The following is a 55,386-nucleotide window of genomic DNA, read 5'->3' on the forward strand; positions in this document are numbered from 1 at the left end:
GGTAGCCGGGGAGCCGGGGGGCCGGGGGCCGGGGGGCCGGGGGGCCGGGAGCGGGGACCGGGAACCGGATCGGGGGGCGAGGGGGAAGGTGAGGGCGGGGCCCGGGTGTGAGGCCGGGGGTCCACGGCCCCGGGTGGGTTGCTAACCGGCCATTGCCGTCGGGATGGTTCCTTGGTCTCGCTTTTACCCTTGACAGGGCGTCATGTCCGCGACAGCTTTGGTGGACCCCCCACACCGAGAGGTCTCTCATGAAGAAGCCGCTCATAGGCATGCTCGCCACGCTCCTGGTCGCAGGTGCCACTGCCCTCGCCGGAGCCTCCCCGGTCCAGGCCGCCCCCACGGCCACCGTCAACTTCGCCGGGACGGTCGGGCTCAGCAACTGTTCCGGCTCGCTGGTGCGGATGCCCGGCTCGGCCGCCGGCGACCCGGCCCTCGTGCTGTCCAACGGCCACTGCCTGGAGACCGGTATGCCCGGCCCCGGCGAGGTGGTCCTCAACCAGCCCTCCAGCCGGTCCTTCACCCTGCTCAGCGCCACCGGCGGCCGGCTCGCCACCCTGCGCGCGACCAAGGTGGTCTACGGCGCGATGACCGACACCGACGTGTCGATCTACCAGCTGAACACCAGTTACTCCTCGATTCAGTCGCGCTACGGGATCGCCCCGCTGACCGTCGCCGCCACCCACCCCGTCCAGGGCACCTCGATCCGGGTCGTCTCCAGCTACTGGAAGAAGATCTACTCCTGCTCGGTCGACGGCTTCGCCTACCGGCTGAAGGAGGCCGACTGGACCTTCAAGGACTCGGTCCGCTACACCTCGGCCTGCGACGTGATCGGCGGCACCTCCGGCTCGCCGGTGGTCGACGCCTCGTCCGGCCAGGTGGTCGCCGTCAACAACACCATCAACGAGAGCGGCGAGCGCTGCACCCTGGACAATCCCTGCGAGGTCGACCAGAGCGGCGCCGTGACGGTGCGCCAGGGCATCGGCTACGCCCAGGAGACGTACGGGATCCCCGCCTGCTTCGCGGCCGGCAACCGGTTCGACCTCACCCTCCCCGGTTGCACGCTGCCCCGCCCGTAGCCGAGCACCCGGCGGCCGGGGCGAGGCAACCCCACTGACCAGCACTTCCACCCCGATGGGCCATCCGCCGACGGCGGATGGCCCATTCAGTCACGTCCGTTGACCAGATGGAGAGTCGATGACCACCACGTTGAGAAGGCTGCTGGTTTCCACCCTGCTGATACCGCTGCTCGCGTTCGGCGCCCTGGCGGCGCCGGCGTCGGCCGCCGACGACCGAGGGGCCCGAGGCGCCCAGGGGGCCCAGGGCGCCCAAGGCGCCGAGGAGGCGCAGGGAGCCGGGACGGCCCACGGCCGGAGCCCCGCCGACGACCCGAACGCCGACATCAAGGACCGCCTGGCGGCGATCCCCGGCGTGACCATCACCGAGGAGAAGCCGACCACCACCGGTCACCGCTACTTCATCGCCACCTACACCCAGCCGATCGACCACGCCCGCCCCTGGCTGGGCACCTTCCAGCAGCGCTTCAGCCTGCTGCATCGCGGGTACGACCGCCCGACGGTCTTCTACACCAACGGCTACACCCTGGGCACCAACCCGTCCCGCACCGAGCCCACCCGCCTGGTGGACGGCAACCAGGTCTCCATCGAGTACCGCTTCTTCACCCCCTCCCGCCCCGACCCGGCGGACTGGTCCAAGGCCGGCATCCGTCAGGGCGCCGCCGACTCGCACCGCCTGGTGACCGCGCTGAAGCGGATCTACCAGCAGGAGTGGCTCTCCACCGGCGCCAGCAAGGGCGGCATGTCCTCCACGTTCTACCGCCGCTTCTACCCGGACGACGTGGCCGGCACGATCGCCTACGTCGCGCCCAACAACACCGACGTCGACGACTACGCGGCCTACAGCCAGTTCTTCCGCACCGTCGGCACCCCCGAGTGCCGGGCCCGGCTGAACGCCGCCCAGCGCGAGCTGCTGGTGCGCCGCGACCGGCTGGAGGCCCGCTACACGGCGGACAACAAGACGGCCGGCTCGACCTTCGACACCCTCGGCACCCCGGACCGCGCGTACGAGGCGGGCGTGCTGGACGTCGTCTGGGCGTTCTGGCAGTACAGCCTGGAGTCGGACTGCGCGAAGGTCCCGGTGGCCGCCACCGCGACCGACGACGAGCTGTACGCCTGGTTCGACGCGCAGTCGGGCATCACCGGCAACAGCGACCAGTCGCTGGCGAAGTACACCGCGTACTACTACCAGGCCGCCACCGAGCTGGGCGCGCCGTTCTTCGACGTCTCGTACCTGAAGGACCTGCTGCACTACGACTACAAGGAGCTCTACTCGGCCCGCACCTACGTGCCGAAGGGGATCCCGACCGTCTTCAACCCGAACGCGATGCCCGACATCGACCGCTGGGTGAAGCGCGACGGCGAGCGGATCATGTACGTCTACGGCGGCAACGACCCGTGGGGCGCCAAGCCGTTCCGTCTCGGCCGGGGCAGTGAGGACAGCTACGTGTACACCGTGCCCGGCGGCAACCACGGCTCCAACATCGGCCAGCTGCCGGCCGCGCAGTCCGCGGAGGCCACCGCCAAGGTGCTGGAGTGGGCCGGTCTGGGCGACCAGGACGCCGCCGGCTCGCTCGCCAAGGCGCCGCGGTCGATCCCGGCCTTCGGCCCGCTGGACGTGGAGGGCCGGCGGCTGGAGCAGGAGCGCCGCCCGCTGTAGCGCCTGAGGGCGCCGAGGCGCCTGAGCGAACAGGTCCCGCGTACCAGGAGGCCGCCCCGCTGCCCGGGGCGGCCTCCCGCCGTTCTGCTCCCTGCTCCCTGCCGTTCTGCTCCTGCTCCCTGTCCCCCGCTCCCTGTCCCCCGCTCCCTGTCCCCTGCTCCCTGCTCCTTGCCCCCTGCTCCCTGCTCCCCGCCCCCTGCTTCCTGCTTCCTGCGCCCTGTCCTGCCGTTCCGCCGCGCCTTCTCGCCTCCTTGCCCCCGCCCTCCCGGGACCGTCCCGGGAAGTCCCCCCGAACAGACCCCGAGTGGTTCCCGAACAGCCGAGGAACCGTCCCGAGCCCTCCTCGACCCCTCCCCGAAGCACTGAATCAGTGCTTCACTACTTCCATGGCCTATCGCCGCACGCCCGCCGTACAAGCCCGCCTGGACGCCCAGCGCGAGGCGGTACTGCAGTCGGCCGTCCTCCTGCTCGCCGAGCGCGGCTACGGCGGCTGCACGATGGCGGCCGTGGCGGACCGCGCCGGGATCGCCACCGGGAGCCTCTACCAGCACTTCGCCAACAAGGCCGAGCTGTCGGTGCAGCTGTTCCGGCGGGTGGTCACCCGCGAGATCGACGCGGTCAGCGCGGCCGTCGCCCGGCGTGGCACCCCGCAGCAGCGGATCGCCGCCGTCGTGGAGACCTTCGCCACCCGTGCCCTGCGCGCGCGGCGGCTGGCGTACGCGCTGCTGGTCGAGCCGGCCGACGCGGTGGTGGACGGCGAGCGCCTGGTGTTCCGGCGGGCGTTCCGGGACGTGATCGCCACCGAGATCGCCATCGCGGTGGCGAGCGGCGAACTGCCCGAGCAGGACCCGGTGCTGACCGCCGCGGCCCTGGTCGGTGCGGTCGGCGAGGCACTGGCCGGCCCGCTCGCCGCGGCTCCCCACCTCGGCGACAACCGGCACAGCGACCACACCACGGTGGTTCCCGCCCTGGTCTCCTTCACCCTGCGTGCCCTGGGAGGACGCGATGACAGCGACGCATGAGGTCACCAATCAGGTGCCTCTGCCGTACGGACACGACGCCGCCGCCGACCCGACCCTGCTCGCCGCCCTGGAGCGGGCCGGCGCCGACTGGGCCGAGCCCGAGCTGCGCGAGCTGGGCCGGCTGGCCGGCTCCGAGCAGGCCGCCGAGTGGGGCCGGCTGGCCAACGAGAACCCGCCCGTGCTGCGCACCCACGACCGCTTCGGCCACCGCGTCGACGAGGTCGAGTTCCACCCGTACTGGCACGAGTTGATGCGCACCGCCGTCACGTACGGGCTGCACGCGGCGCCCTGGCGGGACGAGCGGCCCGGCGCCCACTCCGCCCGGGCGGCGAAGTTCCTGGTGTGGAGCCAGGTGGAGGCCGGCCACACCTGCCCGATCTCGATGACCTACGCCGCCGTTCCGGCACTGCGCGCGAACCCGGCCCTCGCCGCGGAGTTGGAGCCGCTGCTGGCCGCCAAGGAGTACGACTACGGGCTGCGTGAGCCGCGCACCAAGCGCGGGCTGATCGCCGGCATGTCGATGACCGAGAAGCAGGGCGGGTCGGACGTCCGCGCCAACACCACCACCGCGGCGCCGCAGCCGGACGGCACCTACCGGATCACGGGCCACAAGTGGTTCACCTCGGCGCCGATGTCGGACCTGTTCCTGACGCTCGCCCAGGCCCCGGGTGGTCTCAGCTGCTTCGTGCTGCCGCGCGTCCTCCCCGATGGCAGCCGCAACCGGCTGCGCCTGATGCGGCTCAAGGACAAGCTCGGCAACAAGTCCAACGCCTCCGCCGAGCTGGAGTACGACGGCGCGGTCGGCCTGCTGGTCGGCGAGGAGGGCCGCGGGGTGCCGACCATCATCGAGATGGTCAACATGACCCGGCTGGACTGCACCATCGGTGCCGCCGCCGGCATGCGCTACGGCGCCACCCGGGCCGTCCACCACGCCCTGCACCGGCGGGCGTTCGGCAGGGCCCTGGTCGACCAGCCGCTTATGCGCAACGTGCTCGCCGACCTGGTGGTGGAGTCCGAGGCGGCCACGATCGTCGCGATGCGGCTCGCCCGGTCCACCGATCTCGTCCAACCCGGCGCGCACGCTCCGGGTGGGAGCGAAACCGAGGCGCTGGTGCGGCGGTTGGGCCTGGCGGTGGCCAAGTACTGGGTGTGCAAGCGCGGTCCGGGGCACTCCGCCGAGGCACTGGAGTGCCTGGGCGGCAACGGCTACGTGGAGGAGTCCGGGATGCCCCGGCTCTACCGCGAGGCGCCGCTGGTGTCGATCTGGGAGGGCTCCGGCAACGTCGCCGCCCTGGACGCGCTGCGGGCCATGGCGAAGCGCCCGGAGAGCGTCGACGCGTTCCTCGGCGAACTCGACGCCGCCGCCGGCGCGGACCGCCGGCTGGACGCGGCCGTCGCCGCGCTGCGCAAGCAGCTCACCGACCTGACCGACCTGGAGTTCCGCACCCGCCGGCTGGTCGAGTCGATGGCGCTGGCCTTCCAGGGCTCGCTGCTGGTCCGCTACGGCAGCCCGGCGGTGGCGGACGCGTTCTGCGCCAGCCGACTGGGCGGCGACCACGGCGCGGCCTTCGGCACCCTGCCGCCCGGGGTCGACACCGGGGCGATCATCGACCGCGCCCGCCCGGTGCCCGCGTGAGCGCCCGGGAGGCGGCGGACGTCCGCGCGTTCTGGCAGGCCCTCGGGCTGCCCGGCCTGGTCGACGTGCACACCCACTTCATGCCGAAGAGCGTCCTCGACAAGGTGTGGGCGTACTTCGACGCGGCCGGCCCGCTCATCAACCGGCCCTGGCCGATCACCTACCGCGAGGCCGAGGCCGAACGCGTCGAGCGGCTGCGGGAGTTCGGGGTCCGGGCGTTCACCTCCATGCTCTACCCGCACAAGCCGGGCATGGCCGCCTGGCTGAACGCCTGGGCCGCCGACTTCGCCGCCCGCACCCCGGACTGCCTGCACACCGCGACCTTCTTCGCCGAACCGGAGGCACCCGGCTACGTGGCCCGGGCGATCGAGGACGGCGCCCGGGTGTTCAAGGCCCACCTGCAGGTCGGCGGCTACGATCCGACGGACCGGCGGCTGGACGAGGTCTGGGGGCTGCTCGCCGAGACCGGCACCCCGGTGGTCAGCCACTGCGGATCAGGCCCGGTGGCGGGCAAGTTCACCGGGCCCGGCCCGATCGGCCAGGTGCTGGACCGGCACCCCGGGTTGGTCCTGGTGGTCGCGCACCTCGGCATGTCCGAGTACCGCGACTTCCTCGACCTCGCCGAGCGCCACCCGTCCGTCCGACTGGACACCACCATGGCGTTCACCGACTTCGTCGAGGCCGACGACCCGTTCCCGCGGGCCGAACTGCCGCGCCTGCGGGGGCTGCAGGACCGCGTCCTGCTCGGCACCGACTTCCCCAACCTCCCGTACCGGTACGTCCACCAGTTGGAGGTGCTGGCCGGGCTGGGCCTGGGGGAGGAGTGGCTGCGCGCCGTCTGCCACGACAACGCCGCGGCCCTGTTCGGCCTGGACTGATCACCGCACCGCCCGCAGCACCTCCAGCGCGTCCGCGTGCAGCCCGGGCGCGGCGGCGACGAAGCTGTCGGAGCCGGCCGTCCAGGCCGCCCCGGCGGCGTCCGTCACCGCCGCGCCCGCCTCGCTCGCGATGAGCGCGCCGGGCAGCAGGTTGCCCGCGTCCGGCCCGTACTCCCAGAACAGTGCCAGGTGCCCGGAGCCGACCTGCGCCACCTGCAGCGCGGTCGGGCCCAGGTTGCGCACCGCCAGGACGGAGCCCGCCATCGCGGACAGCGACTCGCCCGCCCTGCGCAGCGCCACCGGGTCCCCGGCGACCAGGGGCGGCTGGCTGGTGGCGGCGACGGTGGCCGCCAGGTCGCGCTCCACCGCCGTGATCGGCTGCCCGTCCAACTCGGCGCCCCCGCCCAGCACCGCCCGGTAGGTCCGCCCGCCGTCCAGCTCCGGGGCGTGCACCACGGCCAGCACCGCGGCGCCGTCCCGCACCAGTACGGCGGTGACCGCCCAGTGCGGATGGCCGAGCAGGTACTGCACCGCCCCGTCGGTCGCGTCGCACAGCCACCACTCGCCCTCGGCGGGCACCGAGCCGTCCGGTTCCTCCGGCACCCAGCCGGCCTGCGGGCGCAGCGCCGTCAGCCGAGCCCGCAGCCCGGCGGCCGCCGGGCCGTCCAGCTCCGCGAAGCGGGCCCCCGCCTCCGCGCGGGTCCGGGCCGTCGTCGGTTCGGTGGGCCGGTGCGCCGCCAGCTTCGCGCCGACCTCGCGCACCGCCTCCTCCACGCCCTCCACCAGCGTCCACAGCTCGTTCGTCACGGCGGCTTCCTCCTCGTTCCCCGGGCCGGTCCGCTCCGACCCCGACAGGACAAGGAGTACCGTCAGTGCTGCCGAACAGGACGCTGAATCAGCCGGAGACGACGGGGATCGGACACCATGGACCTCGGAACGACCGATCCGGACACCGTGCTGGACGCCCTCGACCGCCGCCTGGTCTGCGCCCTGCAGGTGGACGGCCGGGCCGAGCCCGGCCGGATCGCCGACGTGCTGGGCGTCTCCTCCCGCACGGTCACCCGCCGCCTCGCCCGGATGCGGCAGGCCGACGTGCTGCGGGTGGTCCGGATGCCGGACGTCGAGGACGCCGCCGTGGGCGCGCTGCTGCTCCGGGTCCGGGTGCTGAGCGGCCGGGTCGACGCGGTCGCGCGGGCACTGGCCGACCGGCCGGACGTCCCCTTCGTCGACGTGATGCTCGGCGGCCACGAGGTCGGCGCCGTCATGCTGACCGACGCCGGGGCCCGCGACCGCCTGCTGTACGGGCAACTGCCCGCGACCGGCGCCGTCACCGAGACCACCACCCACGCCGTGTTGCACGCCTTCGCCGATGCCGGGCAGTGGCGGGCCGGCCACCTGACCGAGGACGAGACCGCCGCGCTCGCCCGGCCCGCCGTGCCGCGCCCCACCGCGCCCCCGGCCCTGGACGCCCTCGACCGGGCGCTGCTGGAGCGCCTCGGCGAGGACGCCCGGCAGGCCCACGCCGTCCTGGCCGCGGCCGTCGGCGCGCCCGAGTCGACCGTGCGCCGCCGACTGCACCGGCTGGACGGTCTCGGCCTGCTGCGCACCCACGCCACCGTCGACCCGAGGCTGCTCGGCATGGCCGTGGACGCCAACCTCTGGCTGGAGGTGCCGCCGGGCCGGCTCGCCGAAGTCGGCGCGGCGCTGGCCCGCCACCCGCAGGTGCACGGCGTGTTCGCCACCAGCGGCCCGACCAACCTGCTGGCCACCCTGTTCTGCGCGGACCACGGCGGCCTGTACCGCTTCCTCACCGACACCCTCGGCCCGCTCGGGGTCGCCCGCGTCGAGACCACGATCACCGCCCGCGCGGTGAAACGGGCGGGCGTCCTGCTCCGGCAGCCGCCCCGGCGGCCGTGACCGGGGATCCGGCCGTGACCGTGGGCCCGGCCGTGAACGGCCGCGGATATCCACGGCCGTGAACGGCCGTGGATATCCGCTGCCTTGGGGGCGGGGTGACCGACAGCCGCCACCGCGCCGGGCAGCCCCCGCCCGCAGAGCGGGCCGCAGCCGGCCTCGACGCCGGCCGGCCGTTACGGCTGCCGCTCCGGCCCGACCGCGGAGTGCAGGAACCGTGCCGTCTGCGCGTCGGCCGGGAGGAAGGTCTCCATGGCCAGCTCGGAGACGGTCACGTCCAGCGGCGCGGTGAAGGTCGCGACGGTGGAGAGGAAGGAGAGCACCTGCCCCTCGTGCCGCATCCGCACCGGCAGCGCGAACGGCAGCCTTCCACCGGACGGGCCGCCTGCCGGACCGCCCGCCGGACCGCCGGACAGGCCGCCCGTCGGGTCCGCCGGGCCGTCGGCCGGCTGGGGGTAGCCGCGGACCTCCTCGTACAGCCGGCGCAGCGACTCGGCGCGGACCAGCTCCAGTTGTCGCTCCAGCCGTTCCAGCAGGTGCTGCCGCCACTGCCGCAGGTTCACGATGCGCGGCGCCAGCCCGTCCGGGTGGAGAGCGACCCGGATCGCGTTGAGCGGTGGCGCCAGCAGGTGCGGCGCGACGCCGTCCAGGAGCAGCCCGAGCGAGCGGTTGGCCGCCAGCACCCGGAAGCCCCCGTCCAGGACGGCCGCCGGGTACGGGTCGTGGGCGGCCAGCAGCCGCTCCATGCCGCCGCGCACCGCGTCCATCGAGGGGTCGTCCAGTGGCGTCTCGGGGTAGTGCGGGGCGTAGCCGGCCGCGAGCAGCAGGGTGTTGCGCTCGCGCACGGGGACGTTCAGCTGCTCGGCGAGCCGCAGCACCAGTTCCCGGCTCGGGCGGGAGCGGCCGTTCTCGACGAAGCTGAGGTGGCGGGCCGAGGAGTCCGCCCGCAGGGCCAGCTGCAGCTGGCTGAGTTGCCGTCGTTCCCGCCAGCCGCGGAGCAGCGGGCCCACTCCGGTTCCCGTCGGGCTGCCCATGCCCGCCATGATCGTCATGGCCCAGGACGGTACTCGAACGGGCCAGGTCCACGGGAGGGGGCGACGGGCCGAACGGGGTGAGGGCGCCGGCGACGGGCCAGGAGCCGAACCGGGCGACGGCGAGAGGCGGCGGCGAGGCGCGGCGGCGAGGCGCGACGGGCCGAACGGGGAGAGGAGTCAGACGCCGGTGCTGGAGCCCGGACGGATGACCATGATCACCACGACCACGGCCCACAGCAGGTTGAACACCCCGGCCGTCATCGGCAGCAGGCGCAGGCCGTCGACGGCCTTGGTGTGCTGCTGGTCCGCCGGGTCGGCGCCGAGCGCGTCCACGGCCGCCTGCTGGCCGGGCAGCACGAAGAGCAGCAGGGTGAGTGCGGCGACCGCGGTCAGGACCATCGAGACGATCACCCACGACTGTCCCATCACGTCCATCACCTGGGCCAGGCCGATGCCCAGCACCGGCACCGCGACCCCCAGCAGCGCGTAGACCTGGGTGATCCGGTGCAGGATGCGCAGCACGCCCGCGTCCGAGGCCTGGTCCGGGCCGCCGGCCAGTGCGGCCTTCGCCCGGCGCGGGAACATGCTGACGGCCACCGCGACCGGGCCTATGAACAGGACCGACACGAGGACGTGCAGGCTCAGCAGGAACTTGGCCATGGCGGGGCACCCTCTTGATCCGGTGGGCAGCTGGGACGGCGGGCGCGGTCGGCGCGCCCACGACCAGGCACGCTAACACCGCTTATCCACAGGCCAGGGTCCGGCCCCGGGGGCCGCCCCGCTGCCGGCTGCCGCCCCGCCCGTCGGCCCCGGCTCAGCCCGCGGCCGTCAGCCTCGGCTCAACCCGCGGCCGTCAGCTCCACGATCCGCGGCGGGGCGGTGCCGACCGCCGCGACGGCGGCGCCGTGTTCCGGATCCGTCCAGTCGACCAGGTGCAGATCCTCGTACCGGCCGCGCAGCGGCGCGCCGGGCGGGACGGCCAGTGGCAGGGCGGACAGGTCGATCCGGTTGAGGGTGTCCAGGGTGGCCCGCCCGATCTTGATCAGCGACTCCTTGCGCACCCACTGCCGCAGGAACGCCCGGTCCGGTTCCGGGTCCGCTTCGACCGCGGCCAGCTCGGCCGGCGTGAGCACCCGGCGGGCGACCGCGCGCAGCGAGCCGCTCCGGGCGGCCAGCTCGACGTCCACGCCGATCGGCCCGTAGCCCGCGCCCGCGGCGACCACTCCCCGCGTGTGCGACAGGCTCACGTGCACCTGAGGGTGGTCGGGCAGGTAGGGCTTGCCGTGGTCGGCGAGCCCGCAGTCCGGGCACTGCTGCGCGAGGACCAGGCCGTTCACCGGGACGTCGAGCAGCCGGGCGGCGCAGAGCCGGACCAGCAGGTGCCCGGCGGTGAAGTCGTTCCGCCCGGACTCGTGCCGGAAGCGTGCGGCGCGCTCCCGTTCGAGCGGGGTCAGCAGGTGTTCGCCCGCCCCGGGGTGCCGCAGTACGGCGTCGGCGGACGCCACGGCGACGAGTGGCGCGGCCTGGTCGTGGGCCTCGGTGGTCATGCCTCCAACCTAGCCCCACCCCGGGGCCCCGACGGCGGGGGAGTCCGCGGGGGCCGGGAGGGGCCCGCGCGGGACAGTGCGCGGGAGTGCCAGGGGAGACGCCGGAGCGCTCGATACGACGTTCGGGTGAGTCACGAAGCCGATCTGAGGCTCCGTAGGGTGTGAATAGTCCGATTTGGGGTTGGATGCCCCGGATCTCTGGGGATCGGCAGCGGACACCACGGAACGCGGCAGGTCGTCCGGCCTGCCCTTTTCTCTGCGCGGAGGAATTGTCGATGGGTCAGGCCACCGGTTCGCCGGATCGCAGAACGACCGCCGTGAGGACGCCCGCCGCCCGCGGCCGCCGGGCCGGCCGGGTGGCGGTGGCGACCGCCGTCGCCGCACTGCCGCTGGGAGCGGTGCTGACGGTCGGTTCGGCCGCGCCGCTCGCCCCGCCGCTGGGGGCCTGTGCCGGGCCCGGCTGCCCCGCGACCTGGCCACCGCCGAACAACGGTGACTTCACGGGGCGGGACGCCAACATCAACGTCTTCACCGGTGGCGACTACACCGTGAACGGTCGCGCCGCCGAGGCCGAGGGCAAGATCGTCACACTGGGCAACCTGACCGTCGACAAGAGCGGCGGTGGCGCCTACAACATGGGCGTCGTCGGCGTCGGCTCACGCGTCGTCCCTCCCAACGGCAGCGACTTCGTGACCACCGGCGGAAACGTCGACGTCAAGACCGGCAACCGGATCCTGATCGGCGGCAGCGACGCGCACGGCCAGGCGTTCGGCAACCTGCGCCACGCGGGCAGCGTGACCGGCCCCGTCAGCATCGACCCCACCGGGCAGTCGATCCGGGATCCGAACGCGGCCGCGCCGTACCAGACGGTGCTCACCCGGATCGAGGAGGTCTCCGACTGCGTCGGACGAGCCGCCGCGACCGGAACGGTCGACGTCTCCTCCAGCCAGGCGACCTTCACCGGTGACGGGGCCGCCCTGCGGCAGGTCTTCAACGTCACCCGGAACCTCGCCTCGCCGACCGGCGGCCAGATCGGCCTGGTCTTCGCGAACATCCCGGCCGGAGCCACCGTCGTGGTCAACATGCTCGGTGACAGCCCGGTCATCAACACCTACACGGGCACCGGTCTGGCGGGCGACCAGACCACCGGCATGCGCTCGAAGCTGCTGTACAACTTCCCGACCGCGACCTCGGCGCGGATCCTCGGCAGCGCCCAGTTCCAGGGCACGGTCCTGGCCGGGAACCCGGGCGGCACCACGACCATCGCCCAGCCGGGCGTGGACGGCCGGGTGTACCTGGCGGGCAACCTGATCCACACCGGCACGGGCGGCTACGAGATCCACAGCTACCCGTTCGACGGGGACCTCCCGGAGTGCACGGTGACGCCGAGCCCGTCGCCGACCTCGTCCTCGCCGTCGCCCTCCCCCACGTCGCCGTCGCCGACCTCGCCCAGCCCGACGTCCCCGCCCCCCACCTCGCCGACATCTCCCTCGCCGACCTCCCCGGCGCCCACCTCCCCGACCGCGAGCGCGTCGACGTCGAGTGCGCACCCGGCGCCGACCAGCCACCACCCGACCGGGCACCCGAGCAGCCACCACCCCGGCGGCGGCGGTGAGCTGCCCTCCACCGGCGCGGGCAACGCCGCGGTGGTCCTCGGCCTGGCGGGCGTCGGCCTGCTCGGTCTCGGCGGTCTGGCCGTGCTGGCCGCCCGCCGCCGCGGTCGCCACGGCTGACGGCCCCGAGGGGCGGCTGGACGGCGCCGAGCGCGCCCGACCGGCCGACCGCCGCGACGGGCCGCCCGGGTCGATCCGACCGGGCGGCCCGTGCGGTACCGGGCTGCGGCGCTACCGCTCGTTCGGGTAGTGCGCGAGCCCGGCGGCGAGCAGGCCGAAGGCCCGGTACACCGCCGTCTCGATCCGGGCCCGCACCGCTTCGGCCGGTTCGCCGGCCACCACGGCCCGCCGGATCTCGCCGAGGACCGCCCGGTGGGCGCCCGCGACGGCCCCGGCCACCACGTGGGGGAGCGGGTCGTCCGGGGCGGCTCCCGTCTCCTCGGCCAGGACGGCCGCCAGTGCCGCCTCGGCCCGTTCGCCGAGTTCCAGCAGCCGGGCGCGCAGCGCGGAGCTGTCCGCGACGACCCGCCAGAACGCCGCCATCCGCGGGTTCAGTCCGACCGTCGGTTCCCCCTCCGCGACCGCGGCCAGCAGGTCGAGCCGGACGGCGTCCACCGCGGAGCTGCCGGCCGGGCGGCGGCGGACCACCTCGGCGAGGTGGGCGACCACGGCGTCCTGCCGGTCGAAGAACAGGTCCTCCTTGGTCGGGAAGTAGTTGAAGACCGTGTTGGGGGAGACCCCGGCGGCCCGGGCCACCTCGACGACCGTGACCTGGTCGAACCCGCGCTCGGCGAACAGGCCCATGGCGGTGTCGGCCAGGAGGTCCCGGGTCTGCTGCTTCTTGAGTTCGCGAAGTCCCATGGTGGGAGTCTACGGCAGAACCGTGAGGTCACATCAAAGTTGCAGTGACCTCAAAAATATCCGCTAGGGTGGCGCCATGACCTTCACCTTCGGCATCTACCCCGGCGGACTGCTCGGCGACGACACCGGTGTGCTGGCGCCCGTCCGCCCGGACGACCCGGCGTCGATCGTCGCCGCCTTGCGCGAACTCCAAGGCGGGGCAACCGAGTTCCTGGTCCGCGCCTACCGCTCGTACGGCGAGCCCGGACGCACCCCGGAGCGGCCCGAGCAGTACGTCGCACAGGGGCGCAAGCTCGACCTGGTGCTCCAGTACCGCGACCGCAGCGGGGAGTTGGCGGGCTGGCTCGACTTCGTGCGGCACGCCGTCCGGACCGACGGCCACCGGGCCGCCTGCCTCCAGATCTGCGAGGAGCCCAACCTCGACCTGCCCCCCGTCGACGGCAGCATCCCCGGCGTCCGGCGGGCGCTGGTGGCGGGCGTGGTCGCGGCCAAGGAGGAGGCACTGGCCAACGGGTACGGCGATCTGGCCGTCGGCTTCAACGCGGTGCCGTCCTTCGATCCCACGGACACGTTCTGGCCCGGACTCGGCGAGCTCGCCGACGAGCGCTTCCACCGCGCGCTGGACTACGTCGGCCTGGACTTCTTCCCGGACGTCTTCCGCCCCCTGCCGCCCGGCCGGCTCGCCGACGCCGTAAGGACGGTGGTCACCGACTTCCGGCAGGACCGGCTGCCCCGCGCCGGCATCGGCCCGGACGTCCCGCTGCGGATCTGCGAGAACGGGTGGCCCACCGGCCCCGGGCGGAGCGAGGCGCGGCAAGCCGAGGTGGTCGAGGAGGTGGTCCGGACGGTCGTGGGGCTGGCAGCCGAACTCAACGTCACCGGATACCTGTTCTTCGCCCTCCGGGACGCCGACAGCGCGGGCGCGGGGCTGTTCCACCACTTCGGCCTGCTGCGCGACGACTACTCGCGCAAGCCGGCGTTCGACACCTACCGGAAGCTGGTGGCCGAGTTGGCCGAACCGGCGGGCTGAGAAGGCCGGTTCGGCACGGAGAGGCGCCCCCGCCGGGCGGTGCCGGAGCGCACCGGCGAGCCGGTCGGCCGCCCGGCGGGGGCCTCGGCACGAGGGGCCCCGGCTACCGCCGCCGCGCCCCCGGTCAGGTCACCTCGCCCCGGCGGGAGAAGCGCTCCGCGCGCCACTCACCGCTCTCCAGCACCTCGGCCAGCTGCCGGGCGGCGTCCCAGACCTCGGTGTACGAGAGGTAGAGCGGCGTGAAGCCGAAGCGCATCAGGTCCGGTGCGCGGAAGTCGCCGATCACCCCGCGCTCGATCAGCGCCTGCACCACCGGGTAGCCGTCGGCGTGCCGCAGCGCGACCTGGCTGCCGCGCCGGGCGTGCTCGCGCGGGGTCACCACCTCGATGCCGTCCAGGCCTTCGGTCAGCTCGATGAACAGGTCGGTCAGCGCCAGGCTCTTCGCCCGTACCGCCGCGAGGTCGACCCGTTCCCAGACGTCCAGCGAGGCGCCGAGGGCGGCCTGCCCGAGCAGCGACGGCGAGCTGGTCAGGAAGCGGCCGATGCCCGGCTTCGGCTCGTACCCGGGCTCGAAGGCGAACGGGCGGGCGTGGCCGAACCAGCCGCTGAGCGGCTGCAGCGGGCCGGCCGCCAGGTGCCGCTCGGCGACGTACAGGAAGGCCGGCGAGCCGGGGCCGCCGTTCAGGTACTTGTAGGTGCAGCCGATCGCGAAGTCCACGTTCGCGGCGCCGAGTTCGACCGGCAGCGCGCCCACGGCGTGGCACACGTCCCAGATCATCAGCGCGCCCGCGGCCTGCACTCGGGCGGTGATCCCGGGCAGGTCCAGCAGCTCGCCGGTGCGGTAGTCCACGAGCGAGAGGACGACCGCGGCGACGTCCCCGTCCAGGTGTCGGTCCAGCTCCTCAGGCCGGATCAGCGCGCTGCGCGCGCCCTCGACCAGGCCGGTCACGCCTTCGGCGATGTAGAGGTCGGTCGGGAAGGCCTCGGCGTCGCCGAGCACCGTGCGCCGCCCCGGGCGCAGCCGCAGCGCGGCCGACAGCACCTTGAACAGGTTCACCGAGGTGGTGTCGCAGACGACCACCTCCGCCGCGTCGGCGCCGACCAGCGGCGCGATCCGCCGCCCCAGCCGGTAGGGCTGCTCGAACCAGCCGGCCTCGTTCCAGCTGCGGATCAGCTCCCGGCCCCACTCCTCCTCGACCACCTGGCGCACCCGCTCCGGGGTGCGCACCGGCAGCGCGCCCAGCGAGTTGCCGTCCAGGTAGATCACCCCGTCCGGCAGGGCGAACTCCTTGCGGAAAGAGGCCAGTCGGTCGACGGCGTCCAGCGCCGCGCACTCCTCGCGCGTGGTGATGCCCATTCCTCGGTCCCCTCGTTCCCTGCTCTGCCCGACCCTGCTCTGCCCGATCCGGCCCGGTCCGGCCGGATCCGTCTCGGTTCTTCCCGTCACAGCCCGTCCCGGATCGCCCACAGCTCCGGGAACACGTCCTGCTCCGCCGACTTCCGCAGCCAGGTCAGCCCGCTGGAGCCGCCCGAACCGGGCTTGCCGCCCATCGTCCGCTTGACCGCGGACAGGTGCCGCTGGCGCCAGCGGGTGACCCGCTCGGCCACGTCCAGCAGGGCCTCGCCGAGCGGTTGCAGCTCGGCGAACTCCGGCTCGGTGTACACCCGCCGCCAGGCCGCCGCGACCTCCTCGGACGGGTGGTAGCGCCGCTCGGAGACCTCCGGGCGCACCGCGAGGCCGCGCCGCGCCAGCAGCGCCAGCGCCTCGTCGTACAGGCTGGGGGAGCGCAGTGCCCCGGTCAGCTCGTCCAGGGTGCGCGGCATGCCGTCGTACATCTTCAGCAGTGCGGCGTTCTTGTTGCCGAGCAGGAACTCCAGGTGCAGGAAGGCCGCGGACTGGAAGCCGGAGGCCTCGCCGAACAGTGCGCGGAAGGAGTTGAACTCCTGCGGCGTCATGGTGGCCAGCAGGCCCCAGGAGTCCGCCAGCACGTCCTGGGCGTGGGTGCCCCGGCGCAGCGCGGCCAGCGCGGCGGGCAGGTCGTCCTCGCGCAGGGCCTGACCGGCGAGCGTCCACTCGTGCCGCAGGAGGTCGAAGAGCAGTTCCATCACCTGGGTGGTGATGATGAACGACAGCTCGGCCGGCTCCTTGCTGAGCGGGTGCTGCAGTGCGTGCAACTCGTCCAGGCGCGCGTACCGGGCGTACGGAGTGCTCCGACCCGGCGCCCCGTCCCGACCGAACGACAGGTTGGGTGTCTCCACCGCGTCGTGCCCCATCCCGATCCCTCCTGATCCGTCCGGGCGCCCCGCCGCCCGCTGCGGTGAGCCAGACGGAGTGCCTGGTTCCACCGGGTGCCCATTGTGCGGCGGCAGGGGCCCCCGCTTGAATGGTCGACGGACACCGCAACCGCCGTTTGGTCTTTCGTTCGCGAGGCGTTCCGGCGTTTCGCTTTGCGAACGAGAACCACCTGATCCCGACCGCCCGGGGAGCCGCCATGGACGCCGTCGACCGCCGCCTGCTGGCCGAGCTGCAAGCCGACGCCCGGCTCTCGTACAACGAACTCTCCCGCCGGGTGAGCCTGTCCGCACCCGCGGTGGCCGAACGGGTCCGCCGCCTGGAGGCCGAGGGGGTGATCAGCGGCTACCACGCCCACGTGGACCCCACCCGGGCCGGCCTGCCGATCACCGCGCTGGTGCAGATCCAGTGCTACGGCCCGCGCTGCGTGCTGCGCGACCCCGAGGTGGCGACCTGGCCGGAGGTGCTCCAGCTGCACCGGGTCACCGGCGGGGCCTGCTGCGTCCTGCTGGTCGCGGTGCCGACGATGGCCGAGTTCGAGGCGCTGTGCGACCGGCTCGGCGGCTACGGCCAGCCGTCCAGCTCGATGATCCTCTCCAGCCCGGTGCCGTGGCGGCCGCTGGCACCTCGCTGACCGGCGGGGGGCTTCGCGCGCCGGCCGGGGTGCGGGCCGCGGCCTGACCGGGGTGCGGCCCGAGGCCGCCGGCCCCGACGCGGGCGTCGCCGAGGCCGTTGGCCTTGACGCGGACGTCAAGGAGTAGGTTCCCGGCATGCCGAACGAGCGCCACATCCTGCTGCTGCCGGGGAGCCTGCGGGCCGGCTCCACCAACGAGACGGTGCTGCGCACCGCGGCCGCCGTCGCCGCCGCCACCCCGGGCCTGCGGACCACGTACTACACCGGGCTGGGCGGGCTGCCGCACTTCAACCCGGACCTGGACGCCGATCCGCTGCCGGGGCCGGTGGCCGCGCTGCGGGCCGCGATCGGGGCGGCCGACGCGCTGCTGGTCTGCACCCCCGAGTACGCCGGGACGCTGCCGGGCGCGTTCAAGAACCTGCTGGACTGGACGGTCGGCGGGGTCGAGATCTCGGACAAGCCCGCCGCCTGGATCAACGCGGCCGGACCGGGGCGCGGCGGGGGAGCCGAGGCCACCCTGCGCACCGTCCTCGGCTACACCGGCGCGGCCGTGGTGGACGGGGCCTGTGTCCGCATCCCGCTGGAGCGCGGGGCGGTCGGCCCGGACGGGCTGGTCGACGACCCGGCGGTGCGCGAGCGGATCGGCGCGGTGCTGGCCGAGCTGGCCGCCGCCTGACACCACCCGAGGCGGCCGACGCCGACTGACCCCGCCCGGTCGGCGCCGGCCGGGCTCAGTTCGCCTTGGGGAGGTGCACCCCGAGCCCGGCCAGACCCTCCAGGAACAGCTCCACGCCGACCGCCGCCAGCAGCAGTCCGAGCAGCCGGGACAGCACCTCCAGCGAGGTCCGGTGAGTGCGCTGCATCAGCGGCGCGAGCACGGCCACGCAGAGGTAGTTGATCACCGTGACGGCGACGTACGCGCCGGCGACGGTGGCCTTCCAGCCCCAGTCGTCCTGGTTGAGCGAGGCGACCAGCACGGCGGTCACCGCGAGCGGACTGGCGATGTAGGGCAGCAGCAGCTCGCGGATGCCGTCCACCAGCGGGTTCGGCAGGTGCTCGTCATCCGCGCCGTCGCCCCCGAGGTGGACGCCGAAGACCAGGGCGACGGCGTAGACGAAGAAGATCAGTCCGCCCGCGAGCTGCAGCGACTGGTCGCTGATGTGGAACAGCGTGCTGACCTCGTCGGCCGTGAAGCCGAGCACCAGGCCGATCACCGCCGAGATGACCGTGCTCCATGCCGCCAGCCGCCGCAGCTCCCGGGTCGTGCGGGTGGTGGCCAGCCGGGCGAAGGCCAGCAGGGTCTTGGGCGGGCCGACCACGGCGAAGAAGGTGATGAAGGCGCTGCTCAGGTTGAAGACGAACATGGGCCAAGCATGACCGCGGCGCCCGGGGCGGCCGGTCCGCCACGCCCCGCGGCCGGGCGTGGCGTGGATCTCCCCGGCGGCGGCCCGGTCCCGCCCGGCGGTTCATTCCCGAGCGGCGGCGAATTCGCCCGGATGGCGGCCCCGGCTCGAACGGGTGCGCGCTCTCGGTTGCTATGGAGGCAGGACCGCCGCGCAGCGAACCCGCCGCGTCGGCAGGAGCCACTGGCAGGGACCACTCCGCCGCGGAAACGAGGAAGCGACATGTGCCTGAACCGTAAGGACCTGGGCCTGCTGGCCCTGCGCAGCGCGGTCGGCGGGGTGCTGATCGCGCACGGCACCCAGAAGCTGTTCGGCTGGTTCGGGGGTGGCGGCCTGGAAGGAACCACGCAGGCGATGGAGCACATGGGCTTCCACCCCGCCCGGCAAAGCGCGATCGCGGCAGGCCTCGGCGAGGCGGGCGGCGGTGCGCTCCTGGTGGCCGGGCTGGCCACACCGGCGGCCGGTGCGGTGGTGGCCGGGACGATGGCGGGCGCCGTGGCGGTGCACGCCCCGGCGGGCTTCTTCGCCATGTCCGGCGGCTACGAGTACCCCGCGTTCCTCGGCGCGACCGGGCTGGCGATCGGCCTGGCCGGCGCCGGACGGTACTCGCTGGACCACCTGACCGGCCACGTCTTCGACCGGCCCTGGGTCGGCCTGCTGTCCTTCGCGGGCAGCGCGGCCGGGGCGTACGGGGTGGTGGCGCGGCGCCGGCACGTGGTGCGGCTGCGCGAGGAGCGGGCCGCGGTGGAGGCCGACGAACAGGCGGGCACGGGGCTGTCCTGACGGGCCGCGGAACCGTTTCACCCGGAGGCAGCAGCCCTGCTGGCGGCTGTCTCCGGGCCCTCGGAGGGTGGGCCGGGAGGCGTGCCGGGCAGCCCGGCGCCGACCGGAAACGAGGGACCGCATGAACCGCCAGCCGCTCACCCGGGCCACCCCCTGGACCCCGCCGCCAGTCACCGCACGAGTCACCACGCGAGTCACCGCGCGAGTCACCGCCCAGGACCCGGACGCGCCGCCGGTGCGTCGCCGACGCCGCTGGGTGCCGGGGGTCTCGGCCGCGGCGGTGATCGGCGTGGCGGCGTTGGCGGGCTGCTCCTCCGGTACCAGCGCGAGCAGTGTGGCCTCCGAGGCGGCGTCCGCGGTGCAGAAGGGCGCGAGCGCCGCCGCCTCCGCCGCCTCGGCGCTGGCCTCCGGGGCGGCCGGAGCGGGGGCGGCGATCGCCTCGGCGGAGGCGCAGGCCTCGGCGGCGGTGTCGGCGGCCTCCTCGGCCGTGGCCGGGATCAAGGGCGGGCTGGACGCCAAGGGGGACGTCACCGCCGGGGCGGTGTCCACCGGTTCGGACGGCAAGGCCCAGGTGCAGTTGACCGTCACCAACCACGGCCAGCAGTCGTACCGCTACGTGATCCAGGTGGACTTCACCGACGAGTCCGGCAAGGTGCTCGACGCGACCGCGGTGACCGTCCAGGACGTGGCCGCCGGGCAGAGCGCCCAGGCCACCGCGCACGGCAACCGGGACCTCTCCGGCACGGTCAAGGCCCAGGTGGCCAACGCCGTCCGCTACTGACCGCCCGCCCGGCAGCCGACGCCCCGCTACCTGCCGGTGCCCCGCTGCCGGTGCCCGGCTCGGCGCGGCGGCGGAACCTTAAGCGGGGCTCAAGGCCCAACGGCACCCCTTGACGGGCGAGTTGGTCTAGTCCATTTTTATTGCCCAGGTGCAGGGAGCCCCTGAACCGGCGTCAGCGGCCTCGCGCCCCAGGCGCCGGTTCGGCGCATCCCGGTGTCCGTCAATGCCCGTCATGGCCTGATCCGCTCGATTCCCCGCCCATTCCTGTCATGTCCCGGTCGTCCGGCCCCACCCCGGATGCTCGCCCCCGGGACGCCCCCCGGGGCGGCGGGAACCCCCACAACCAGGAGTCACGCACCCATGCTGCGCTCACGCATCGAAAGGGCCGGGATCCCGGCTCCGCAGGGCGGCCGCCGACGCCGCCCGAAGAGCCTGGTCGCCGTCGCGGCCGGGACCACGGCCTCCCTGCTGCTCGGCGCGGGCCTCGCGCTGTCCGGCGGCGGCGCGGCCAACGCCGCGACCACCAACACCAGCGGCGCGCCCGCCACCAGCGGCGGCATCAAGGTCGCCTACTACGACCAGTGGTCGATCTACGCGAACGGCTACTACCCCAAGACGATCCAGGACACCGGCGTGGCCGGGAAGCTGGACTACCTGATCTACGACTTCGCCAACATCCACCCGAGCGACCTGGGGTGTTTCGAGGCCACCAAGGCCGCCGACACGAACGACAACAACCCCAACGCGGGCGACGGCGCGGGCGACGCGTTCGCCGACTACCAGAAGAGCTTCGGCGCCGACATCTCGGTCGACGGCGTCGGCGACGTCTGGAACCAGCCGATCGCGGGCAACTTCAACCAGCTGAAGAAGCTGAAGGCGAAGAATCCCAACCTCAAGATCCTGATCTCGCTCGGCGGTTGGACCTACTCCAAGTACTTCTCGTCGGCGGCCGCCACGGACGCGTCGCGCAAGCACCTGGTGTCGTCCTGTCTGGACATGTTCATCAAGGGCAACCTGCCGACCGACGCCGGCTACGGCGGTGCGGGCTCGGCGGCCGGCATCTTCGACGGCGTCGACATCGACTGGGAGTACCCGGGCGGCGGCGGCCACACCGGCAACATCTCCAGCCCGGCCGACAAGCAGAACTTCACGGCGCTGCTGAAGGAGTTCCGCACCCAGCTGGACGCGCAGGGCAAGGCCGACAACAGGACCTACGCCCTGTCGGCGGCGGTCGGCGCCGGCCAGGACAAGATCATGAACGTCGAGACGGACAAGATCGGCCAGTACCTGACCTTCCTCGACGTCATGACCTACGACATGCACGGCGGTTGGGACCCGCAGGGGCCGACCAACCACCAGGCCCCGCTCTACTCGGGCCCGAACGACCCGTCGACCCCGGCCAAGCCGGGCAACGGCAAGTACTCGATCGACAACGCCATCAAGGCGTGGACGGTCGGTGACGCGCAGTACGGCATCCCCGGCGGCTTCCCGGCCAACAAGATCAACATGGGTGTGCCGTTCTACTACCGGGGCTGGACCGGCGTCCAGAACAACGGCAGGAACGGCCTCTTCCAGCCCGCCGCCGGCCCGGCGGCCGGTGCGGCGATGTCCGGCAACGTCCCCGGCATCCAGATGTTCAAGGAGCTCGCCGGCTTCGTGGACAACCCGTCCAAGACCTTCTGGGACGACGACGCCAAGGCCACGTACTTCTACGACGGCACCACCTTCTGGAGCGGCGAGGACGCCAGGTCGATCCAGGCCAAGCTCGACTACGCGCACTGCAACGGACTCGGCGGCTCCTTCGCCTTCTCGCTCTACGACCTGGGCACCAGGACCGCCCTGTTCGACAAGATGGTGAGCGCCACCAACGGCTCCGCCGCCGGCTGCCCCGCCCCGCCGACCGGCACGCCGAGCCCGACCCAGACGCCGACCGGCACCCCCACCGGCACGCCGACGGGCACCCCGACCGGCACCCCCACGGGCACCCCGACCGGTACGCCCAGCACGCCGGCCACCTGCTCGGCCGCCCCGAGCTGGGACCCGAACGCCACCTACGCGGCCGGCGGCACCAAGGTCTCGTGGAAGGGCCACTACTACACCAACAAGTGGTGGACCAAGGGCGAGGACCCGACCCTGAGCGGCCAGTGGGGCGTCTGGGCCGACAACGGCCCCTGCTGACGGGCCCGTACCGCCGACGGTCCGACGGCCCACGCAGCACCTGAAGCCATGAGTCCGGCCCGCCGGGGGAGCACCCCGGCGGGCCGGACCCGTCCGTTCCCGGGCGGCCTCCGGTCAGGCCGCCCGCTTCTCGGGTCGCCCGCCGGCCGGGTCGCCCGTCAGTCCAGGTCGGCCGTGCGCCCGAGGGCGTCCGGCTGGCTCTCCTCGATCCGCCGCAGCATCCGGGCCAGCAGGCCGGAGAGGGCGGTGCGCTCCTCGCCCACGACGTCCTGGAGCAGCTCCTCCTCGAACACCGCCGCCATCCGCATCGACTCCAGCCACTTGTCGCGGCCGGTCTCGGTCAGCTCGATGATCACCCGCACCCGGTTGGACTCGTCCCGGTCCCGGGTGACCAGGCCGTCGGCCACCATCCGGTCGATCCGGTGCGTCATCGCCGCGGGGGTGAGCCCGAGCCGCTTGGCCAGCTCGCCCGGCCCCAGCCGGTAGGGGCTGCCGGCGACCACCAGCGCCTTGAGCACCTCCCACTCCGCGGAGGTGATTCCGAGCACAGTCAGCTGACGGTCGTACGCCACGCCCATCCGCCGGGAGACCCGGTTGAGGGTCTGCACGATGGTCTCCACCTGGGGGTCCACGGTGGGGAATTCCCGCTGGTAGAGGGCCACCTGCTCGGCGATGCCGAGCTCCAGGGGGGTGGCCGGGGCGGGCTTGTCGGCAGCCGGCGCCGGCTTGTCCGTAGTCATGCGGACCAGTGTCGCACGAGCGTGCACTCCTTAAGCCTTTGACTCCACACCCTTCTGGTGCTAAGACTTTATCTCGTCAAACTTTAGCTCTGAAATCTTCTGGACTTAAGAGTATCCAGTCGAAGCCAGGAAGGGATGTGCACGGTGACCGGCACGGTGAAGCAGCAGAGGCAGCAGCGACGGGGGACGGGCAGCCCGCTGCGCCGCGTCCAGATCGGCAACGCGCTCAGCGCGTTCGGCAGCGGGTTCACGATGCCGTACATGTTCGTGTACGTGGACCAGGTGCGCGGGCTGGGCTCGCTGGCAGCCGGGATGGTGTTCACCGTCTTCGCGCTGGCGGCCCTCGCCGTGCTGCCGTTCACCGGCCGCGGCATCGACAAGTACGGTCCCCGTCCGGTGCTGCTGGTCGGCACGGCCCTCGCCGCCACCGGCGCGTTCGCCTTCGGCCACGCCAGCGGCACCCCGGCGCTGCTGGTCTCCTCCTTCCTGTTCGGCGCGGGTGTCACCACCTGCCAGCCGGCGCTCGCCACGATGATCGTTCGCTGCTCGACTCCGGCGACGCGTTCGCACGCCTTCGCGCTGCAGTTCACCCTGGTCAACCTGGGCATGGGCATCGGCGCGCTGGTCGGCGGCCAGATCGTGAACGTCTCGGACCCGGCCAGCCTGACCAGGCTGTTCACCATCGAGGCGGCGACCTTCCTCGGCCTGGCCCTGGTCACCGGCACCGCCCGGATGCCCAAGGCCCACCTGGTAGCCGTCCACGGGAAGGCCGACGGCCCGACCGGCCTGCGGGCACTGGTCGCCGACAAGGCGATGCTGCGGCTCTGCCTGCTCGCCGGGCTGATCTTCTTCACCTGCTACGGCCAGTTCGAGTCCGGCGTCGCGGCCTTCGCCACCGACACCGTCGGCACCGCGCCCTCCACCCTGGGCCTGGCCATCGGCGCCAACGCGCTGACCATCGTGGTGCTGCAGATGTTCATGGTGCGGATCACCGCGCGCCGCCGCCGCACCACCGCGATGGCCGCGGCCGGCGTGGTCTGGCTCGGCGCCTGGGCGATGGCCCTGGTGGCCGGACTGATCCGGACCGAGACCATGGCCGCCACCGTCGCCATCGTCTCGATCTACGCCCTCTTCGGTGTCGGCGAGTCGCTGCTCGCGCCCACCATGGGCCCGATCGTGGCCGACCTCGCCCCGGCCCGGCTGCTCGGCACCTACAACGCCGGGTACGCCCTGGTGAAGCAGATAGCGATCGCGGTCGGCCCGGCCGTCGGCGTGCTGCTGGTCGGCTCCGGCACCTGGCCGCTCTACCTCGCGGCGATGGCGGGCTCGACGCTGCTGATCGTCGCCCTGGCCCTGCGGCTGCGACCGCACCTCACGCCGGAGCAGGACAACGCGGCCCCGGCCGTGGTCCGCGCCGTCCCGGTCCGGGAACTGCAGACCGCCGCGTAAAGGGCGTGCACGCAAGAGCGTTCGAAACGGGCGCCGGCCAGGTCACCTGGTCGGCGCCCGTCGCGCTTGGCTTCACGACCACCGCCACATAGTGTCAGTGGCTGTTGACCGCCCGGATCCGGCCGCAGCGCCGGGCCCGGGCAGAGCAGACAGGCGAATCGGCGAGGCTATGACGCAAGCGGCGCTCACGCACCCCCCGGCGGCCCCGGCCCCTGCCGCCCCCGCACCGGCCCGGCGCGGAGGCCCGGTCCGCTGGGCGGCGGACCGCTCCGGCTGGCTCGGGCCGATCGGCGTCGCACTCTTCGCAGGCCTGCTGCGGTTCTGGAACCTCGGCTACCCCAACGCCTTCGTCTTCGACGAGACGTACTACCCCAAGGACGCCTGGTCCCTGCTCCAGCAGGGCTACGAGGGCACCTGGCCCGACCACGCCAACGCCGACATCCTGGCCGCCCCGCAGTCCGTCCCGCTCGGCTCCGCCCCCGAGTTCATCGCGCACCCGCCCCTCGGCAAGTGGGTGATGGCGGTCGGCGAGCAACTGTTCGGCCTGCACCCCTTCGGCTGGCGGTTCATGACCGCCCTGCTCGGCACCGTCAGCGTCCTGATGCTGGCCAGGATCGGCCGCCGGCTCTTCGGTTCCACCCTGGTCGGCTGCACCGCCGCGCTGCTGATGTCGGTGGACGGCCTGCAACTGGTGATGAGCCGGGTCGGCCTGCTCGACGGCATCCAGATGTTCTTCGTGCTCGCCGCCTTCGGCAGCCTGCTGGTCGACCGCGACCACGCCCGCGCCCGGCTGGCGGCCGGGGCCGCGGCCCCCGAAGGCGCCGACCGGTTGCGGCTGGGCGCGCGCCCCTGGCGGATCGCCGCCGGGGTGCTCCTCGGCGCCGCCTGCGCCGTCAAGTGGAACGGTGCCCCGATCCTCGCCGCCTTCGGCATCCTGACCGTCCTGTGGGACCAGTCCGGCCGCCGCGCGGCCGGCGCCCGCCACCCCTGGCGCGCCATGCTCCGGCGGGACGCCGTACCGGCCTTCCTCGCCATGGTGGGCTCCGCCCTGGTGGTCTACGTCGGCGCCTGGGGCGGCTGGCTGGCCGGCGGCGCGAACGGTGGCGGCGGGTACGACCGGCACTGGGCCGACGGCCGCGCCGGGCTCTCCCCGGACACCGTCCTCGGTGTCGGGCTGCCGCAGGTGTCGATGAGCTGGGTGCCCGCGCCGCTGCGCAGCCTGTGGCACTACCACTCGCAGATGTACGACTTCAACACCGGCCTGAGCACCCCACACACCTACCAGTCCAACCCCTTCGCCTGGCTGGTCGACGCCCGGCCGGTCTCCATGTACTGGGAACAGGTCCCGAACGGGACGCGGGGCTGCACCTCCTCCGGCGGCTGCGGGGCACAGATCCTGGGCCTGGGCACCCCGTTCCTGTGGTGGGCGGCCTGCTTCGCGCTGGCCTACCTGCTGTGGCGCTGGTTCTTCCGGAGGGACTGGCGTTCGGGCGCGGTGCTGTGCGCGGTCGCCGGGATCTACCTGCCCTGGTTCCAGTACCAGGAGCGGACGGTCTTCTCCTTCTACATGGTCGTGCTGGTGCCGTTCCTGTGCCTGGCCGTCGCCCAGATGCTCGGTGCGGTGCTCGGCCCGGCCGGCTGCAGCCCCGAGCGCCGCCGGATCGGCGCGATCGGGGCGGGAGCGGTCGTGCTCGCGATCGTCGGCTGCTTCGCCTACTTCTACCCGCTGTACACGGCGGAGGTGATCCCGATGTCGTCCTGGCAGGACCGGATGTGGCTCACCAGCTGGATCTGATGGCCCTTGCGGCCTCAGGCGGCCAGCTGCTGCCGGTCACCCCGGTGCTCGGGGTGGTCACCGCCGTACTGCTGCTGGCCGCCGTCGCCGTGGCCGGGCGGGGCCTGCTCGGCCACGGGCACGCCGTGCTGCGGGCCGGACTGCGGGCGGTGGTGCAGCTGGCCGCCGTCGCCGCGGTGATCACCTGGGTGGTCGGCTCGCTCTGGTGGTCGGCGCTGTTCGTGCTGCTGATGTTCACGGTCGCGGTGCGCACCGCCGGGCGCCGGATGACCCCCGGCCCGGGCTGGGTCTGGGCGGCCGCCCCGATCGGCGCCGGAGTGCTGCCGGTGCTGGCCCTGCTGCTGGGCGTCGGACTGCTGCCGCCCAAGGGCCTGTCCGTCATCCCCGTCGCGGGCATCCTGATCGGCGGCGCGCTCACCGCGACCTCGCTGGCCGGGCGCCGGGCCCTGGACGAGCTGCGGCAGCGGCGCGGGGAGGTGGAGGCGGCGCTCGCGCTCGGCTTCGAGGAGCGTGAGGCCCGGTTGGAGATCTGCCGGACGGCCGCCGCGACCTCGCTGGTGCCCGCCCTGGACCAGACCCGGACCGTCGGCCTGGTCACCCTGCCGGGGGCCTTCGTCGGGATGCTGCTCGGCGGGGCCTCGCCCGTCCAGGCGGGGGCGGTGCAGTTGTTCGTGCTGACGGGGTTGCTGGCGGTGGAGTCGGTGGCGATCGTGGTGGTGCTGGAACTGGTCGGGCGGGGCCTGGTGGCGGCCGGTGCGCCGGGTGGTGGCTGACGGTGCCCGGTGGCTGACGGCGCCCGGTGGCTGACGGCTCCGGGGCGCCGGACGGCGTCGGGTACCCTTGGGGGCGTTGAAGGGGAGTAGCCCTCCACCGGACCGTCGACATACTGGCCCCCAGGGGCCCGGCGCCCGGGGCACCGCCCGAAAGGGCGTTGCCGGCGAGACCTTCGGCCGCAGTGCTGTGACCATGACCAGTGCTGTCGGGCCGAAGCGTCCCCTGGTGGAGCCGCGGAGGCCGGGCAGCCCGACCGAGGAATCCCCCCTGATGAGTCTGACCGTTGCCGCGTTGACCTTCGGCATCATCTTCCTGGCCGAACTGCCGGACAAGACCGCGCTCGCCAGCCTGGTGCTCGGCACCAAGTACCGTGCGAGCTACGTCTTCGCGGGCATCGCCGCCGCCTTCGCCCTCCAGGTGGGCATCGCGCTGGTCGCCGGCCACCTGCTCTCGCTGCTGCCGCACCGCTGGGTGGAGGGCGTCACCGGCCTGCTCTTCCTGGCCGGCGCGGCGATGCTGCTGTTCCACGGCGGCGGCGACGAGGACGAGCACGCGGCCAAGGAGCCGTCCTCGAACAGCTTCTGGAAGGTGGCCGGGGCCAGCTTCGTGGTCGTCGCGATCGCCGAGTTCGGCGATCTGACGCAGATCATGACCGCCAACCTGGCCGCCAAGTACGCCGATCCGCTGGCCGTCGGCCTCGGGTCCTGGCTGGCGCTCTGCGCGGTCGGCGGGATCGCCATCGTGGGCGGGCAGAAGCTGCTCAAGCACGTGCCGATGAAGCTGATCATCCGGGTGGCGGCGGCGATCATGGTGGTGCTGGCAGGCGTGAGCATCGTCGGGGCGATCACCGGCTGACGGCCGTCGGGGCGGTGACGGCGGCCACCGCCCGGCTTCGCCGGAGCGAGGTCGGCAGCCCTGCCCGGCAGCCCTGGTCAGCAGCCCTGGTCAGCAGCCCTGGTCGGCTGTCAGGACGGCCTGGGTCTTGGGGCCGTAGAAGCCGTCCTCGCCCTTGATGCGGTTGTCGTGCTGGTAACTGCTGAGCACCGACCGGGTCCAGTAGTCGAAGGTGCCCGTGACGATCGACTTGTCGACGAATCCGCACTCGGCGGTGTACAGGCGCTGCTGCAGGTCCTTCACGTCCGGCCCGGTCATCCCGATCTGCAGGACGCGTGGCGTGGACGTCGGCGTCGGGGTCGGGGTCGGGGTGGGTGTCGGCGTGGGCGTCGGGGTCGGGGTCGGGGTGGCTGTCGGCGTCGGGGTGGGGGTGGGCGTCGGCGACTTCGTCGGTGTCGGTGTCGTCGTCGGCTTGCGGGTGGGCGTCGGCGTCGGGCTCGGCGCCTCGCTGGTCGGGGCCGGCGCGACCGGGGCGGGCACCGCCTCGCTGGTCGGGGCCACCGGCGCGGGCGCCAGGGTGGTCGGCAGCGGCTGCGCCCGATCGGCGTCCGGCGCGGACGAGGGCGTCACCGCGTACGCGACGCCGATGGTGAGCGCCACCAGTGCGGCGCCGACCGCGACGAGCAGCCCCTTGCGCTGGGCGAGCGGGTGCTTCGCGGCCTGCTCGGCCGCCCGGCGTGCGGCCCGGCCGCCGACGGCCTCCGGCCCGGCCGCGGCGGGGGCCCGGTCGAAGGGGAACAGCCCGATCTCGCTGCCGATCTCGCCGCCGGGCTCGATCGGGGTTCCGTTCCCGTTCCCCGCCGCGGCCTGCGGTCGGGTCGGCGCGTGGCTGCCCGGACCGGTGGGCGGCACGGGCGGCAGCACGGTGGTGGCGTGGGCGTCCGGGTCCGGCCCGAGCGGAGGAGGCACCGGGGCGTCGTTCGGGTAGCCGGTCGGCACCGGCGGCAGCACGGTGGTCGCGAACGGGTCCACGGCCGGGGCGCCCTCCGGCGGCTCGTCGGCGACCTGGCCGGCGGTCTGCGGGACGTACGGGCGGACCAGCGGCGGCCCTTCGAGGTGGGGGAGGACGGCCGTCTCGGTGAGGCCCGGGTCCGGGACGCAGCCGCACCCGGTTGAGCGTGCGGTGCCGCACGTCGGGCAGTGCTGGTCCGGCATCGGCCGGTCCTCCTCGGGTGTCACGTCGGTCTCGTGGGCGGGTTTCGGCGGCTCCGGGGTGAGCCCCGGCGCACGATCGCGCCTGATTATGCAGGACGACCCGGGGGGTGGACAGGGGCGTCCGGCCACGGGCGGGAGTGTTGTGCCGGTTGGTGCCGGTTGGCTCCCTCCGAGAACGCCCTGGGCGACCCGGATGTCCCCGATGCTTACGTTCGGCTCAACCCGGCGGAACAAAACAGGACGAATCTGCCAGCATGGTGAGCTGGGAGTGATCATCCGCACGGACCCGCCAGCCGGGGCCGCGACCCTACGGAGCCGCCATGCCCACGGAGACGCCATGACGGATCCGCTCGCCGCGTCCGACCGGAGCCCGGCGGGCGAACCCGGCCCGCCGACGGCCGCCGTCCCCAACCTCTGGGTACCGATCGGCGCCCTGCTGCTGGCGATGCTGCTCGCCGCCCTCGACCAGACCATCGTCTCCACGGCGCTGCCCACCATCGTCAGCGACCTCGGCGGCCTCGACCACCTCTCCTGGGTGGTCACCGCCTACCTGCTGGCGTCCACCGCCGCGACGCCGCTGTGGGGGAAGCTCGGCGACATGTACGGCCGGAAGCGCTTCTTCCAGGCCTCCATCGTGATCTTCCTGCTCGGCTCGGTGCTGTGCGGGATCGCCCAGAACATGGGGGAGTTGATCGCCTTCCGGGCGCTGCAGGGCCTGGGCGGCGGCGGGCTGATGGTGCTCTCCCAGGCGATCGTCGGCGACCTCGTCCCGCCCCGGGACCGAGGCCGCTACCAGGGCCTGTTCGGCGCGGTGTTCGGCGTCACCAGCGTGCTCGGGCCGCTGCTCGGCGGCCTGTTCGTCGATCACCTCAGCTGGCGCTGGGTCTTCTACATCAACCTGCCGGTCGGCATCGTCGCCCTGGTGGTGATCGCGGCGGTGCTGCACGGGCTGGAAGTGCGGCGCGAGCACCGGATCGACTACCTCGGCACCGCCCTGATCGCCGCCGTCGCCACCTGCCTGGTGCTGATGACCTCGCTCGGCGGCACCACCTGGGCCTGGAGTTCCTGGCAGATCGTCGGCCTCGGCGTGCTCGGACTGGTGCTGCTGCTCGCCTTCGTCGCCGTCGAGCGGACGGCCGCGGAGCCCGTCCTGCCGCTGCGGCTGTTCCGCTCCCGGACCTTCAGCCTGGTCGCGGTGATCTCCTTCGTGATCGGCTTCGCGATGTTCGGGGCGCTCACCTACCTGCCGACCTTCCTCCAGGTGGTCAAGCAGGTCTCGCCCACCATGTCCGGCATCCACATGCTGCCGATGGTGCTCGGCATGCTGCTCACCTCGATCGGCTCCGGCCAGATCGTGGCCCGCACCGGCCGCTACCGGATCTTCCCGATCGCCGGGACGGCCGTGACGACCGTCGGACTGTTCCTGCTGTCCAGGCTCGACGAGCACAGCAGCACGGCCGAGATGAGCGGCTACTTCCTGGTCTTCGGCCTCGGGCTGGGCCTGGTGATGCAGGTGCTGGTGCTGATCGTGCAGAACTCCGTCGGCTACGAGGACCTCGGCGTGGCCACCGCGGGCGCGACCTTCTTCCGCTCGATCGGGGCCTCCTTCGGCGTCTCCATCTTCGGGACGATCTTCGCGAGCGGGCTGCGGGACCGGCTCTCCGACGCACTGGCGGGGGTGCCGCTGCCGCCCGGCTTCCGACCGGAGGTCATCACCTCCGACCCGCGGGTCATCCCCCGGCTGCCGGCCGCCGTCCAGGCCGGGGTCTACCACGCGTACGCCGAGTCGATCACCCGGGTCTTCCTGTACGCGGTGCCCGTCGCGGTGGTCGCCTTCGTGCTGTCGCTCTTCCTGCGCGAACAGAAACTGCGCACCAGCGTCACCGCACCGGACCTGAGCGAGTCCATCGGGCTCAACCCGGTGGAGCGCAGCTCCCTGGACGAGATCGCCCGCGCGCTCTCGGTGTTGAGCACCCGCGAGGCCCGGCGCGACCTCTTCCGGCGGATCACCGCCACCGCCGGGCTGGACCTGCTGCCCGCCTCCAGCTGGCTGCTCCTGCAGATGCACCAGCACGGTTCGGTCGAGCCGGCGGAACTGGCCGAGCGGCGGATCGTGCCGTTCGCCGTCGTGGAGCAGGCCGTCCGGGAGGTGGAGGGCCGGGGCCTGGCCGCGCGGACCGGCGGGCTGCCGCTGCGGCTCACCGAGCCGGGGGAGGAGGCGGCGCTGCGGCTGGTCGCCGCCCGACGCACCCAACTCGCCGACCTGCTGGGGGACTGGGACGAGAACCAGTACGCCGACCTCGCGCAGCTGCTCACCAGGCTCAGCTCCAGCCTGGGTGCCGACCGGAGGGACCGGCCCGACCCGGTGGGGCCGGAGCCGCCGTACCACGGCGAGGGCAGATCGTTCTGACGGCCGCCGAGCCGGCCAGTCGGCCGTCTGCCTCCTGGCCCGGGGCGCCTGGCCCGGGGCGCCTGGCCTGGTCTGTCCTGACTCGCCGGGCCCGGCCCGTCACCGGGTGACGTATCGTCGCGTACCGGTACCGGCCGCGTCGGCTGCCGGGGAAACCGTCGAGAGGGTGGGCACGAAGGATGAACCGGCCGATCGAACTCGTCATCTTCGACTGTGACGGGGTGCTGGTCGACAGCGAGCCGATCGCCGTACGCACCCATGTGCGGCTCGGCGCCGAGTTCGGCTGGCCACTGACCGAGGCCGAGGTGATGCGGCGCTTCGTCGGCCGCTCCACGACGTCCATCGGCGAGCAGATCGCGGAACGGCTCGGCCCGGACACCGCGCAGCGCTGGGACGAGGGCTTCCGCGACCTGCACGCCGAGGCCGTGGACCGCGAACTGACCGCCGTCGACGGCATCGAGGAGGCGCTGGACGGCCTCGAAGCACTCGGCTACGGCCCCGACCGGCGCTGCATCGCCTCCAGCGGCAGCCACGAGAAGATGCGCCACACCCTCGGCCGGGTCGGCCTGTACGAACGGTTCGAGGGCCGGATCTTCAGCGCCCACGAGGTCGCCCGGGGCAAACCCGCACCCGACCTCTTCCTGCACGCCGCACGGAGCATGGGCGTCGAACCGGGCGCCTGCGCGGTCGTGGAGGACAGCCGCTTCGGCGTCCAGGCCGCACGGGCCGCCGGGATGCGCTCCTTCGGCTACGCCGGCGGGCTCACCCCGCAGGAGTGGTTGACCGGGGACGGCACCGTCGTCCTCACCGACATGCGGGCGCTGCCGGAGCTGGTGGCGGAGCACGGCACGGAGCAGGACGGGCGAGTGCGCCATGCCGCTCGAAATTGAGCGCAAGTTCCTGCTGGACGCCTTCGAACCGCCGCCGACGGCGGTGCGCCGGCCCATCGAACAGGGCTACATCGCGATCAAGGACGACGGGACGGAGGTGCGGCTGCGCCGGATCGGCGACAGTCGCGTCCTCGGCGTCAAGCGGGCCTGGTCCGGCCCGCCCGTCCGGATCGAGGTGGAACGCGAGCTCGACGAGCAGGAGTTCACCGACCTCTGGCCGGCCACCGCCGGTGCCCGGCTGGTCAAGGACCGGTACACCTTCGAGTCGGCCGGGGTCACGGTCCACGCAGACGTCTACCAGGGCGAGTTGGCGGGGCTGATGACCGCCGAGGTGGAGTTCGGCTCGGTCGCGGAGGCGGAGGGCTTCCGGCCGCCGGACTGGTTCGGCGCCGAGGTCACCGGCGTCACGGCGTACAAGAACCAGACCCTCGCGGTCCGGGGACTGCCCCGGGCCTGACGCCGTCCTCGCAGTTTCGCGCCGTGTGCCGCGCGCCCCCGGGTTCCCCGGGCCCGGGGCGCGTCCGCCTGGCCGGGCCCATTGCCGTCCGAGCGCATCGCCGTCGTCCGGGCGCATCGCCGTCCGGGGTCACGCCTTGCCCACGCTCAATGCGCGCCGAACCAGCGCGGGGTGTCGAAGCGGAACGGATCGCCGGGGGCGAGCCGGCGCAGGCCGGTCTCCACCTGGCGCAGCTGCTCCTCGCCGAGGGTCGCCGACCACTCGGCGCGCAGCTCGTCGAAGATCCGGGCCGAGCGGGCCAGGCAGTCCACGCCCCTGGCGGTGAGTCGGACCACCTTGCGGCGGGCGTCGGCCGGGTCGCTGCCGCGCTCGACGTAGCCGAGCTGCTCCAGGTTCTCGATGGTCTTGCCCGCCGCCTGCTTGGAGACGCCGAGCCGGCGGCCGAGTTCGACGGCGGTGGTGCCGTGCGGGCCGATCGCCTGGAAGACGAAGCCGTGCATCGGCCGCAGGTCCGGGTGCCCCTCGCGGGCGATGCGCTCGTGCAGTTCGTCGATGATCGTGCGGAAGGCGAGGAGCAGGCGCAACGGCAGCTCGAAGCCGGGCGGGGCGGGCTCGACCGTGGCGGGGTCGGCGGGCGGGTTCACAGGTGGGTTCACGGGGTCACTTGACACGATAGACAACCTCATTGACCATATAGACAACTCCATTGTCCATCTTAGGGGATTCCTTCACCATGCCCGTGATCCGCCAGTCCGAAGCCCGCCGTACCGAGACCCCGAACGCCGTCATGACCACCTACGCCTCGCCCACCCAGGGCTCCGCCTCCCTCGCCCTGTGGCACGTCGACATGCCCGCCGGCAAGCACGGCCCCCTGCACGCCATGACCGCCGAACAGATCTGGGTCTTCCTCACCGGCACCGCCACCGTCCACCACGCCGACGACACGCTCACCCTCGCCGCCGGCGACACCCTCGTCCTCCCCGCCGACACCCCCCGCCGGATCACCACCGCCGACGGCTTCACCGCCATCGTCACCTCCCCCTCCCCGGCCCACGCCTACAACCCCGACGCCGTCACCCCGGAAGGCGCCTGCGCCCTCGCTCCCCGCGACGCCGACCGCCTCCTCCCGGCGTGGATCGCCTGAACCGCAGCACGTGAGGCGTGGGACACCGCCGGCAGTGACCGAGCCGGCGGCCGCACCCGCGACGCCAGCGAACCGGTGAGGAGCGGCATGCCCGTCGTCAAGGTCGACGTGCTGACGGCGCCGGCCGGCAGCGCGAGGTGCCGGAAGAGTGCTCCGCCTCCCGTGCCGGCGAGGCGGAGCGGTCGGACGGCTTCGAGCGGTTCGAACTGCTCCGCCCGCAAAGGCTCGTTGACGTACCGCTGAGGCGCCGGTCCGTTGGCCGTCCGGTTCGTTGAGGCAGGATGGACCCATGAGCGTAGTCAAGATCAACGTACTGACCGTTCCCGCCGAACAGCGCGAGGTGCTGGAGAAGCGCTTCGCGTCCCGTGCCGGCTCGGTCGAGGGCTCCGATGGCTTCGAGTGGTTCGAACTGCTCCGCCCGGTCGAGGGCACCGACAACTACCTCGTCTACACGCGCTGGCGCGACGAGGAGTCCTTCCAGGCGTGGATGGAGGGCCCCATGAAGTCGGCCCACCAGAACGGCGGTGAGGGCGAGGCGCCCAAGCGTCCCGCCGCCTCCGGCTCCACCCTCTGGTCCTTCGACGTCGTCCAGTCGGCCGGGCCCAAGAACGCCTGAGGCTGCTCGGTCACTGCTCCTGCTCTTCCTTCGGGCCCTCCCCCCTGACGGGGCAGGGCCCGAAGTGCTTGCTCAGCCGCCCGAGATGAGGGAGGGGTGAGGGGGCAGCCGACTGGGACCGGCTGGGGTGCGGGTGGGCGCGGGGCGGCCCGGCGCGGTCAGGTCGGGATGGGGCGGAGGACTTGGTGGAGGTCGGGGAGGGGGGTGTGGTCGGCACGCCAGATGAGGCGGAGGCGCAGCGGCGGGGGAGTGAGGGGGAGGCGGGCGAGGGTGCCGGCGGCGAGTTGGTCGGGGATGGCGAAGTCGGGCAGCAGGGCGATGCCGAGGCCTTGTTCCGCGCAGGCGCGGGTGACGGTGAGGCCGCCGGTGGGGATGCGGTCGACGGCGTGGCCGAGGAGGCGTTCGCCGGCGAGGTGGAAGGAGCAGGTGGGGGCGTCCACCAGGAGGCGTCGGCCGCGCAGGTCCTCGCGGGTGAGGGTGGTGGCGTGGGCGAGGGGGTGGGTGGGGGCGGCGACGAGGGAGAGCGGGACGTCCTGCAGGTCGAGGTGGTCGAGCGGGGCCGGTGGCAGGTAGAAGCCGAGTTCGCCGAGCGGGCCGGCGGCGTCCAGGATCAGTGCCGCCTCCAGCGCCCCGGCCGCCACCGCGCCGAGCAGGCTGTCCCGCGCGGTGTCGGTGTGCAGGGATGTCTCCACGTCGGGCCGGTGTTCGGCGAGGCGCGCGAGGACGGCGGGCACGTGGGTGGCGGCGATGGCCTCCAGCGCGCCGAGTCGCAGCCGGGCGTGGGTGGCGGCCACTTCCCGTCGCGCCTGTTCGGCCTGGTCGAGCAGCCGTCGGGACCATGGCAGGAGCCGTTCGCCGGCCGGGGTGAGGCTCATGCCGCGCGGGGCCCGTTCGAACAGTTCGGTGCCGAGGCTGCGTTCCAGGGTGCGGAGCTGCTCCGAGACAGAGGACGGGGCGAGCCCCAGCGCGGCCGCCGCGCCGGTGGCGGTGCGGTGGGCGGCGACGGCCTCGAAGACGCGCAACTGACCTAGTTCCACTGGTTTCCCCGACTTCCGAACGCCCTCGCAGGTCCGTGTTGCGGGACAGCGTACGGGCGTGCGGTGGGCGTGCGTTCGGAAAAGTCGAACGCCGCGCGAGGCTCGGGCGGGCGGGGAGGCCGGCGGCCGAACGCACCGGCGGGTCGGACGCACCGGCGGCCAGCGGCTCAGGTGAGCGGCGTGAGGAAGATCCAGACGTGGCCGAACGGGTCGCGCAGCATCGACTGCCTGGCGCCGTACGGCATGTCGGCCGGGGCCGCGAGGAGTTCGGCGCCCGCGGCCACGGCCTGCCCCGTCAGCCCGTCCACGTCCGGCACGTAGACGTGCAGGGCCACGGACGGGCCGCCGGGCCCGGGCGGCGCGAACGGCGCGTCGGCGTCGCCGAGCATCAGCGTGGCGCCGTGCACCTCGATCTCGGCGTGCATGATCCGGCCGTCCTCGCCCGGGAGCCGCATGTGCTCGGCCGCGCCGAACGCGGCCGTGTAGAAGGCGATGGCGTCGGCGGCCCCGTCGACCATGATGTGCGGGATGACGGTGTGCTTGTGGTGCTCGGGAATCTCCATGTGGATCAAGGTAGGCCGGTGCTGACCGGCCGGGGATCGGGCTCGGGACCGAGCCGGTCCTACGCCACTGGACGGAGGACCGGCGCGGTCGGGGCCGCGGGCGCTCGGGTCCGTGCAGGGCGGCGGAGAGGCCACGCGGAACCGGTCGGCGCCGAGGCCGGGGTCGGCGTCGAAGGGTTCGTCCTGGCGGTGGGCGGCGTCACTCCTGCGGTGGTCGGAAGGCGACGGGGGCGTCGAAGGCGGCCCGTCGGGTCGCCCGCCGCAGGGCGCGCAGGACGGGCGTGCCGAGGGTGAGGCAGAGCACGACGGTGAGCGCGGCGCGCGGCAGGTCCCAACCCAGCGACGTGGTGAGGCAGTAGGCGGCGAAGCGGACGAGGTTGGCGGGCAGCGGGTCGCCCGGGACGAAGGAGATGGAGCCGGCCAGCCCGCCGATGTACGGCCAGCCCTGCAGGTTCATGACGGTGCCGTAGAGGACGGCGGACAGTGCTCCGTACCCGGCGAGGAGCAGCAGTTCGGGGCGTCCGCGCAGCGAGGCGGAGCCGGGCAGCAGTCCTGCGCCGAGGCAGACCCAGCCCATTGCCAGCATCTGGAACGGCAGCCACGGCCCGACTCCGCCGGTGAGCAGTGCCGAGGCGAACATCGACAGCGAGCCCAGGGCGAAGCCGAATCCGGGGCCGAGGACGCGGCCGGAGAGGACCATCAGGAAGAACATCGGCTCCAGGCCCGCCGTGCCGGCGCCGAGTGGGCGCAGAGCGGCGCCGGCCGCGGCCAACACCCCCAGCAGGGCGACCGATTTGGCGTCCAGCCCGGGCGCACCGCCGCCCGCCGCCCGCCCCTCGGAGATCTGCGCGATGACGACGGCGAGCAGCAGGGGCAGGAGCAGCGCGAACAGCCATGGCGCGTCGGTGGAGTGGCCGACCAGCGCGGAGCCGGTGGAGGCGAGGAGGGGCCAGCCGAAGGCCGTCACCCCGACGAAGGAGACCAGGAGCAGGGCCGCGACGGACCGGCGGCCGAGGGGGACCGGACGGTTCATGCGCCGATCGCCTCCGCGACCTGCCGCACGGTGAGCCAGGGCCCCGGCGCCAGCACCTTGGCGACCTGCGGGGCGAAGGCGGGGGAGGAGACGACGACCTCCGCCGTCGGGCCGTCCGCGACGACCTCGCCCTCGGCCAGGATCACCGTGCGGTGGGCGAGCTCGGCGGCCAGTTCGACGTCGTGGGTCGCCAGCAGGACGGCATGCCCCTCGTCGGCCAGGCCGCGCAGGATCTCCACCAGCCGCGCCTTGGCGGCGTAGTCCAGACCGCGGGTCGGCTCGTCGAGGAGCAGCAGCGGGGGCCGGGCGGTGAGGACGACGGCGAGCGCGAGGGTGAGCCGTTGGCCTTCGGAGAGGTCGCGGGGGTGGGCGGCGTCGGCGATGCCGGGCAGCAGGCGTTCGACCAGGGCGCGGCAGGTGCCGGGCGCGGCGCCCGCGTCCGCGTCCGCCGCCGTGCACTCGGCGGCGACCGATTCGCCGTACAGCAGGTCGCGCGGGTCCTGCGGGACGAGGCCGACCTCGCGGATCAGTTCGGCGGGGCGGGTGCGGTGCGGGGTGCGGCCGCCGACCCGGACGCTGCCGGAGGCGGGGGCGTGCAGGCCGACCAGGCTGCCCAGGAGGGTGGACTTGCCGGCGCCGTTGCGGCCCATCAGGGCGGTGATCTCGCCGGGGTGGAGGGGGAGGTCGACCCCGCGCAGCGCGTGGACCGGGCCGCGTCGCACGGCGAGCCGGTCGGAGGCGGCGAGCGGGGAGCCGGTGGGGGCGCCGGCGCTGGGGGGCGTACGGCCGTCGAGGCGCTCCCGCAGCGGCGCCGCCTTGCGGCGGGCGTCGCGCACCGACAGCGGCAGTGGCCGCCAGCCCGCGAGCCGGCCGAGGGCGACGACGGGCGGGTGGACCGGCGAGTGCGCCATCACAGCGGCCGGCTCGCCCAGGACCGGCGGCTCGCCCGGGGCGAGCAGCAGTACGCGGTCGGCGTACTGGACGACCCGCTCCAGCCGGTGCTCGGCCATCAGTACGGTGGTGCCGAGGTCGTGCACCAGGCGCTGCAGAACGGCCAGCACCTCCTCGGCGGCGCCCGGGTCGAGGGCCGAGGTGGGCTCGTCCAGGACCAGGACCCGGGGATGCACGGTGAGCACCGAGCCGATCGCGACGCGCTGCTGCTGGCCGCCGGAGAGGGAGCCCAGCGCGCGGTCGCGCAGGTCGGCGAGGCCGAGCAGGTCGAGGGTCTCCTCGACGCGGCGGCGCATGACGTCGCCGGGCAGGCCCAGCGACTCCATGCCGTAGGCGAGTTCGTCCTCCACGGTGTCGGTGACGAAGTGCGCCGACGGGTCCTGCCCCACCGTGCCGACGAGGTCGGCGAGTTCGCGCGGCCGGTGTTCGCGGGTGTCGCGGCCGCCGACGGTGACCCGGCCGTGCAGCACGCCGCCGGTGAAGTGCGGCACCAGCCCGCTGACCGTGCCCAGCAGGGTGGACTTGCCGGAGCCCGACGGGCCCACCAGCAGGCAGAGTTCGCCCTCGGGAACCGTGAGGTCCAGGCCGTCGAGGACGGGCGCGGCGGAGCCCTCGTACCGGACGGAGACCTGCTCGAAGGTGATCACGATGCCCTCCGGGGCGGGGTCGGGGCGGCGAACGCCGGTACCAGGCCGAGCAGGACGGTCAGGACGGCGGCCAGCGGCAGCGCGGGGACGGTCGGCGGGACGACGGTGGGGGCGAAGGCGGCCGGATCCTGTGCGGCCAGCCAGGTGGTGAGGGCCGCCACGGCGGCGCCGGAACCGGCGGTCAGCCACTCCGGCAGCACCCAAGGATCCGGCCGGTAACGGCTTCTGACGGCACGCCGGCTGCCGATCAGCAGGCCGGCGAAGGCGGCGGCCAGGCCGAGCAGCAGCACCGGGAGCGCCCAGCCTGCACCGCCGGCGGTCAGCAGCCCGTACGCGGCCAGGCAGATGCCGAGCAGGCCGGCCAGGGTGAGCGCGGCCGTCGCCCGGGCGAGCCGGCGCGGGATGTGGGCGGTTCGGCCGAAGCCGCGGGTGTCCATGGCGGCGGCCAGGACGATGGACCGCTCCAACGCGCCCTCCAGGACGGGGAGTCCGACGCTCAGCACGGCGGCCACCCCCTTGTCCGTGCGCCCGCGCAGGCGCCGCGCGGCGCGCAGCCGGCGGACGTCCGCGACCAGGTTCGGCGCGAAGGTCATCGCCACCACCACCGCCACACCCGCCTCGTAGAGCGCTCCGGGCAGGGTGCGCAGCAGCCGGGCCGGGCTGGCGAGGGAGTTGGCGGCGCCGACGCAGATCAGCAGGGTCGCCAGGCGAAGCCCGTCGTACAGCGCCGCGAGCAGCCCCTCGACGGTGACCCGGCCGCCGATCCGCACGCCCTGCGCCCAGGCCGGCAGCGGCAGTTCGGGCAGCGTGAACAGCACGTGGGTGCCGGGAATCGGCGAGCCGAGGAAGACGGCGAAGACCAGCCGGATGCCGAGCACCAGCAGGCCCAGCCGCAGGAACGCCCCGTACGAACGCGACCAGGGCGCGTCGCCGCGCCGGGCCGCGACCACGTACCCGGCGACGGCGGCGAGCAGCAGCAGGATCGCCGGGTTGGTGGTGCGGGTCGCCGCTGCGCCCAGCCCGAGCGCCCACAACCACCAGGCCCCGGGGTGCAGTTGGCGGGGGCCGGTGGGCGGTCGGGTGCTACGGGCGGTGCTGCTCACGGGAACTTTCCTGGAGGGGTGCGGTCAGGAGGAACGGCGGCGGCGGGCCTGCCAGAAGGCGCCCGCGGCGAGGACGGCGACCAGTGCGCCCCCGGCGATCAGCCCGACGTCCGGCCCGCCGCCGTGGCCGCTGGACGAGCTGCCGTTGTCCGCCGGGGCTGCGCCGGCTGCGCCGACCTGGTCGGCGCAGCCCGCCTTGGGGTACCCGGCGATGGCGCACAGCAGCCCGTTGGTGTCGTACCGCAGCGGCGGGGCCACGGCGGCCAGCACCTCGGCCGAGGTGGCCCGCGGCTCGACACTGGCGCACGCCGTCCGCGGCTCCGGCACCGCGCCGGCGGACGGCCCCGCGGACGGCCGCGCAGAGGGCCCGGCGGACGGCCCTGAGGACGACCCGCTGTCCTCCGCCGTCCCGAAGTCCAGCACGACGGCCACCCGCTTGTGCCCCTCCAGCGCGGGCGTGTCCGCGCAGACGGCCGCGAAACTCCCGGCCGGGCGCGGATTCGCGGCACCCTGCCCGCCGTCCGGACTCGTCGCGAACCGCCACCCGTCCACGGCCCCGTCCGGCGGGACGGCGATCGCCGGCCCCTGCTGCTGGTACGCCCACACGCCGTCCGCGGCGCCGCGCCAGAACGACCAGTACCGGTACCCCGCCGCCTCCGCCGGTGCGGCACCGGCGGACACCAGCAGCGCCCCGACCAGGGGCAGGAGCAGGACGGCAAGGCCGCTGCGCGCACGGACGGCACGGCGGTTGCGCGCACGGGCCGCGACGCGGCAGTCGCGGGCACGGGCGGCGCGGCGGTGGCGGGCCGGGAGCGTCACAGGTTCGGGTTGCGCTTGCGCTGGAGGCTGAGCAGGAGCCCGCCGCCGATGCCGATGAGGAGGCCGATGCCGATGACCCAGTACTGGCCGATGCCGTCGGTCTTCTTGCTCGCCGGGGTGGCCTCGCCCGAGGCGGCGGCGGTGGCCTTGGGGGCGGGGCCGAGGGCGGTGAGCTTGGCGGTGAGGTCGGAGGTGGGACGGTGGTCCGCCTCGGAGGCCAGGAGGAGGGTGGCGGTGGCGCCGGCGTCGGTGCCGTTCTTGGTCCAGGCGTCTTCCTGCTGGTCGAGCCAGTCGACGGCGCCGGAGGCCCGGTCGGGGTGGCCGCTCTGGATGAGGGCGAGGGCGGCCCAGGCGGTCGCGGTGTAGTCGGGGCTCGGGGCGGCGCCCGGGGTGACGAGGGTGAGGTGCTCGTCGCCGGCCCGGAGCCGGGCGGCGAGGTAGGCGCCGACGGCCTCGCCCGCCTCGGCGTGCGGGACGGTGGCGGGGGCCGAACCGTCGGAGCAGGCGAGGGCCTTGGGCTCCGCGTCGGCGCGCACCGAGGTGGCGACCGGCAGGTGGCCGCCCGCCGCGGCGAGCGCGGCCTGGGCGCTGGCCAGGTCGTTGGGGGTGAGGGCGCCGGTGGCGGTGTCCGGCTGGTAGGCGAAGGCGCCGCGCTGGTCGGCGGGGGCGGTGCAGCCGAGCTGGAAGCGGGCGAGGCCGTCGAACGCGTTCTTCCCGCCGCCGGCCGCACCGCCGGTCCCGCTGTCGTTCCCCGCCTTGGCGACGCTCGCCGGGTCGGTCCTGGCCGCGAACAGCGCGTTGACGGCGAGCCCGGTGGAGTTGGCGTCGCCCGGGCTGCCCGGGTTGTAGGCCCAGCTGCCGTCGGCGTTCTGGTTGGCCTTGAGCCAGGCGACGCCCCGGTCGACGGCGGGCTGGTGCGCGCCGAGGGCGACCAGGGCCTGGATGGCGACGGCGGTGGCGTTGCTGTCCTCGGTCTTGGGGTCGCAGGCCGCGCCGGCCGCCCGGTACGAGGGCCAGCCGCCGTCCTCGCACTGCTGGCCGGTGAGCCAGTTCACCGCCGAGTCCGCCGGGGTGACCTTGGCGGCCGTCAGCGCGGTGAGGGCCAGGGCCTGCCGCCACACGCCGTCGTACGTCGGGTCGCTCTTGCCGTACAGGCCGTCGGGGACGGCGACCGGGGTGGGGGTCGGTGCGGGGCCGTCGGCCAGGGCCGGGCCGGCGGCGACGCCGGCGAGCAGCGCGGCGGACAGGGTGGCGGCGCCCAGGCGGGCGGCGGTCAGCATGGTGCGGTTGTGCCTTTCGGTGAGCGGTGGTGGCCCGGGCGGGGCCGTTCCGTAGTCCTCGACGGTGCCGGGCGGGTACGTCCGGGCCGGCCGCTCGCCCCGCCCCGGGTGCTCCGACTCGTCCGGTTGCCGGGGTGGTACCGGGCTCACGGTTGCGGGGTCAGCGCCGGATTCGCACCGGCTTCCCCCGGGGGAGGAGCGGGATGGAGTTGTGCTGCCCGTCGACTCTATCCGCCGCGCCGGGCCGGGCTGTGGGCCGCGGTGGTAACAGGTTCCAGTCCGGACGTGCCCCGGTGTCCCCGGTGACTTCGGTGACCCTGGTGATTCCCGTGACCTCGGGGACTCAGGTGACTCCGGTGCCCCTGGGGGCGGCGCGAGCGGTCGGGCCGCGGCCTCACGGCAGGGTGAGCAGCCGGGCCGCGGTGTGCAGGTCGGCCCGGACCTCGGCGATCGAGGCGCGTCCGGAGAGCCAGGCGACGAGCGCCGAGTGCCAGGTGTGCTCGATCACCCGCACCGCCGCGCGCTGGCTCTCGCTGGGCGGGCCGGACTGGCCGATCGCGTCCAGGATCAGCTGCCCGGTGGCCGCACTGACCTGGTCCACCTCGGCGCCGACCGAGCGGTCCGCGAAGGACAGCGCCCGGACCATCGCCTCGGCCAGCAGCGGTTCGCGCTGCAGCGCGTGGAAGGCGCGGGTGAGGGTGTCGGCGACGCGCAGGGCCGGTTCCGCGTCGGTGGGCGGGTGCCGCCGGATGTGCTCGTGCAGGCCCCGCAGCTGTTCCAGCATCACCGCGACCAGCAGGTGCACCTTGGACGGGAAGTACCGGTACAGCGTGCCGAGTGCGACCTGCGCGCTCTCCGCGACCTCCCGCATCTGCACCGCCTCGTACCCGCCCCGCGAGGCCAGCGCGGTGGCCGCCCGCAGGATCCGCCGCCGGCGCTCGGCCTGGCGTGCGGTCAGCGCCGGTTCGGCGGGCCGGCGCGGGACGGGCTCCGTGGGCGGAGGCCCGGCCGCCGCCGGCGACGGCGGCGAGGGCGCCGGGGGCGGCGACGGCGGGGGCGGCGACGGCGGCAACGGTGGCAAGGGTGCTCCCGGGCGGGCGAGAGAGGCGCCGTGCTCCACGGGGCCGGCTGGTCGGTGGCCCAGCGGGCCCTGCGGCTCGGCTGGTCGGCAGGTCGGTGCCCAGCCGGTCGGCTGGTCGGCGTGGCGGGAATCACCAGCCCTGGCACCTGAGGGAAAGCTACGGGCCGGTATCTTCGAGGTCTCTCATTGTTCACGTGGTCGATGACGAGTTCCAGAGCCACTGAAACCTGATCTACTTTAGCGACCGGCAGCATCGCCGGCAGCACGGATAGCAGCTAGAGAAGAGGGCCCAGGATGACCGCGCAGCCGCTGCGGATTGCCCTGCTGTCGTACCGCGGGGACCCCTTCTGTGGCGGCCAGGGCGTGTACGTACGGCACCTCTCCCGCGAGCTGGCCAGACTCGGCCACCACGTGGACGTGATCGGCGCCCAGCCCTTTCCCGTGCTGGACGCGGTCGACGGCCCCGGCTCGGTGCGCCTGGTCGAGCTGCCCAGCCTGGACCTGTACCGCGCGGACGACCCGTTCCGCACGCCGGCCCGCGGCGAGTTCCGCGGCCTGGTCGACGTGCTGGAGTTCGCGACCATGCGCACCGGCGGCTTCCCCGAGCCGCTGACCTTCTCGCTGCGCGCCCGGCAGTACCTGGCCGCGCACAAGGGCCGCTACGACGTGGTGCACGACAACCAGACCCTCGGCTACGGCCTGCTGGGCCTGGCCCGGCACGGCTTCCCGCTGGTCACCACGATCCATCACCCGGTTACCGTGGACCGGCGGCTGGAGCTGGACGCGGCCACCACCCGGCTCAAGCGGCTGTCGCTGCGCCGCTGGTACGCCTTCACCCGGATGCAGCGCCGGGTCGCCGCCCGGCTGGACCACGTGATCACCGTGTCCGGCACCTCGCAGCGCGAGATCGCCGAGCACCTGGGCGCCGCGCCCGGTGCCATCTCGGTGGTGCCGATCGGTGCCGACACCCGGCTGTGGGCGCCTTCGGACGCGGTCGGCCGGGTGCCCGGCCGGATCGTCACCACCTCCAGCGCGGACGTCCCGTTGAAGGGCCTGGTCCACCTGGTCGAGGCGCTCGCCAAGGTCCGTACCGAGCGGGACGCCCACCTGGTGGTCGTCGGCAAGCCGCAGAAGGAGGACGGGCCGGTGGCCGAGGCGGTGCGCCGCTTCGGGCTGTCGGGGCACATCGAGTTCCGCAGCGGCCTGACGGACCAGGAGCTGGTCGACCTCTACCGGTCGGCCGAGGTGGCCTGCGTCCCGTCGCTGTACGAGGGCTTCTCGCTGCCCGCCGCCGAGGCGATGGCCACCGGCACGCCGCTGGTCGCCACCACCGGCGGGGCGATCCCCGAGGTGGCCGGCCCGGACGGGGAGACCTGCCTGGCGGTGCCGCCGGGGGAGGCGGACGCGCTGGCCGCCGCGCTCGGCCGGCTGCTGGACGACCCGGAGCTGCGTGCCAGGCTCGGCGCGGCCGGCCGGGAGCGGGTGCTGGCCCGGTTCACCTGGGAGCGGGCCGCCGAGCTGACCGCCGACGCGTACCGCGCGGCGATCGCCACCGGCGTCGGCGCCCGGGCCCGCTCGGGGCCCGGCTGGCGGTACGTGGCCTAGCGGCCGCGGGCCGGGCGCGCCGGTGCGGAGCCGCCGCCCCGGGGCGGCGCGCGCGTGGTCCGTCGAAAGCCCGCCGAAGCTCGCCGGGGGCCGCCGGAGCCAGACGAGGCACGGCGAGGCGTGGCAAGGCCTGACGAGGCGTCAAGAACGCTTGGTAGCAATAGGAATGGGAGTCCCGCAGTGCTGACCGTCGATTTCTCGCGCTTTCCGCTCGCCGCCGGCGACCGGGTGCTCGACCTGGGCTGCGGCGGGGGCCGGCACGCGTTCGAGTGCTACCGCCGCGGCGCCAACGTGATCGCCCTCGACCAGAATGCCGAGGAGATCGCCGAGGTCAAGAAGTGGTTCGCGGCCATGGAGCAGGCCGGGGAGGCCCCCGAGGGCGCGTCGGCGGTCGCGATGCAGGGCAACGCGCTGGCCCTGCCGTTCGAGGACGAGTACTTCGACAAGATCATCATCTCCGAGGTGATGGAACACATCCCCGACGACAGGGGCGTGCTCGACGAGATGTTCCGCGTCCTCAAGCCGGGCGGCCTGCTCGCCGTCACCGTGCCGCGCTGGCTGCCCGAGAAGATCTGCTGGGCGCTGTCCGACGAGTACCACGAGGTCGAGGGCGGCCACATCCGCATCTACCGGGGCGACGAACTGCTCGGCAAGCTCAAGGACGCCGGCCTGGAGCCCTACGGCACCCACCACGCGCACGCGCTGCACTCGCCGTACTGGTGGATCAAGTGCGCGGTCGGCGTGAACAACGACAAGGCGCTGCCGGTCAAGGCCTACCACCAGCTGCTGGTCTGGGACATCGTCGGCACCCCGGTGGTCAGCACCCTCACCAAGGCCGCCGAGCGGGCGCTCAACCCGGTCATCGGCAAGAGCTTCGTCGCGTACGCCGCCAAGCCCCAGCGGGCGACGGCATGACCGCCGCCGTCCCCGACGCGCTGCTGCTCGACGGGGTGCTCGACGCCGAGCAGGCCGCAGACACCGTCCGCAGCATCCTCGCCGAGCAGCGGCCCGACGGTGCCATCCCGTGGTTCGCCGGCCACCACCTGGACCCCTGGGACCACACCGAGGCCGCGATGGCCCTCGACACGGCCGGCGAGCACGCCGCCGCCGAGGCCGCCTACCGCTGGCTCGCCGCCAACCAGAACCCGGACGGCTCCTGGTACGCCGCCTACACCGACGGCGCGGTCACCGACCGGGCCAAGGAGAGCAACTTCTGCGCCTACGTGGCGGTCGGGGTCTGGCACCACCACCTCAGCTCCGGCGACGACGCCTTCCTGGAGTGGATCTGGCCGGTCGTCCGGCGGGCCCTGGACTTCATCACGGCCCTGCGCCTGCCCGGCGGCCCGATCGCCTGGCGGGTCGACGAGGACGGCACCGCCGCCGGGGAGGCGCTGCTCACCGGCTCGTCCAGCATCCTGCACGCGCTGCGGTGCGGCCTGGCCATCGCCGACTACCTGGAGGAGCCGCAGCCCGACTGGGAACTCGCGGCCGGCCGGCTGGGGCACGCCATCGCCCACCACCCCGAGCGGTTCCTGGACAAGGGCCGCTACTCGATGGACTGGTACTACCCCGTGCTCGGCACCGGCCTGCGCGGCGACGCGGCGCTGGCCCGGATCGAGCGGGACTGGGACAGCTTCGTCGTCCCCGGCCTCGGCGTGCGCTGCGTCAGCGACCGCCCGTGGGTGACCGGCGGCGAGAGCGCCGAACTGGCCCTCGCGCTCTGGGCGATCGGGCAGTCCGACCGCGCGGTGGACATCCTGCGCTGGATCCAGAAGCACCTGCGGCACGAGGACGGCTCGTACTGGACCGGGTACGTCTTCGAGGACGACGCGATCTGGCCGGAGGAGCGCACCACCTGGACGGCCGGGGCGCTGCTGCTCGCGGTGGCCGCCCTCGGCGGTGACCCGGCGACGGTCGCGGTCTTCGGCGGGGACCAACTGCCCGCCGGGCTGGTGGTCCAGGACTGCTGCTGACAGCCGACAGCTGACCGCTACCGCCGAGAGCGGCGCGGCCGGGACGGCATGCGGAAGGGGCGGGACCGGAGAAGATCCGGTCCCGCCCCTTCCGTACGTGCCCGGAGGCGTCAGCCGCGCTGCAGGCCCGCGGTGTCGGACAGCACGCCCTGGGTGCCGTCCGGCAGCTGCGCGACCAGCGCGGCACCGCGCTGCTCGACCGCCAGGTACCAGGTACCGGGCACGACCTCGCCGACCGGGGCGCCGGCCGGGTTGTCCTTCGGAGCCAGCTGGCGCGGGGCCGGGACGGCGAACCAGAAGGGCTGGAAGTCCGCGGCCGGGGCGGCCGGCTGCTGCGCGGCCGGGGTCGGCTGCGGGGCCGGCACACCGGCGTCCTGCGGCTGGCCGGGGTGGACCGGCTGACCGGGCTGCGGCTGGCCCGGGGCCGGGTAGCCGTAGCCCGCCTGGGCGCCGAACGCCGGGTCGTGGCCCTGCGCCGGGTAGCCGTACTGGCCGGGCTGGCCCGGAAGCGGGTAGCCGCCCTGGTAGGGGGCGGCCGGGCGGTCGGAGACCAGCGGGGCCTTCAGCGCCGGCACCAGCGGGCTCGCGGCGGCTGCGCCGGCGAGCACGATCAGCGCGATGAAGCCCAGCCAGGCGCCGAAGCCGTGGCTGATGCTGCCGCCGGACGGGCCGCCGCCCAGCGACCACACCGAGGTCCACAGCGCCGCGACGGCGAAGGCGATGCCCCACTGGTCCAGCCGCAGGCCGAGCACCTGGCGGTTGGCCGCCGCCTGGCCCTGGAAGCGCTGCACCAGGATCAGCACCGCCGCGGCGATGCCCAGCAGGTAGATCGAGGGCAGGATGGGGAACAGCTCGGTGCTCCACGCGTTCTGCGAGGCGTTGGGCCCGCAGTACCGGCCGGCGCAGCTCACTGTCCAGTAGGGCAGGAAGGAGGCGATGAAGAGCAGGACGGCCGCGCCTGCGACGGCGGCGTCTCCCCTGGTGAGAGCGCGCAGATTCACTAACGTTCCCCTCGTTGACGTGTCGTGGACGGTGCTTCGTGCGGTCGGGCTGACCGGCCGAAACTCCCGAACGGACCAGAAGCCTAGGCCCAACCGTCCTGCCGGTGCACGGCGGGACCGGGAACGGGGCGAAGTCGTTGCAAACCGCGCGGGCCGGGCGCCGGGCCGTCCGCCGAGGTGTGCGGGCCAACTTCCTTGCTGGGCCTTCGAGTCCGCTATCGAGTCGTCAGGAACGCGGTCAGCGCGTCGGCGATCCCCTGGGCCGCCTGCTGGCGCCACTGAGGGTCCGTCATCCGCTTCGCGTCCGTCGGGTTGCGCATGTTACCGCACTCGATGAACACCTTGGGGACGGTGGACAGGTTGAGGCCGCCCAGGTCGGAGCGGGTGTCCAGGCCCTGGCTGGCGACGTAGTCCGCGTACGGCTCCCCGGTCGCCGTGCGGAAGCGGTCGCGCAGCAGCAGGCCGAGCCGGTGCGAGGGTTCGACGATCGCGGAGTTGTCCGCCTTACCGGCCACCACCCTGGCCGGCATGATCACGTGGAACCCGCTGCCGCCCGCCGGGCCGCCGTCCCCGTGCACCGACACCGCGACGTCGGCGTGGGCGTCGGCGCCGGCCTTGGCGCGCTCGTCGATGCACGGGCCCCAGGGGCGGTCGCCGTCCTGGACCAGCACCACCGTGGCGCCCCGGGCGGCCAGGATGGCGCGGGCCCGGCGGGAGACGTCCAGGGTGTACTCGGCCTCGGTGTAGCCGGCGTCGGTCTCCGTCCCGGTGGTGTCGCACTCCTTGCGGGCGTTGCCGATGTCGACCTTGCGGTTGATCTCGGCGGTGTGCGCGGAGTTGCCGGGGTTGTGGCCGGGGTCGAGGAGGACGGTGCGGCCGGCCAGGCCGTTCGCCCCGGCGGCGGGGGCGGCCGTGCCCGTCGGGTCATCGGCGGTGGGCGGGGGTGCGACGGGCGGTGCGGTGGGCGGTGCGACGGGCGTCGCGGTGGGGTCGGCGGTGTCCGCCGGGGCGGCGGCCTGCGCCGCGGCGGGAGCGGAGACGGCGACCGCGGCGCCCGCCGGATGGGAGTGGTCGAGGGCCCGCCAGCCGAACCAGCCCGCCGTGCAGAGCGGAACGACTGCCGCCACCGCCGTGGTGACGCGCAGCGGGGTGGAGAGGCGGGGGCGGGGGGCGGTGCCGGTCACGGGTGGATCAGATCCTGTCCTGGGTGCGCGGGGTCAGACCGTAGCTGTTCGCGATCGGGTTCCACTTGTTCATGAACTCCGTCTTCGCCTGCGTGGCCTGGGGGTTGAGCTCGTCCGCGTGCTTCTTGTCCTGCGTGGTCGGGGCCTTGCCCGAGCAACCCTGGGCGGCTACGGCGCGCGCCCAGCTCGCGTACGCCTTGTCGATGTCGGCGGACAACTGCCAGGCGGACTTCAGCGAGTTCAGCGCGTCCGCGCCGCCCGGCACGTCGGTGACGCTCACGTTGGCGAGCTTGGCCAGCAGCGCGGTCCGCTGGTTGGCGCCGTTGTCGAACACCTGGGCCGCGCTCTCGATGTCGGCCTTCGCCGGGCAGCTGGTCACCTTGGCGACGGCGCTGCCGATCGGGGCCTTCGCGTTCTCGCCCTCGGTGAGCAGGCCGTCCAGCGCCTGGGCCTGGGCCTGGGCACTGGGCCCGGCGCCGGTCGCGGTCGGGGACGGCGTGCCGGCGGGCGTGGCCGGGGTGCTCGCGGCGCCGCTCGGGCCGGGGTCCGTCCCCGCGGGCGCCGGATCGCCGGTGCCGGCGGGCGGCGCGCTCGCGGGCGGCGGCGCGGCCCGGCCGGCCTTGTCGCCGCCGCCCCTGGCGGCGAACAGCAGGCCGCCGCCGACCGCCAGCACCAGCAGCAGTGCGAAGCCGATCAGCAGCGGGGCCCTGCGGTTGGCCGGGCGCTCGCCGTCGTCGTCCTCGTCCTCGTAGCCGGTCGGATACGCCGTCGGGTAGTCGGGCTGGGCGCCGTACGGGGGTTGCGGCGGCGCGGCGGGGGGCTGGGGGTAGCCGTAGCCCGGCGTGGCCTGCTGCGGGGGCGGGTACGGCGCGGCCTGGTGCTGCCCGGCGGAGGGCGGCGGAGTGGGGAAGGGGGAGGTGGCCGGGGGCTGCGGTGCGGTGGCGCGGGGGATCGGGGCGGTCGGCGGGTCGTAGCCGGGCGCGGTGGCCAGGTACGGGCGGGCGCCCAGCGGCGGGCCCTGGTCGCCGACGGCACCGGGACCGGGCGGCGGGGCGACCGGGCCGGGGCGGGGCGCTGCGGGGGCGGCGGGCGCCTCGGGGGCGGGTTCGGCGCCGGCCGGGGGCTGCGGGCCGCGCACCCAGCCGCCGGCGCCGCCGCGCGCCGTGGGGTCCCAGACCGCCGGAGCGGTGTTCTGCTGGTCGGTCATGTCGCTGCTGGCCCCCACCGTCCGCCGATGCTCTGCCTGGTGCTGCGCGGCCACCGTACCGGTCGAACCCCCGCCCGACAGCCCCGGCACGACGTTAGAGCATCGGTGCGGGGCGGTGGGGCGGCTCGGCGGATCCAGGCGGGGAGCTCATCGGATCAACGCAGGCCCGGGGGACGGCGGGAGGCACGGCGCAGTACAGGGGGGACGGCGGGAGGCACGGCGCAACGCGCGGGGGTCAGCGGGCGGCGCGACGCAGCACGCGCAGCGAGCCGGTCACCGCGACCTCCTCGAAGCCCTCGGCAAGCGCCCGCAGGTACACCCGGTACGGGGCCTGGCCGCCGTCCGCCGGGTCCGGGAAGACGTCGTGCACCACCAGCAGGCCCTCCGGCGCCAGGTGCGGCACCCAGCCCTCGTAGTCGCCGGTCGCGTGTTCGTCGGTGTGCCCGCCGTCGATGAACACCAGTCCCAGCGGGCGCCCCCACAGCGCGGCGATCCGCGGCGAGCGGCCGACCAGCGCCACCACGTGCTCCTCCAGCCCGGCGGCGTGCAGCGCGCGGCGGAACCGGGGCAGGGTGTCCATCAGGCCGACCTCGGGGTCGACGAGCGTCGCGTCGTGGTACTCCCAGCCGGGCTGCTGCTCCTCCGAGCCGCGGTGGTGGTCGACGGTCAGCGCGACCGTCCCGGCCTCCCGGGCCGCCGCCGCCAGCAGGATCGCCGAGCGACCGCAGTAGGTGCCGATCTCCAGCACCGGAAGGCCGGTGTCCCGGGCCGCCGCCACCGCCGCCGCGTACAGCGCCAGCCCCTCGTCCACCGGCATGAACCCGGTGGCCGCCTCGAACGCCGCCAGGACGTCGGGCGCCGGGCGGGCGCTCAGCAGGTCGGACATGTGGTGCTCCTCGGGGCCGGGCGTGGACGGGGCGCGGTCAGTCGTGGCCGGACGTGGCCGGACGTGCTCGGACCTTACTGGACGGTAGTCGTGCTGGTAGCGGCGGGGACCGGCAGGCCGCGCACGCCGCGCCCGCCGGGGGCGTCGGGACGGTGGTCATCGCGGGGGCGGGGTGCGGGCGGGGTGGGGGCGGGGTGCGGACGGGCGGCGCGTTTCCACAGTTCTGCCGCCTGCTTGTTGTGGAACGCGTTCTAGTCGGGCCGTGCCGCCCGGTGCCAGAATCGGGCCGTCCGAGGACCCCACCCGCGTCACGCCATGCACACAGGGAGCAGCCCCATGCGCGCAGCCGTCCTGCACAAGACCGGCCAGGACACCCTCGACGTCCGCGAGGACGTGACCGCGATCGGCTTCGGGAGGGACACCGTCCGGGTCCGGATGCGCGCCGCGAGCCTCTGCCACTCCGACCTCTCCGCGATGAGCGGCGTCCTGCCGCAGCCCGCGCCCTTCGTCCCCGGGCACGAAGGCGCCGGAGAAGTCCTGGAGGTCGGCGAGGACGTGACCGGCCTCGCCGTCGGCGACCGCGTCGTGCTCTGCTGGATGGCCCCCTGCGGCCACTGCGAACACTGCCTGCGGGACCGCGGCCACCTGTGCGTCGCCAGCCTGCGCCGGCTCGGCACCTCGGGCTTCCGGATCGAGGAAGGCGGCCTGACCGCCTCCGGCTTCTACGGCACCGGCGCCTTCGCCGAGGAGGCCGTGGTCTCCGCCGACGCCGTCATCAAGGTGCCCGCCGACCTCCCGTACGAGGCCGCCGCGCTGATCGGCTGCGGAGTGACCACGGGCATCGGCGCCGCGGTGAACACGGCCCGGGTCGAGCCGGGCGCCTCCGTCGCGGTGATCGGCGCGGGCGGCGTCGGGGTCGCCACCGTGCAGGGCGCCCGGGTCTGCGGCGCCGGCCGGATCACCGTCGTCGACCCCGTCCCCTCGCGCCGCGAACGTGCCCTCGCCTTCGGGGCCACCGAGGCCATCGCCCCCGAGGAGCTGAAGGCGGCCGCCAAGAAGCTGCCCGGCGGCGGGTTCGACTACGTCTTCGAGGCCGTCGGCCGCGCGGCCACCGTCCGGGCCGGCTACGACGCGGCCCGCCGCGGCGGCGCGGTGGTCGTCATCGGCGCGGGCGCGCAGGACGACCTCGCGCAGTTCACCATGGGCGAGCTGTTCTTCAACGAGAAGCGCCTGCTGCCCTCGCTCTACGGCGGCGCGACGGTGAGTCGCACCATCGCGCTGGTCGTCGACCTCTGGCGGGCCGGGCGGATCGACCTCGGCGGCATGGTCACCCACCGGGTGGGGCTGCCCGACGTCAACGAGGCGATCGCCCAGATGCGCAGCGGCGAGGCCCTGCGGACCGTCGTGACGATGGGCTGACCCGGCACGCCGACGTCCCGACGACCCGACGTCCCGACATCCGGTGCCGCGACCCGACGACCGAGGGCCCGCCGGGGAGTGTCGCTCCCCTGGGCGGGCCCTGCGGGTCTCGCGTGCCGCGTGCTTGCGGCCGTGCGCTCACGCGGTGCGTGCGGCGCGTGAGCGCGGTGTGCGCTCGCGCGGTGCGTGCTCGTGTGTCGCGTCCTCGCGGGTGCGGTCAGCCCCGCCCGGCGGCGCGGTGCCGGCCGTGCGGGTCGGACTCCGGCCTGTCGTCGGCGGCGGAGCGGCCGCGGTGGCGGCCGTGCGCGCTGTATTCGGCCGTCTTCTCGTCGGCGTCGGACCCGTTCACTGCGGGCCCGGTGGTGTCGGTGAGGGTGTCGGACATGAGAAATCGTCTTTTCCGTGCGGAGGGTTGCAGGTCATCGGCGCCCGGCCGGCACCGGTGGCGCGCGGTCGGGTCCCCGATCGGGCGCTCCGTACGCGCCCGTAGCCGGTGATCGCGGCCCGTGCCCCGGCCACCATAACGGCCGGGACGGACGAGATCCTATCGAGATCACGATGCGAGTCCCGGGCTGCTCCGGGGCCGCCGAACCGAGCCGGTGACCGACCGGCCCGCCCGCCCCCAGCAGTGCCACCGCCTCGGGGAGCCGGGCGTCGCCGACGTGCGGCGGGAGCCCTGGGTGTCCTGCGCCGAGCCGGCGGGCGGCGAGGTTCGGTCGCAGAGAGCCAGCCGGAACGCAGAGGAGCGCAGAGGAACGCCGAGAACGCGGACGGCAACGGACGGAAGCGTGCTGAAACGGACACAAGTGGGCGGACGTCGAGAAGCTGGAGGCCGCCGAGCGCAGGTGGGACGACGGGTGCCGCCCCTGCCTGTCCGGACAGGCAGGGGCGGTACCAGGCTGCTACCGCCCGCTCGACGGTCGGCCGAGCCGGTGGCTCAGCTGACGGTGAAGAGCAGGCAGGTCAGGATGAGGCAGGTGTACTGGCAGCCGTTGCCGTGGCCGGTCAGTTCGACGGACTCGGTCTCCGGCAGGTCCTGCAGCGCCGCGAGGTCGGTCTCGAAGTCCACCGTGTTCTCCATGATCGGTTCCTCCCCTTGAGGTCACGCCGGCCGCGATCTGCGTGCGGGCGTAGGGTGTTGCGCCCCGGGCGGCCTCCATCCACCGCGTCGGGGTGTGCCCGGGCCTCGGCGGGCCCGGGAGTCTGGGAAATGCGGGCGGTCGAGCCCCCCGCCCAAGCCCCGGTCGAGCCCCCGCCCAAGCCCGGTCGGGCCGGGTCGGGAGCCGGGTCGGTCCGGGTCGGGTCCGGTCAGCCCGGCCGGCCGGTCCGCAGGAACGCGGCCAGCAGTTCGTGCAGTACGGCGGCGCCTTCCTCGGCGAGCACCTCGTGCCCGGAGCCGGCCGCCTCGACGTACCGGAAGTCCTGGCCCTCGACGCGGCCGATCCGCAGCAACTCGTGCCGCAGGGAGCGGGATTGGCTCACCGGGACGACCTCGTCCCGGTTGCCGTGCACGACCAGGAGCGGCGCGGTCAGCCGGTGCGCCAGCTGCAGCACGTCGCGCGGCCCGCGGGCGTCGGTGATCGTTTCGCCACCGCCCAGGCGGGTGGTCAACGCCCGTACGGGGGGTGCCGCTTCGGCGAGGAGTCGTGCGCCGGACAGGAACGGTGCGACCACCGCGCAGCGGGCGACGTGCTCGGCCGGTGCGTGCGCGGCGGCCAGCAGTGCCAGGAATGCGCCGTAGCTGACCCCGAACAGTGCGGGCGGCTCCAGGCCGAGCGCCGCCCGCTGGCCGGCGATGCCGTCCAGCAGGTACAGCACGTCGTCCAGGTCGGGGCCGCCCCAGGCGCCCCGGATGGCCATCGCGTGCGCGACGCCGTAGCCGGTGGAGCCGCGTTGGTTCGGCGCGACCACCGCCAGGCCCTCGGCGGCCATCCGCTGCAGGGCCGGGTCGAACTCCAGCCGCCAGGCGTCCGCCGGGCCGCCGTGCAGCGCCAGTACCAGGTGCGGGCTGCTCAGCCAGGTGTCCCCGCCGTACACCACGGCTTCCAACGGGCCTGCGGGACCAGCCAGTTCGAGGCTCTGGGCGGGGTGCCAGCGGCCGCCGTCGCCGGGCGGGGTGCTGCCGTCCAGCCGCCAGCCGGGGGGCGGGGTCCGGACGGTGCGCGCCGCGCCGGGCTGCCAGGGCAGTACGGTGTCCCGCCAGGGCCCGGGCAGTCCGGAGGTCAGCGGCGCGAGTTGGAGCGGCAGCGGCATCGGGCCGGTAGTGGCCGGCACCGGCCCGTGGGCCAGCAGCGCGTCCACGTCCAGGGTGGCCAGCGCCGCCGGGTGGCCGGGTGAGGAGTACGGCATCCGCAGCCCCGCCGCGTCCCAGTGCCCGACCGCGCCGAGTCGCCCGGGCGGCACCGGCAGCGGGTCCAGCCGCCCGGCCGAGGGCTGCCACAGGGCGAGCGCCGAGCCGGCGCCGTGGTCGACCTGTACCGCGACCCGGGGGCCGTCCGCCCCTTGCCGCAGCGCGACCGGCCGCAGGAACATGCCCGCGACGTGCAGGCACTCCGGGAACCGCAGCGGTGTGCCGCCGTCGAGGACGCCCCAGCCGAGCCGGTCGGTGCCGGGTGCGTCGCTGCGCACCATCGCGAACCGGCTGTCCGGGTCGAACAGCACCAGGCGGTCGTTGCTGCGCTCGCCGATCTCCAGCAGCGGGGTGGTGGCGCCGCTGCGCAGGTCGAGGGCCACGCTCCGCACCAGGCCGGTGTTGACCCGGTCCAGCGCGAGCAGCGCGCCCGCGTGGTCCAGCCACGCGCCGCCGCCGTGCAGCCCCGGGATCTCGGCGACCTGTTCGGGTGCGCTGCCGTCCGTGCGCACCAGCCAGACGGTGGTCGCCGGGCGGGTGTCGGTGCCGAGGGCGACGGCCACCGGCGCCCGAAGGTCGTCGC

Annotated in this window: 52 protein-coding genes, 1 pseudogene and 1 riboswitch (1 of these 54 only partly in view); of the genes and pseudogenes, 27 read left to right on the forward strand and 26 right to left on the reverse strand. The window is 74.3% G+C overall.

Going from position 1 to position 55,386, the window contains the following annotated elements:
• The first annotated feature begins 248 nt into the window (after positions 1 to 248).
• The 5 genes from IF30_RS0127960 (at position 249) to IF30_RS0127980 (ending at position 6,269) form a co-directional block, all read left to right on the forward strand.
• Positions 249 to 1,076 (forward strand): S1 family peptidase, encoded by an 828-nt coding sequence (locus tag IF30_RS0127960; RefSeq protein ID WP_030243563.1) that lies wholly within the window; start codon positions 249 to 251, stop codon positions 1,074 to 1,076.
• Positions 1,077 to 1,194: 118 nt separating this feature from the next.
• A complete protein-coding gene (locus tag IF30_RS0127965; protein ID WP_051711342.1) occupies positions 1,195 to 2,733 on the forward strand; it encodes a S28 family serine protease in 1,539 nt (512 codons plus the stop codon).
• Between the two features lie 386 nt (positions 2,734 to 3,119).
• On the forward strand, positions 3,120 to 3,755 hold the full coding sequence (locus IF30_RS0127970) for a TetR/AcrR family transcriptional regulator (protein WP_030243567.1): 636 nt from the start codon (positions 3,120 to 3,122) through the stop codon (positions 3,753 to 3,755).
• Entirely contained in the window at positions 3,739 to 5,391 is a 1,653-nt protein-coding gene (locus tag IF30_RS0127975) for an acyl-CoA dehydrogenase family protein (protein WP_030243568.1), read from the forward strand. Before IF30_RS0127970 ends, IF30_RS0127975 begins: the two co-directional genes overlap by 17 nt.
• Positions 5,388 to 6,269: an amidohydrolase family protein gene (locus IF30_RS0127980; protein ID WP_030243570.1), complete on the forward strand. Its 882-nt coding sequence runs from the start codon at positions 5,388 to 5,390 to the stop codon at positions 6,267 to 6,269. Before IF30_RS0127975 ends, IF30_RS0127980 begins: the two co-directional genes overlap by 4 nt.
• On the opposite strand, the gene IF30_RS0127985 is transcribed toward IF30_RS0127980, so the two are convergent.
• On the reverse strand, positions 6,270 to 7,076 hold the full coding sequence (locus IF30_RS0127985) for an inositol monophosphatase family protein (protein ID WP_030243571.1): 807 nt from the start codon (positions 7,074 to 7,076) through the stop codon (positions 6,270 to 6,272).
• Between the two features lie 117 nt (positions 7,077 to 7,193).
• Between IF30_RS0127985 and IF30_RS0127990 the strand changes: the two genes are divergently transcribed.
• Positions 7,194 to 8,186 (forward strand): Lrp/AsnC family transcriptional regulator, encoded by a 993-nt coding sequence (locus tag IF30_RS0127990; RefSeq protein WP_030243573.1) that lies wholly within the window; start codon positions 7,194 to 7,196, stop codon positions 8,184 to 8,186.
• A gap of 173 nt (positions 8,187 to 8,359) precedes the next feature.
• Here IF30_RS0127990 and IF30_RS0127995 read toward each other — a convergent pair whose 3' ends face one another.
• The 3 genes from IF30_RS0127995 to IF30_RS0128005 all read right to left on the reverse strand — a co-directional run bounded on the left by IF30_RS0127995 (position 8,360) and on the right by IF30_RS0128005 (position 10,764).
• Entirely contained in the window at positions 8,360 to 9,235 is an 876-nt protein-coding gene (locus IF30_RS0127995; protein WP_030243575.1) for a helix-turn-helix domain-containing protein, read from the reverse strand.
• A gap of 159 nt (positions 9,236 to 9,394) precedes the next feature.
• Entirely contained in the window at positions 9,395 to 9,877 is a 483-nt protein-coding gene (locus tag IF30_RS0128000) for a membrane protein (protein WP_030243577.1), read from the reverse strand.
• A gap of 179 nt (positions 9,878 to 10,056) precedes the next feature.
• Complete coding sequence (locus IF30_RS0128005; RefSeq protein ID WP_030243579.1) at positions 10,057 to 10,764, reverse strand: 4'-phosphopantetheinyl transferase family protein; 708 nt, start codon at positions 10,762 to 10,764, stop codon at positions 10,057 to 10,059.
• Between the two features lie 317 nt (positions 10,765 to 11,081).
• Between IF30_RS0128005 and IF30_RS0128010 the strand changes: the two genes are divergently transcribed.
• Positions 11,082 to 12,497, forward strand: coding sequence for a choice-of-anchor A family protein (locus IF30_RS0128010; protein ID WP_199807937.1), 1,416 nt, complete (start codon positions 11,082 to 11,084; stop codon positions 12,495 to 12,497).
• Positions 12,498 to 12,608: 111 nt separating this feature from the next.
• On the opposite strand, the gene IF30_RS0128015 is transcribed toward IF30_RS0128010, so the two are convergent.
• Positions 12,609 to 13,238, reverse strand: coding sequence for a TetR family transcriptional regulator (locus IF30_RS0128015; protein WP_030243582.1), 630 nt, complete (start codon positions 13,236 to 13,238; stop codon positions 12,609 to 12,611).
• Positions 13,239 to 13,314: 76 nt separating this feature from the next.
• Here IF30_RS0128015 and IF30_RS0128020 point away from each other — a divergent pair, with 76 nt between their 5' ends.
• On the forward strand, positions 13,315 to 14,268 hold the full coding sequence (locus IF30_RS0128020) for a hypothetical protein (protein WP_030243583.1): 954 nt from the start codon (positions 13,315 to 13,317) through the stop codon (positions 14,266 to 14,268).
• Between the two features lie 124 nt (positions 14,269 to 14,392).
• Here IF30_RS0128020 and kynU read toward each other — a convergent pair whose 3' ends face one another.
• The gene (gene kynU / locus IF30_RS0128025) at positions 14,393 to 15,625 is read right to left on the reverse strand and encodes a kynureninase (RefSeq protein ID WP_030243585.1); all 1,233 of its coding nucleotides are present in this window, start codon (positions 15,623 to 15,625) and stop codon (positions 14,393 to 14,395) included.
• An 86-nt stretch (positions 15,626 to 15,711) separates the two neighbouring features.
• Entirely contained in the window at positions 15,712 to 16,542 is an 831-nt protein-coding gene (locus tag IF30_RS0128030; RefSeq protein ID WP_030243586.1) for a tryptophan 2,3-dioxygenase, read from the reverse strand.
• A 218-nt stretch (positions 16,543 to 16,760) separates the two neighbouring features.
• Between IF30_RS0128030 and IF30_RS0128035 the strand changes: the two genes are divergently transcribed.
• Together IF30_RS0128035 and IF30_RS0128040 are read left to right on the forward strand one after the other, a co-directional pair.
• Positions 16,761 to 17,195 carry an Lrp/AsnC family transcriptional regulator gene (locus tag IF30_RS0128035; protein ID WP_030243588.1) on the forward strand — a complete coding sequence of 145 codons (435 nt, stop codon included), beginning with the start codon at positions 16,761 to 16,763 and terminating at the stop codon, positions 17,193 to 17,195.
• A gap of 136 nt (positions 17,196 to 17,331) precedes the next feature.
• Positions 17,332 to 17,871 carry an NADPH-dependent FMN reductase gene (locus tag IF30_RS0128040; protein ID WP_030243590.1) on the forward strand — a complete coding sequence of 180 codons (540 nt, stop codon included), beginning with the start codon at positions 17,332 to 17,334 and terminating at the stop codon, positions 17,869 to 17,871.
• A 55-nt stretch (positions 17,872 to 17,926) separates the two neighbouring features.
• Here the strand turns inward: IF30_RS0128040 and IF30_RS0128045 are convergent, their stop codons facing one another.
• Entirely contained in the window at positions 17,927 to 18,559 is a 633-nt protein-coding gene (locus IF30_RS0128045; RefSeq protein WP_030243591.1) for a MarC family protein, read from the reverse strand.
• Between the two features lie 261 nt (positions 18,560 to 18,820).
• On the opposite strand from IF30_RS0128045, the gene IF30_RS0128050 reads away from it, so the two are divergent.
• From IF30_RS0128050 to IF30_RS0128060, 3 genes are all read left to right on the forward strand, one after another.
• The gene (locus IF30_RS0128050; RefSeq protein ID WP_037901452.1) at positions 18,821 to 19,381 is read left to right on the forward strand and encodes a DoxX family protein; all 561 of its coding nucleotides are present in this window, start codon (positions 18,821 to 18,823) and stop codon (positions 19,379 to 19,381) included.
• A gap of 121 nt (positions 19,382 to 19,502) precedes the next feature.
• Positions 19,503 to 20,162: an FxLYD domain-containing protein gene (locus IF30_RS47010; protein WP_051711351.1), complete on the forward strand. Its 660-nt coding sequence runs from the start codon at positions 19,503 to 19,505 to the stop codon at positions 20,160 to 20,162.
• A 360-nt stretch (positions 20,163 to 20,522) separates the two neighbouring features.
• A complete protein-coding gene (locus IF30_RS0128060) occupies positions 20,523 to 22,340 on the forward strand; it encodes a glycosyl hydrolase family 18 protein (protein WP_051711352.1) in 1,818 nt (605 codons plus the stop codon).
• A gap of 158 nt (positions 22,341 to 22,498) precedes the next feature.
• Here IF30_RS0128060 and IF30_RS0128065 read toward each other — a convergent pair whose 3' ends face one another.
• Entirely contained in the window at positions 22,499 to 23,080 is a 582-nt protein-coding gene (locus IF30_RS0128065; RefSeq protein WP_078891769.1) for a MarR family winged helix-turn-helix transcriptional regulator, read from the reverse strand.
• Between the two features lie 144 nt (positions 23,081 to 23,224).
• Here IF30_RS0128065 and IF30_RS0128070 point away from each other — a divergent pair, with 144 nt between their 5' ends.
• From IF30_RS0128070 to IF30_RS0128085, 4 genes are all read left to right on the forward strand, one after another.
• Positions 23,225 to 24,529: an MFS transporter gene (locus IF30_RS0128070; protein ID WP_234322871.1), complete on the forward strand. Its 1,305-nt coding sequence runs from the start codon at positions 23,225 to 23,227 to the stop codon at positions 24,527 to 24,529.
• Between the two features lie 169 nt (positions 24,530 to 24,698).
• A complete protein-coding gene (locus IF30_RS0128075; RefSeq protein ID WP_078891770.1) occupies positions 24,699 to 26,324 on the forward strand; it encodes a dolichyl-phosphate-mannose--protein mannosyltransferase in 1,626 nt (541 codons plus the stop codon).
• Complete coding sequence (locus IF30_RS0128080) at positions 26,324 to 27,097, forward strand: ABC transporter permease (protein WP_030243603.1); 774 nt, start codon at positions 26,324 to 26,326, stop codon at positions 27,095 to 27,097. The genes IF30_RS0128075 and IF30_RS0128080 overlap by 1 nt, the downstream gene beginning before the upstream one ends.
• A 268-nt stretch (positions 27,098 to 27,365) precedes the next feature.
• Entirely contained in the window at positions 27,366 to 27,953 is a 588-nt protein-coding gene (locus IF30_RS0128085) for a TMEM165/GDT1 family protein (RefSeq protein ID WP_030243605.1), read from the forward strand.
• A 90-nt stretch (positions 27,954 to 28,043) separates the two neighbouring features.
• Here IF30_RS0128085 and IF30_RS0128090 read toward each other — a convergent pair whose 3' ends face one another.
• On the reverse strand, positions 28,044 to 29,147 hold the full coding sequence (locus IF30_RS0128090; protein ID WP_030243606.1) for a peptidoglycan-binding domain-containing protein: 1,104 nt from the start codon (positions 29,145 to 29,147) through the stop codon (positions 28,044 to 28,046).
• Between the two features lie 337 nt (positions 29,148 to 29,484).
• Here IF30_RS0128090 and IF30_RS0128095 point away from each other — a divergent pair, with 337 nt between their 5' ends.
• The 3 genes from IF30_RS0128095 (at position 29,485) to IF30_RS0128105 (ending at position 32,904) form a co-directional block, all read left to right on the forward strand.
• On the forward strand, positions 29,485 to 31,557 hold the full coding sequence (locus tag IF30_RS0128095) for an MFS transporter (protein WP_078891771.1): 2,073 nt from the start codon (positions 29,485 to 29,487) through the stop codon (positions 31,555 to 31,557).
• A 179-nt stretch (positions 31,558 to 31,736) separates the two neighbouring features.
• Positions 31,737 to 32,447 (forward strand): HAD family hydrolase, encoded by a 711-nt coding sequence (locus IF30_RS0128100; RefSeq protein WP_037901453.1) that lies wholly within the window; start codon positions 31,737 to 31,739, stop codon positions 32,445 to 32,447.
• Positions 32,431 to 32,904 (forward strand): hypothetical protein, encoded by a 474-nt coding sequence (locus IF30_RS0128105; RefSeq protein ID WP_030243612.1) that lies wholly within the window; start codon positions 32,431 to 32,433, stop codon positions 32,902 to 32,904. The genes IF30_RS0128100 and IF30_RS0128105 overlap by 17 nt, the downstream gene beginning before the upstream one ends.
• Positions 32,905 to 33,050: 146 nt before the next feature.
• Here the strand turns inward: IF30_RS0128105 and IF30_RS0128110 are convergent, their stop codons facing one another.
• Positions 33,051 to 33,560, reverse strand: coding sequence for a MarR family winged helix-turn-helix transcriptional regulator (locus tag IF30_RS0128110; protein WP_234322872.1), 510 nt, complete (start codon positions 33,558 to 33,560; stop codon positions 33,051 to 33,053).
• A gap of 77 nt (positions 33,561 to 33,637) precedes the next feature.
• Between IF30_RS0128110 and IF30_RS50355 the strand changes: the two genes are divergently transcribed.
• The 3 genes and pseudogenes from IF30_RS50355 (at position 33,638) to IF30_RS0128120 (ending at position 34,664) form a co-directional block, all read left to right on the forward strand.
• Positions 33,638 to 34,048: a cupin domain-containing protein gene (locus IF30_RS50355; RefSeq protein ID WP_030243615.1), complete on the forward strand. Its 411-nt coding sequence runs from the start codon at positions 33,638 to 33,640 to the stop codon at positions 34,046 to 34,048.
• Between the two features lie 87 nt (positions 34,049 to 34,135).
• Positions 34,136 to 34,266, forward strand: a pseudogene (locus tag IF30_RS49705) (antibiotic biosynthesis monooxygenase); the annotation flags it as partial.
• A 71-nt stretch (positions 34,267 to 34,337) separates the two neighbouring features.
• Positions 34,338 to 34,664, forward strand: a complete 327-nt coding sequence (locus tag IF30_RS0128120) for an antibiotic biosynthesis monooxygenase family protein (protein ID WP_030243616.1) — start codon at positions 34,338 to 34,340, stop codon at positions 34,662 to 34,664.
• A 158-nt stretch (positions 34,665 to 34,822) separates the two neighbouring features.
• On the opposite strand, the gene IF30_RS0128125 is transcribed toward IF30_RS0128120, so the two are convergent.
• The 8 genes from IF30_RS0128125 to IF30_RS0128160 form a co-directional block, all read right to left on the reverse strand.
• A complete protein-coding gene (locus tag IF30_RS0128125) occupies positions 34,823 to 35,686 on the reverse strand; it encodes a LysR family transcriptional regulator (RefSeq protein WP_234322873.1) in 864 nt (287 codons plus the stop codon).
• A 182-nt stretch (positions 35,687 to 35,868) separates the two neighbouring features.
• Positions 35,869 to 36,264 (reverse strand): VOC family protein, encoded by a 396-nt coding sequence (locus IF30_RS0128130; RefSeq protein ID WP_051711360.1) that lies wholly within the window; start codon positions 36,262 to 36,264, stop codon positions 35,869 to 35,871.
• Positions 36,265 to 36,463: 199 nt separating this feature from the next.
• Entirely contained in the window at positions 36,464 to 37,297 is an 834-nt protein-coding gene (locus IF30_RS0128135; protein WP_030243621.1) for an ECF transporter S component, read from the reverse strand.
• Positions 37,294 to 38,895, reverse strand: coding sequence for an ABC transporter ATP-binding protein (locus tag IF30_RS0128140; protein ID WP_030243622.1), 1,602 nt, complete (start codon positions 38,893 to 38,895; stop codon positions 37,294 to 37,296). The genes IF30_RS0128135 and IF30_RS0128140 overlap by 4 nt, the downstream gene beginning before the upstream one ends.
• Complete coding sequence (locus IF30_RS0128145) at positions 38,892 to 39,998, reverse strand: energy-coupling factor transporter transmembrane protein EcfT (RefSeq protein WP_234322874.1); 1,107 nt, start codon at positions 39,996 to 39,998, stop codon at positions 38,892 to 38,894. The genes IF30_RS0128140 and IF30_RS0128145 overlap by 4 nt, the downstream gene beginning before the upstream one ends.
• Before the next feature lie 24 nt (positions 39,999 to 40,022).
• Positions 40,023 to 40,817, reverse strand: coding sequence for an SCO2322 family protein (locus IF30_RS0128150; protein WP_234322875.1), 795 nt, complete (start codon positions 40,815 to 40,817; stop codon positions 40,023 to 40,025).
• Entirely contained in the window at positions 40,814 to 42,097 is a 1,284-nt protein-coding gene (locus IF30_RS50360) for a prenyltransferase/squalene oxidase repeat-containing protein (RefSeq protein ID WP_051711362.1), read from the reverse strand. The genes IF30_RS0128150 and IF30_RS50360 overlap by 4 nt, the downstream gene beginning before the upstream one ends.
• Before the next feature lie 106 nt (positions 42,098 to 42,203).
• A riboswitch (cobalamin riboswitch) is annotated at positions 42,204 to 42,285 on the reverse strand.
• Positions 42,286 to 42,491: 206 nt separating this feature from the next.
• Positions 42,492 to 43,178, reverse strand: a complete 687-nt coding sequence (locus IF30_RS0128160; protein WP_420791162.1) for a TetR family transcriptional regulator — start codon at positions 43,176 to 43,178, stop codon at positions 42,492 to 42,494.
• Positions 43,179 to 43,472: 294 nt separating this feature from the next.
• On the opposite strand from IF30_RS0128160, the gene IF30_RS0128165 reads away from it, so the two are divergent.
• The 3 genes from IF30_RS0128165 to IF30_RS0128175 all read left to right on the forward strand — a co-directional run bounded on the left by IF30_RS0128165 (position 43,473) and on the right by IF30_RS0128175 (position 46,756).
• Positions 43,473 to 44,783, forward strand: coding sequence for a glycosyltransferase family 4 protein (locus tag IF30_RS0128165; RefSeq protein WP_030243627.1), 1,311 nt, complete (start codon positions 43,473 to 43,475; stop codon positions 44,781 to 44,783).
• Between the two features lie 180 nt (positions 44,784 to 44,963).
• Entirely contained in the window at positions 44,964 to 45,698 is a 735-nt protein-coding gene (locus IF30_RS0128170) for a class I SAM-dependent methyltransferase (protein WP_030243628.1), read from the forward strand.
• A complete protein-coding gene (locus IF30_RS0128175) occupies positions 45,695 to 46,756 on the forward strand; it encodes a prenyltransferase (protein ID WP_030243629.1) in 1,062 nt (353 codons plus the stop codon). Before IF30_RS0128170 ends, IF30_RS0128175 begins: the two co-directional genes overlap by 4 nt.
• Before the next feature lie 110 nt (positions 46,757 to 46,866).
• Here IF30_RS0128175 and IF30_RS0128180 read toward each other — a convergent pair whose 3' ends face one another.
• From IF30_RS0128180 to IF30_RS0128195, 4 genes are all read right to left on the reverse strand, one after another.
• Positions 46,867 to 47,757 (reverse strand): hypothetical protein, encoded by an 891-nt coding sequence (locus tag IF30_RS0128180; RefSeq protein ID WP_030243630.1) that lies wholly within the window; start codon positions 47,755 to 47,757, stop codon positions 46,867 to 46,869.
• Positions 47,758 to 47,972: 215 nt separating this feature from the next.
• Positions 47,973 to 48,941 carry an N-acetylmuramoyl-L-alanine amidase gene (locus IF30_RS0128185; protein WP_037901454.1) on the reverse strand — a complete coding sequence of 323 codons (969 nt, stop codon included), beginning with the start codon at positions 48,939 to 48,941 and terminating at the stop codon, positions 47,973 to 47,975.
• Positions 48,942 to 48,948: 7 nt separating this feature from the next.
• Positions 48,949 to 50,148, reverse strand: a complete 1,200-nt coding sequence (locus IF30_RS0128190; RefSeq protein WP_030243632.1) for a hypothetical protein — start codon at positions 50,146 to 50,148, stop codon at positions 48,949 to 48,951.
• Positions 50,149 to 50,383: 235 nt separating this feature from the next.
• Positions 50,384 to 51,034, reverse strand: coding sequence for a class I SAM-dependent methyltransferase (locus tag IF30_RS0128195; protein WP_030243633.1), 651 nt, complete (start codon positions 51,032 to 51,034; stop codon positions 50,384 to 50,386).
• A gap of 336 nt (positions 51,035 to 51,370) precedes the next feature.
• Here IF30_RS0128195 and IF30_RS0128200 point away from each other — a divergent pair, with 336 nt between their 5' ends.
• Positions 51,371 to 52,453, forward strand: coding sequence for an alcohol dehydrogenase catalytic domain-containing protein (locus IF30_RS0128200; protein WP_030243634.1), 1,083 nt, complete (start codon positions 51,371 to 51,373; stop codon positions 52,451 to 52,453).
• A 217-nt stretch (positions 52,454 to 52,670) separates the two neighbouring features.
• Here IF30_RS0128200 and IF30_RS48790 read toward each other — a convergent pair whose 3' ends face one another.
• From IF30_RS48790 to IF30_RS43980, 3 genes are all read right to left on the reverse strand, one after another.
• Entirely contained in the window at positions 52,671 to 52,838 is a 168-nt protein-coding gene (locus IF30_RS48790; RefSeq protein WP_199807938.1) for a hypothetical protein, read from the reverse strand.
• 552 nt (positions 52,839 to 53,390) lie between these two features.
• Entirely contained in the window at positions 53,391 to 53,534 is a 144-nt protein-coding gene (locus tag IF30_RS48115) for a VenA family class IV lanthipeptide (protein ID WP_158835523.1), read from the reverse strand.
• A gap of 227 nt (positions 53,535 to 53,761) precedes the next feature.
• Positions 53,762 to 55,386 carry the 3' portion of an alpha/beta hydrolase family protein gene (locus IF30_RS43980; protein ID WP_158835526.1) on the reverse strand. The gene runs 367 nt beyond the window's last position, so only the last 1,625 of its 1,992 coding nucleotides appear in the window; its start codon lies beyond the right edge, outside the window; the stop codon is at positions 53,762 to 53,764.

The sequence above is a fragment of the Streptomyces sp. NRRL S-350 genome (assembly GCF_000719705.1).
Classification (GTDB): Bacteria; Actinomycetota; Actinomycetes; order Streptomycetales; family Streptomycetaceae; genus Kitasatospora.

Coding starts and splice junctions, on each gene's coding strand:
- IF30_RS0127960 (WP_030243563.1), top strand. CDS start 249: ATGAAGAAGCCGCTCATAGGCATGCTCGCCACGCTCCTGGTCGCAGGT.
- IF30_RS0127965 (WP_051711342.1), top strand. CDS start 1,195: ATGACCACCACGTTGAGAAGGCTGCTGGTTTCCACCCTGCTGATACCG.
- IF30_RS0127970 (WP_030243567.1), top strand. CDS start 3,120: ATGGCCTATCGCCGCACGCCCGCCGTACAAGCCCGCCTGGACGCCCAG.
- IF30_RS0127975 (WP_030243568.1), top strand. CDS start 3,739: ATGACAGCGACGCATGAGGTCACCAATCAGGTGCCTCTGCCGTACGGA.
- IF30_RS0127990 (WP_030243573.1), top strand. CDS start 7,194: ATGGACCTCGGAACGACCGATCCGGACACCGTGCTGGACGCCCTCGAC.
- IF30_RS0127995 (WP_030243575.1), bottom strand. CDS start 9,235: ATGACGATCATGGCGGGCATGGGCAGCCCGACGGGAACCGGAGTGGGC.
- IF30_RS0128000 (WP_030243577.1), bottom strand. CDS start 9,877: ATGGCCAAGTTCCTGCTGAGCCTGCACGTCCTCGTGTCGGTCCTGTTC.
- IF30_RS0128005 (WP_030243579.1), bottom strand. CDS start 10,764: ATGACCACCGAGGCCCACGACCAGGCCGCGCCACTCGTCGCCGTGGCG.
- IF30_RS0128015 (WP_030243582.1), bottom strand. CDS start 13,238: ATGGGACTTCGCGAACTCAAGAAGCAGCAGACCCGGGACCTCCTGGCC.
- IF30_RS0128020 (WP_030243583.1), top strand. CDS start 13,315: ATGACCTTCACCTTCGGCATCTACCCCGGCGGACTGCTCGGCGACGAC.
- kynU (WP_030243585.1), bottom strand. CDS start 15,625: ATGGGCATCACCACGCGCGAGGAGTGCGCGGCGCTGGACGCCGTCGAC.
- IF30_RS0128030 (WP_030243586.1), bottom strand. CDS start 16,542: ATGGGGCACGACGCGGTGGAGACACCCAACCTGTCGTTCGGTCGGGAC.
- IF30_RS0128035 (WP_030243588.1), top strand. CDS start 16,761: ATGGACGCCGTCGACCGCCGCCTGCTGGCCGAGCTGCAAGCCGACGCC.
- IF30_RS0128040 (WP_030243590.1), top strand. CDS start 17,332: ATGCCGAACGAGCGCCACATCCTGCTGCTGCCGGGGAGCCTGCGGGCC.
- IF30_RS0128045 (WP_030243591.1), bottom strand. CDS start 18,559: ATGTTCGTCTTCAACCTGAGCAGCGCCTTCATCACCTTCTTCGCCGTG.
- IF30_RS0128050 (WP_037901452.1), top strand. CDS start 18,821: ATGTGCCTGAACCGTAAGGACCTGGGCCTGCTGGCCCTGCGCAGCGCG.
- IF30_RS47010 (WP_051711351.1), top strand. CDS start 19,503: ATGAACCGCCAGCCGCTCACCCGGGCCACCCCCTGGACCCCGCCGCCA.
- IF30_RS0128060 (WP_051711352.1), top strand. CDS start 20,523: ATGCTGCGCTCACGCATCGAAAGGGCCGGGATCCCGGCTCCGCAGGGC.
- IF30_RS0128065 (WP_078891769.1), bottom strand. CDS start 23,080: ATGACTACGGACAAGCCGGCGCCGGCTGCCGACAAGCCCGCCCCGGCC.
- IF30_RS0128075 (WP_078891770.1), top strand. CDS start 24,699: ATGACGCAAGCGGCGCTCACGCACCCCCCGGCGGCCCCGGCCCCTGCC.
- IF30_RS0128080 (WP_030243603.1), top strand. CDS start 26,324: ATGGCCCTTGCGGCCTCAGGCGGCCAGCTGCTGCCGGTCACCCCGGTG.
- IF30_RS0128090 (WP_030243606.1), bottom strand. CDS start 29,147: ATGCCGGACCAGCACTGCCCGACGTGCGGCACCGCACGCTCAACCGGG.
- IF30_RS0128095 (WP_078891771.1), top strand. CDS start 29,485: ATGACGGATCCGCTCGCCGCGTCCGACCGGAGCCCGGCGGGCGAACCC.
- IF30_RS0128100 (WP_037901453.1), top strand. CDS start 31,737: ATGAACCGGCCGATCGAACTCGTCATCTTCGACTGTGACGGGGTGCTG.
- IF30_RS0128105 (WP_030243612.1), top strand. CDS start 32,431: ATGCCGCTCGAAATTGAGCGCAAGTTCCTGCTGGACGCCTTCGAACCG.
- IF30_RS50355 (WP_030243615.1), top strand. CDS start 33,638: ATGCCCGTGATCCGCCAGTCCGAAGCCCGCCGTACCGAGACCCCGAAC.
- IF30_RS0128120 (WP_030243616.1), top strand. CDS start 34,338: ATGAGCGTAGTCAAGATCAACGTACTGACCGTTCCCGCCGAACAGCGC.
- IF30_RS0128130 (WP_051711360.1), bottom strand. CDS start 36,264: ATGGAGATTCCCGAGCACCACAAGCACACCGTCATCCCGCACATCATG.
- IF30_RS0128135 (WP_030243621.1), bottom strand. CDS start 37,297: ATGAACCGTCCGGTCCCCCTCGGCCGCCGGTCCGTCGCGGCCCTGCTC.
- IF30_RS50360 (WP_051711362.1), bottom strand. CDS start 42,097: ATGCTGACCGCCGCCCGCCTGGGCGCCGCCACCCTGTCCGCCGCGCTG.
- IF30_RS0128165 (WP_030243627.1), top strand. CDS start 43,473: ATGACCGCGCAGCCGCTGCGGATTGCCCTGCTGTCGTACCGCGGGGAC.
- IF30_RS0128175 (WP_030243629.1), top strand. CDS start 45,695: ATGACCGCCGCCGTCCCCGACGCGCTGCTGCTCGACGGGGTGCTCGAC.
- IF30_RS0128190 (WP_030243632.1), bottom strand. CDS start 50,148: ATGACCGACCAGCAGAACACCGCTCCGGCGGTCTGGGACCCCACGGCG.
- IF30_RS0128195 (WP_030243633.1), bottom strand. CDS start 51,034: ATGTCCGACCTGCTGAGCGCCCGCCCGGCGCCCGACGTCCTGGCGGCG.
- IF30_RS0128200 (WP_030243634.1), top strand. CDS start 51,371: ATGCGCGCAGCCGTCCTGCACAAGACCGGCCAGGACACCCTCGACGTC.
- IF30_RS48790 (WP_199807938.1), bottom strand. CDS start 52,838: ATGTCCGACACCCTCACCGACACCACCGGGCCCGCAGTGAACGGGTCC.
- IF30_RS48115 (WP_158835523.1), bottom strand. CDS start 53,534: ATGGAGAACACGGTGGACTTCGAGACCGACCTCGCGGCGCTGCAGGAC.